This window comes from Nocardia sp. NPDC004711 (genome assembly GCF_053601595.1).
Genome location: NZ_JBSGCB010000048.1, coordinates 1 through 56,360, shown reverse-complemented (window position 1 = coordinate 56,360; position 56,360 = coordinate 1). Strand labels below are relative to the sequence as shown.

Here is a 56,360-nt window from a genome sequence, read left to right as displayed (position 1 = left end):
CGTCGCAGTCGAGCGTGGTGAGCGGCTGGAATCCGAGGAGGTCGCCGTACCAGGCGACGCTGGCGTCGCGGTCACGGACCGACAGCGACAGGTGGGAAATACCGGTGATCTGAGGGGACAAGACTCACTCCAATACTCCGAAACGGAGCATTAGAATACTCCGGAACGGAGTATCGTGACAAGGTATGACGCCGACTACCACGTCGTATGCGATCCTGTCCCTGCTGGCCGTCCGTCCGTGGACAACCTACGAGCTCAAACAGCAGATGGACCGGAGCCTGCGCGCCATGTGGCCACGCGCGGGCAGCGTCCTCTACGAGGAACCCAAGAAGCTGGTGGAGCACGGCCTTGCGGTGAGCCGCGCCGAGTTCACCGGCCGCCGCAAGAGCACGGTGTACGAGATCACCGAGGCGGGGCGGCAGACGTTGCGGGAGTGGTTGGACGTGCCGGGAGCCGGTCCGGTCCTGGAGTTCGAAGGGCTGCTCAAGGTGGCGTTCGCCGACCACGGCAACCTCGACCAGCTCCGCGCCAACATCGCCCGGATCAGGGCCGAGGCCGAGTTCCGGATGGCAGCCGTCGCCGACCGGATGGCCGAATACCAGGAGAGCGGCGGTCCCTACCCCGAGCGGCTCCCGGTCATCGCATTGAGCGCCCGCTTCCTGCGCGAGCAGAACGAATTCATGCTCCGCTGGGCCCGGTGGGCGGAACAGGAGACCGCCCACTGGACCGGCACGACCCTCGAGGCCGGCGCCCGGGTCCCGCCGGACGCGTTCTCGGATTCGGTGTGACGAACCGGCCGCACCGCCGAGACCATCCTTCGGCCACCAACTGTCCCGCCGGAAACTTTGGAGCGGGGCTATCCCCCGGCGGCAAGCTGGCCGCACGCCGCTGCGATCTCCTGCCCCCGCGCATCCCTGTCCGCGTAATACCGTGCGGCATCCAGGATTTCGGCAACCGGCCAGCGGTTGTTGGCCGGCACCAAGGTGTCTCGGAGTTCGTCGTCGGGAGTGTGCGGGGAGACAGCCAAAGTCACCGAGAGGTCCTCGTCGGCGAGCTTGCGCATGGCCGGGGCCAGGCCGACGGTCGAGACCACCACATTGCGAGGGGAGATGCCGAGGCCGTCGGGGGCGGGAGAGGTGATGCGGCGGACCGCGTTCACCGCGCGCTTGTAGTTGGCCAGCGGCTCGCCCATGCCCACCTTCTTACAAGGCGAGGACCAGCGGCGACGCGCCACGTCCGCTGAGGCTGCGCGGATCAGTCCAAGCGGGGCAGCGGCGCCCTTCGACCTGTCAGCCCTCGGCTGCGAGTTGGCCGCAGGCGGCGGCGATTTCCTGGCCGCGGGTGTCGCGGACGGTGCAGGTTACGCCCTGGGCATGGACGCGGCGGACGAACTCGTCCTGGGTCGGCTTCGGGCTGGCGTCCCACTCGCTGCCCGGGGTCGGGTTCAGGGGGATCAGGTTGACATGGACCAGGGGGCCCAGGGCCTTGTGGAGTTTCTTGCCCAGCATGTCGGCTCGCCAACCCTGATCGTTGATGTCGCGGATCAAGGCGTATTCGATGGAGACTCGGCGGCCGGACTTGTCGGCGTAATAGCGGGCGGCGTCCAGGACTTCGGCGACCGGCCAGCGATTGTTGACCGGTACCAAGGTGTCTCGCAACTCGTCGTCCGGAGTGTGGAGGGAGACAGCGAGTCTCACCGACATGTTCTCGTCGGCGAGCTTGCGGATGGCGGGGGCCAGGCCGACCGTGGAGACGGTGACCGAGCGCTGGGAGATGCCGAAACCCTCGGGTGAGGGGGAAGTGATGCGGCGGACCGCGTTCACCACGCGCTTGTAGTTGGCCAGCGGCTCGCCCATGCCCATGAACACGATGTTGGACAGGCGGCCGGGGCCGCCGGCGACCTCGCCGTCGCGCAGGGCGGCCGCGGCGGCGCGGACCTGGTCGACGATTTCGGCGGTGGACAGGTTGCGGTTCAGGCCGCCCTGGCCGGTGGCGCAGAAGGGGCACGCCATGCCGCAACCCGCCTGCGAGGAGATGCACAGGGTGTTGCGGTCGGGATAGCGCATCAGCACCGACTCGAGCAGCGTGCCGTCGTTCGCCCGCCACAGGGATTTGCGGGTGGTCCCGTCGTCACATTCGATGTGCCGGACCTCGGTGAGCAGCGGCGGGAACAGCGCCTCGGCGACGGTGGCCCGCATGGCCTCCGGCAGATCGGTCATCTGGGCCGGGTCGGCGACCAGCCGTCCGTAGTACTGCCGTGCGATCTGATCGGCGCGGAACTTCGGCAGGCCGAGCTCCTCGACCACCGTCTTGCGCTCCTGCGAATCGAGGTCGGCGAGATGCCGCGGCGGCATACCACGACGAGGGGCGTCGAAAACGAGGGGCAAGGGGGTAGTCATAACCGTTCCAGTGTCCCATCCCCCGGCGGGCCGACGCCGTCCGGGGGAATCGCGTTCCTCACAGTGAGCGCGATCACATGGGCGGCGGCTCCACGTCACAGGTGCCCCGCATCCGGGCGGCGGCCGCCCGCGATTCCGGATGATCGGGGCCGAGGGTGGCCGCGTAGGCCTCCAGGGTGTCCTGTTCCAGGTCGTCAGCGGCCTCGATGCGGCCCAGCGCGCGCCAATCCAGACTGAGGTTGAGCGCGCACTGCAGGGTGTAGGGATGCCAGCCGCCGCGCGCCCGCCGCAGCCGCGCCAGGGTGTCTGCCCCGAGTTCGCCGGCCTCGGCCGCGCGTCCCAGTCCGGCCAGATCCGAGGCCACGTCGGTCTGGGCGGCGAGGGTGTACGGATGATCGGGCCCCAGCCGGTCCAGGAAGATCCGCACCCCTTCCAGATCCGCCTGCAGCGCTTCGTCGTACCGCCCGAGCGTCCGCAGCGCCGCCGCGTGGTTGACCGCGCACGCGGCGGTGTACGGATGATCCGGCCGCACCGCCCGGCAGATCCGGTACGCCTCGGCCGCGTACCGCAACGCCGCACCGGGATCCCCGGTCATCCGGTAGTCATTGGCGACATTCGTTCGGGCGGCGACGGATTCGGGATGCTCCTCCCCGTACACCTCGACATGGTCGGCCAGCGCCGCGCACTGCATCTCCAGCGCCTGCGCGTACCGCCCGGACTTGCGGTAGGACACGGCGAGGTTCTTGCGAGCCCGCAGAATGTGCTGCTGCCGCGGATTCTCGAACAGCTGGACGAAATCCCGCAGCACCTGCTCCTGCAGCACCACGGACGCCTCGACGTCACCCAGCTCGCGGTGGTTGCGCGCAACATTGTTGACGCAGTGCAACTTCAGGACCGCTTCGGAGGCCAGCAGCGGATCGTTGCGGAACCGGTCGTAGTTCGCGACATCGGCGTCCATGGCATCGGCGAAGCGGCCGACCATCCGGTAGGCCACGGCGAGGTTGTGCTCGGCGCGAATGGTCTCGATATGACTGTCGCCCAGATGATCTCGCGCCCACCGGAACGACTCCTCGTTGACCTCGACCGCTCCGGCCCAGTCCCCGGACGTGCGCATGCAGGCGGCCAGCAGATCGCTGGACCACACGTGTTCCTCCGGATACCGCTCGCGCTGCCGTTCCACACCGGCCCGGGCAGCCGCCGCCACATCGCGGGCCTCGGCCGAACGGCCCAGCTGCCACAGCGCATTTCCGGTGACGACCCGGATGCGGACCACGCCGATGTGGTCGGGACCCAGCAGCTCCGAGTAGCTTTCCGCGGCCCGCAGGCCGAGCCCCGCGGCGGCGGTCAATTCGCCCTGCACACCGAGCGCGTCCACCACGTGCTGGATCAGCGCGGGCAGCTGCGCACAGGTGCCCTGCGGATCCGCCACCTGCCGGCAGGTCAGCGCCTCGGAGCAGTCGAGCTGCTGCCACAGCCACAGGTACCGCTGCCAGAGCGCGGGCAGATCCGTGCGCTGCGGGTCGGCATCGCACAGCATGCCGTGCACGACGTGCCGGTTCTCCTCGACGACGGGCGCGCTCAGATAGTCCCGGATGCCGTGCCACGGCACGGCGTGAATCTTCAACGCCTGGCCGCGATCGGTGAACGGATCGCGGCAGACGTCGGCCACCGAATCCCGCGTCGCGAGGGTGAGCACGTTCCGGCGGCGGTGTTCGGTGATCAGCGCGTCCCGCAGTGGCGCGGGCAGCCGGCGCCCCGGTCGCCGCTCGGTCCCGGGTAGCTGGGAGATCAACAGCGCCAACGGGATCGGCTGCCCCTCCTGGAACGCGGTGAGCAATTGCAGCAGCCGGCCGGCGGCCCATTCGTCACTGCCCACCGGGGATTCGATCAGCGGTTGCACCACGCCGCCGAAGATCAGCGCCGCCTGCCGGTACAACCCGCCCGCCAGCACCGGGAACGGTTTGTCGGCCACCGAGCGCACGAAGGTGTCGTCGATGACGTCGGCGCCGCCCGCCCCGCGGTGCGCGAGCGCGTTCAGCAGCACCGGGCTGCCGTCGACGGCCGCGCTCAATCCCTTGGCCAGATCGTCCGGGAGCGCCCGGACGTGCCGCTGCAGGAAGTCGATGCCCTCCTGCTCCGAGAAGCGCGGCACCGTGATCGGCCGCGGCTCGTCCCAATCGCGGGCCTTCGACGTCAGCAGCACATGGCCGGGACCGTCCCACGGGATCACCTCGGACAGGCGTGCGGGCTTGCGCGGCAAGGGAAACCGCTCGCCCGCGGCCCGGTACCGGTCCGGCGTCACATTGTCGTAGATGATCAGGTAGCGCTTGCCGAGGGTCCGCAGCGCCTGCACCACATCCAGGTGCAGGGTCTCCCGCGGCAGCGAGTCCGGCAGGCCGAGCGGCTCGGCCAGCTTGCCCAGCTCGGCGCGCAGCACCGCGCCGTTCTCACCGGGGATCCACGCGATCAGATCGTATTGCGACCGGAAGCGGTGCACGTACGCGGCGGCCAGCCAGGTCTTGCCGCTGCCGGGCCGGCCGGTCAGCACCACGACGTTCTCGGCGTCCAGCCGGGCGCGGATGTCCTCCATCTCCTGTTCGCGGCCGAAGAACCAATCCGCCTGGTACTGGGGCATGGTCATGGATTGATACCCGGGGTACATCTGCTCCCGCGGGTAGCGCACCTGCAATCGGCCGGCCTGCCGCAGGGTCTCCGGCACGGTCTCGGACGCCGTGTGGCCGAGCGCGTGCAGGACTCGCGCCCGCGCCTGCTGCGCACTGGGCAGCACGCGGAGGTTGACCACCGGTATGCGGTCCGCGTCGGCGGGTACATCGGCGGCGCCGACCAGGACGGCGAGCACGCCCGCCCGATCGGCCAGCCGTGCCCAATCCTGCTGCGAGAACCCGGCCGCCCGGATGAAGTTCACGCTGACCACCAGCACCACCGTGCCGGCCGGCTCGGCGGGATCGGTCCCGTTCAGCCGCCGGGTGCGGACGTCGAGTCCGACACCCGCGCACACCTGCTGAATCCACAGCCCCCAGACCGCGTCCTCGGGCGCGTGCACAATCACGATCGGCTGGTCGGCCGGAATCGGTTGCGGCGGAATCGATGCCAAGGGTCGCTACTCCGTTCGCCGGTTCGTGGCCGCGGTGCGGCCGTCGTGAAGTGCGGTGTGTCGCATGAGCTGGACGAAGCGGTGACCGGTCGGGGTCAACCGATCCGAGTGCAGCAGGGTGTCGCAGGCGTCGAGGGTCTGCGCGCGCACCAGGACGCCGTCGACGTGGTAGCCCTCCTGCCGGGACGCCCGCGCATGCAGTCGCGCCACCGCCAGATGCGCGTAGATGCCGTGCAGCACAGCGCTGGCCGGCCGCGGCTCCCGCCGCCACGGCGAGGGCAGATCGGCCGCGCCCTCGACGGCGATGAGCGGCACGACCTCCATCAGCGCGCACAGCTTCGAGTGCTGGAATTCGTGCAGCAGTGCGGTCGCGGCGGCCAGCTCGTCCGGCGGCCGCACCATGGCGGCCGCGCCGAAGGAGTCGGCCAGCGTGGAGCTGACGAAGCTGGACGAGCCCTGCGACCGCGGCATGATCGCCCGCATGCCCCGGCACAGCGGTCCGGCCAGCTCGGGCACGGTCTGCCAGAGCAGCTCCAGCGCGGGTTCGAACAATCGCTGCCAGCCGTCGAATTCGGACTCCGGGCAGGGCTGCCACCGATGCCGCGGATCGGCGGGCGCGAGGTCCGGCCAGGCGGCGGGTGTCGGCGGCAGGTCGTCGAACTCCACGGTGACCACACCGTCCGGTAGGCGAGCGGCCAACCGCCGCACCGACGTCCACGGCTGTCCGATCTCGGGTGGCGTCGTCGAACCGGTGGCACGCACCCGGGCCGGGTCCGCGGCCGGGCCGGTCCAGCAGCCCAGTCCCGGCACCACGACGGCGTCCCCGCTCGCCGGCAACCACAGGTCGAACGGCGTCCCCGTCCGGACCGCGGCCGCCGCGGCGAACGAGGCCAGGTGTGCGGCGGGCACCGCATCGGCGCCCCGGTCCGCCCCGCCGGCCGTGAGCGCCGCGGCGCACACCGCGGCCCAGGCCCCGAATCGCGGGTGCTGCAGGGTATTCCGCACCGCGTCGGGGTGCTTGCGCTGCATCTCGGCCAGCAGCCCGAATGCGGTGCGCACCGCGTCATCGGCCACGGGTGCGCGGACGATGGCGGCCAGGAAGGCCAGGTTCCGGCTGAGCCGGGATCGCTGCAGCAGGCCCAGGGTGCTCGGCTCGTCGGACAGCCGTGCCAGGGCGTCGATCTGGTCCGCCGGTACCGTCAGGGTCGCCAGCTGCTCTGTGCCGCAGCCCAATCGGGACCTCATGACCCGATCCGCCGCGCTGTCACGCGCCACCCGCGCTGCGCCCCTTCATGCGCCACCCGCGCTGTGCCGCTTCATGCGCCACCCGCGCTGTGCCGCTTCATGCGCCACCCGCGCTGTGCCCCGCGAAGATGATCCCGGCGGATGCCCTGCGCGCCAAGGCGATCCGCAGTGCCTGCCCGATATCCGGCCGGTCGGAACGAGCCAGCACATCCAGCGAAATATCGGACAAATCGGGAACACCACGCGCCGTCTCAGGCTCCATCGCACAACCTCCCCCGGGCGGATCCGACCGCTTCCGGTGTCGCGACCAGACCCCGCCGAACATGCGATCCACCCACCTTCTGTTGACACCGGCGGCTGATTTCAACATAACCGAAACCTCCAATTGCCGGTAGCGCCTGGGAAATTGAGCATTCAACTGACTCGGGAACAGCGTGGCGCCGCCTGCGCACCGGTAGGCCACGGCGACAGCGATGAGCATGCCGAGGGGCGGCAGCAGGTTTCCGCTCGCCTCGGTGGCGAGGAGGAGCGCGGCCCAGGGCGCGCGCACCGCGGGACCGAGGGTGGCCGCCAGACCGGTCAGGGCGAACAGCGCGACCGGGCCCGGGTGCGCGCCGGCGACCACCGCGAGCCGCCAGCACAGCGCCCCGGCCGAAGCGCCGATCACCATCGCCGGTCCGAACACACCGCCCACGCCGCCCGACTGCAACGTCACGGCGGTGGCGGCAATCTTGACCAGCGGCAGTATCGCCAAGACCCACAGGGGAATTGCCGCGACCCGGACCTCCGACAGTTCGGCGGCCACCGAGCCGTAGCCCGTCCCGAGGGTCATGGGAACAACGATGCCAACGGCACCCACTGCCGCGCCGCCCACGGCTGCGGCAATTATCGGCCACCGGCGCAGCGGAGCCAGCACCCGCCCGGTGCTCCCGAAGGTCCACACGTACACACGGGCCAGCAGGCCGCAGCTCAGCCCGGTGGCCGCCAGCAAGGCCAGGGAGGTCCAGCTCCCGGCACCACCGAGTTGCGCGCCGAACAACGGCCGATAGCCGTACACCGAGACGAAGACACCGAAGGCGACGAAGGCGGCGGGGATCGCGACAATCAGTGCCGTCCAATCGATTCCGCGCCTGCGCAACAGTTCCCCGGCCAGCAGAGCGCCCCCGATCGGCGCCTGGAACAACGCGGCGACACCCGCCCCCATCGCGGCCGCCACGAGCAGCCCGCTCTCCCCCTCCGATAATCGCAGCCGCCGCGCCACCACCGCTGCCAGCGATGCCGACACCTGCACCACCGGCCCCTCGGTCCCGCCGGACCCGCCCGCGCCCAGCGTGACGGTGGTCCCGGCCAGCTTCACCACCGCGCCACGGGTATCCAGACCTGCCAGATCCCGCCCGTTGATCGCGGCGATCACACCATCGGTGCCATTGACCGGGGTCCGGTCGGTGCGATCGACCGGGGTCCGGTCGGCGCGATCGACCGGGGTCCGGTCGGTGCGATCGACCGGGGTCCGGTCGGTGCGATCGACCGAGGTTCCGTTGCACCGCGAAATCAGCACGGCCAGTATCATTCCGGCCGCGACCATGACGGGCAGCAGAGCCACTCGGCGGTCATGGGCGAGGACCTGCGTCGGCTCCCACAGCCCACCCTCGACAGGATGCAACACGAGGACCGCGCCCAGCAGCCGCGGGGTGGCGAATTCGAGCACCCCGCGCAGCGCGACCGCGCCGAGCCCGGCCGCCACCGCCACCATCAGCAGCGCCGCGACGCGAATGCCCCAGCGTGATCGCCGTCGGGCGCCGACCTCCGTCATCGACCGCTGGACTCCGCTTCCGGCGGTGCCAGTTCCAGCAGTGCCCGCACTGCCGACAGTGCCGATCCGGGCTCGGCTGCCGAGTCCATCAGGTCCGGCAGGGCCGCCCGCACAATCCCGGCCAGTCGGTACATCAAGGTGGTTTCCAACCGCCCGGTGGCCGCGCCCGACTCCACCCGCCGCACGAATTCGTGCGTCGCCTGATTCAGTTCGGTCCCGGCGTTCGTCAATTCTGGTGCGGCATAACGGAAGTCTTCGAGCAGCTGCTCCGCCACCGTGGGGTCCGGATACGCGGACAGCACCACGACATCCAGCCGTGCGCGCGCCAGTTTGAGCAACAGCACCGGCCCGCGCGACTCGTCGGCGCCCTCGACGGCCACCCGGTATCGATCGATCGCCTCCCACGCGTACAGCGGTTCGGCGGCCACCTCACAGCGCAGCACCAGGGCGTCACCGAGTTGTTCGGAAACCTGGACACCGAGTAGGCCGTGCGGGTCCACGGCCTCCGCCACGATGCGGAGCACCCGGGTGGAATCGATCAGGAAGTCCACCCCGCCGACCGCGGAATACCGCCGGAACAGCAACCCGCCGAGTTCGGCCACGAATTCCGGATCGTCCTCCGCGTCGGGCATTTCGGTGAGCGCGGTTTTCGCCACCGCGATCGCCTCGTCCAGATCCGAGGTGTCGCCGAAACGCTCCCAGCGGACGCGCAAGAGCATTGTCATGCTGTGCAGCACCGTGATTCGCGGCGCATATCCCATCGGGACCGACGCCAGCGCGTACCGGCACCGCGTGAGCGCGAGATCCGGATCATCCAGCGCGACCGTTGCCACGGCATCACCGAGCACCGCGTCATAGCGGCGGCGGTCGTCCTCGTCGGGCGGTTCGCTGGGCGGATCGGGAAAGCTCGGGGCAATGCGCCGCAGGGTTTCCGGTGACAGATAGGCGAAAGGCGCGCCACCGCCGGAGGAGGGCTCGGAAACGGTGGCCCGGAAGACCTTTCCGGGCACGTCATAATGCGTCTCGATGAATTGCGAGACGGCATTCAGCACCCCGGTCGCCTCGCTGCGCGGCAGGGCGTCCCGCAGGATGGCCGCGACCTCCTGCCGGAAGACGAACACCCGGCTGTCCTCGGGAATGGTGTAGGGCGGCGCGGAGGTCTCGGTGGCCTCCTCGATCAGGCCGCCCGCCAGCACCTCGGCCAGCACGCTCGCCCGGGTGCCGGGCAGCACCGCCCGCTGCACCAGCCGCATGATCGGCAGCAGCAGCGGCACCTGCGCCAGGCTGGCGGCCAGGCGGAAGGCGTCCGGTGAGGAGGCCGAACGGAAGCGGCGCACCCGTTCCAGCGGACGATCCCCGAGTTCGGCGTTCTGCCGGGCGGCGAGCGTGCGCGAGCGGTCCGGGTCGCTCGCCGGTCGGCTCAGCAGCGGGAAGCCGGCGGCCCGGCGGCGGCCGGTGAGCAGGTCGGTCCAGGGCGCGATCCAGCCCGGCGTCATCTCCAGCACCGGGACGGGCATCGGGCCGGAACCCGCCGGCGCGACCACGCGCAGCGGCGAGGGACGGTTGGGGATCACCGGAGTTATTCGGCCCTGCTCCCAGTTCAGACCGGTCCTACTCCAGATGCTGCTGGGCAGCGGCTGGATGACCGCCACCGGGGACACCTTGGCCAGCTGCTGCAGTTCGGCAGCGACCGTGCCCCACTGCCACGCGTCACCCAGGCAGGCGCTGAAGACCATGATTACCCGGCTACCCGAGGCGTCGTGGAGCTCCGACAGCGCCCGGTCCGCGGGTTCCCGTGCGCCCGTGGCCAATCGGAGCGCGCCCGCGGCGTCCTCGTCCAGATACCAGACCCGCACCTGGCGAAAACCGACCTTCTCCACCATCTCTCGCACCGCGCGGGCCAGGCCGCCCCAGGCGACCATGGACGGATGCCGGTCGAACACCAGCGCGGCCTCGCGCCGGCGCACCAGCGCCGGGCGGGTGACCGGCCAGGCCACGCCCGTGCTCGCGCTGCGCTGCACCGTCGCTTCCTCGTCGAACTCGCGCTGGTCGGGATCCGGGAGTCGTTGTCCGAGCGGGCGGAATTCGCCCAGCAGCCGCAGTTCCGAATCCAGCGGTGCGGGTGCGGAGACCTCGATCTCCGCGCGGAAGGGCCAGCCGTAGGTGCGGCCGGGTGGCGCGGCGGGCGCGGCCCGGGGCGCCACCGGCAGGTCCGGCGGCGACAGGGCCGCAATCGGCGAGATGGGCTCGGACTCGGGTACTTCGGCCGCCGGCAATAGCGACGGTGTCGCGGCCGCGGGCTGATCCTCGATGTGCTTGGCGAGCCAGAGCGCCTCGGCGACCTGGTCGGGGTCCATCTCCAGCCCGCGCAGAGCCTCCAGCAGTTCGGACAGGCTTCCCACCTCAGCCCCCGCTCTCCGTCGGCTGCATCAGACGCTCCGCCAGCCGTTTCCGTCCCTCCTGGTTCAGATCGTCGCCGGCGGCCCGGGTGAGAACATGCAGAGCGATCAAAAGCCGATCGGTCGGTAGTGTTCCCAGATCATCCCGTCGTCTGATGAAAGTCTCGATAATCTCGTCATATTCCCGCACCACCGAGTCTCCCAGATGCGCGGCGACCACGCGCTCCAATTGCGCGCGTTCGGGTTTCGCCAACTGAAGTTGCAGGCAGCGACGCAGGAAGGCCGGCGGGAATTCACGCTCCCCATTGCTCGTCAAGATCACGATCGGGAATGCGTTGCACTGCACGAAACCCTCGGAAATCGAGACTTGTTCCCGGCCCTCGTGGGTGAAAACGTCAACTGTCCCGCGCTGCGCCCGAATTCGGCGCAATTCGTCGATCTGGTACTCGCCGTTCTCGAACACGTGCAGCAGGTCGTTGGGCAGATCGACATCGGCCTTGTCGATTTCGTCGATCAGCAGCACCCGCGGCCGCCGGTACGGCAGCAGCGCGGTGCCCAGCGGTCCGAGCGTGATGTAGTCGGCCAGCTCCACCGGCCCCGTGCCCGGCAGCTGCGCCTCCTCGAAGCGCCGCAGGGCATCGTAGTGGTAGAGCCCCTCGCGCAGCGTGCTGCGACTGGTGATCGGCCAGGTCAGCACCGGCCCGAGCGCCAGCTCGCGGGCGACGAGATAGGCCAGCGCGGATTTCCCCAATCCCGGTGCGCCCGTGACCAGCAACGGTCTGCGGCACAACAGCGCGGCATTGATGACATCCAGATCGTCGGGCCGCAACTGGTGCGCGCCGATGTCGCCCGCGCCGAGCTTGCGCCGGATCTGATCGGGCTGATCCGCCCGCTCCCGGGGCGGCGGCACCAGCGGCGCGCCGGTGAAGGTGCGCGCGAGCATGGGCGGCGGCACGGCATCCCAGCCGTCGGGCCGCGGCTCCCCCGAACCATGGAACACATGCCAATTGGGTGCTGTCATCCCCACTCCCTCATGCCATCCGCGGACCCGCCAGCGGCGGCCGGCGACGGCTCTCCCCCGGCTTGTCGAACAGGAAAACGATCTTGCGCCAGAACTGATCTCGCTGGGCCGAGGGCTGCGGCCGGCGCTGTTCGCGCCACACCGCGGCGTGCCAGTCCGCCGGCGGTTCGCTCTGCAGCCAGGCGGTCAGCTTCGCGTGGAATCGGAACCCGCCGCACGGCGCGCCCCCCACCGGGTGATCGGGGCAGCGTTCGGTGCGCCAGACCGTCACCGGCAGGGCGTTGCTCCGGGACGCCTCCAGGGCGTGCACGGTCGGCGGTTCGGTGATCGCGAGACTGTCGTGCGGCTCCAGATCGTCCTCGTCGTAGACGAACAGTTCCTGCAGCAGACCCAGATCCTGGGCGCGCGGGTCGGCGCAGCAGATCCAGACCACCCCGTCGGACGCCTGCCGCAGCAGCCGCCGATAACGCTCCTCGACTTCGACGATCTTCTCGTCGTCCTTTTCCCAGGTAGAACTGCGGCGCAATCGCATCACGTATTTGCTGAACGGACGCGCATCCGGGCGCCGCCATTCAAACAGCGGTTCTTCGGTCAGAAATTCATCCGGCAGCGCGACGACGATTTCGACCCCATGCGTCGCTGCCCGGGTTTTGCTCAGCTGGCGATCGAGCGCCGACTTCAATTCCTGTTTGACCAGATCGTATTCGCCCGGCTCATCGGATTGTTCGTCCTCGATCTGCAGGATTTCCTGGTCGTCGAATCTCTGGTGCACCTCGTAGCGAAAGGATGCGGGCCGCCCCTCGACCTTCGGCTCTTCGCTCGGCTGAATCACGCCGAAAAGCGTTGTGCGCACCGCGGCCTCGGGCAGCTGCGCCACCAGATACTGTTCCAGCGCCTCGAGTGCCGCGGGCGTGAGTATGCGCCCCTTGATGCGCTGCAGTCCTTCGAGAACGGCCTTGTCGAGTCCCGGCAGCAGCCGGGAGACCAGGATGCAGAAGCGGGCCAGGGCCTCATTGGGCCGCGGGAACTCGGTGCCCAGGAATTCGACCAGATCGCGCAGTGTCGCAAGGCGATTCACCTCCCGCGGCCGCACGAAGTCGCGGAAGAGGTGGCTGACCAACTCCTCGGGGGCCAGCCGGCCGGGGCCCGCCGGAATCTGCGCGAGCAGGCCGTGCAGATCGATCATCCAGCGGCGCAGCGCCGCGGAACGACCGGACAACCGGTCCGACCACAGCTGATTCGCACTGTGATACCGGTCGTGCGAGGTGATGATCTCCTGATAGAGCTCCGGCGGGCACAGCCGCCGCAGGCCGTCCAGCAGCAGGGCCACCGCGCCGCCCTGGGGTGCGTTGTAGTTCTCGCTCCCCTTCACCAATCCGAACACCCCGCCGTGCCGGACCGACCACACCGGTCCGCCCGACATGCCCTGGATCACCGCACGAGTCCCGTCGATGGTGCAGAACTTCGGCGGATGCGGTTCCCGCACAACGCAATCGCGATAGTTCTCGACGAAGTCCGCGACATAGCCAGGGTTGTAGGCGCAGATGAGCAGCTTGTCCCCGGGGTCCGGCACCGGTTCGGCCATGAGCACGCAGGGGACGGCCCGCACCTCGTCGGGCTCGAGGATGCGCAGCACGGCGATATCGTCGAAGTCCCAGCGAGTGCTGTCCGGTGGAGCCGGGTGCGCGACCACGACCTCGGCGGCGCAGGTCCCACCGGTGAAGCGGAGCTCGACCCGCGCCCCCTCGGTGCGAGCCACATGCGCGGCGGTGATCGCGAAGCCGGGAGCCACCCGGAACGCCGTGCCGAGCGACGTCCCATCCCGCCGCCGCGGCACCGGAACCACCTCGGCGGTCGCGCCTTTCAGCAGTTCGGCTGTGTCATCTGGCACCCGGCATCACCCTGCCGCCTGGTCCCCCGCATCGCGCGCGTCCAGCTCCCAGTCGAGCTTGATCTTCACCGACGCCTTCGCGCCGCCGGAGGCCAGCACGGCCATCACCCCGTGGGCATCGACGGACAGCTCCAGCCCGAATTCGACCGAGACCTTGTCGGCCCGCAGACCGGAAACGCTCTGGCGCACCGAAGCGGCCACACCCTTGACGGTGTCGCCGAACTTCTCGAGTTTGAAGTAGTCGCCGAGGCCGGCGTCACCACCGGCCTGCTCGTCCTCATCGGAGACGACCCGGGCATGGATGATCGTGCCGTCGGGCAGTTCGATCTGCTTGATGTCGCCCATGGTCGCCCCCTCGTCACCGCTGCCGCGTCAGCGCCCCTGCATTGAACCACCGAAACATTCTGAGCGGCAACCGTTTCAACGCGTCAGAGCAGCGCGGTGAGCACCAGCCAGGCCACGAAGGCCGACGGCAGCATGGAATCCAGACGATCCATGATCCCGCCGTGGCCGGGCAGCAGCGTGCCCATGTCCTTGATGCCGAGCTCCCGCTTGACCTGTGATTCGATCAGGTCCCCGCTGGTCGCCACCAGCACCAGGCCCACGCCGAGCAGCACGCCGATCATCGAGTTCGCCTGCAGCAGCAGCGTCACCGTGAGCAGGCCGCCGATCACGCAGAACACCAGCGATCCACCGAAGCCCTCCCAGGACTTCTTCGGGCTGATGTGCGGCACCATCGGGTGCTTGCCGAACAGCACACCGGCCACATAGCCGCCCACGTCCGAGCAGACCACCAGGATCATGAAGGTGAGCACCCGCAGGTTGCCCTTGTCCTCCTGCAGCATCAGCACCGCGAAGGCCGCCAGCAGCGGAATCCAGGCCAGCACGAACACCGCGATGGCGGTGTCGCGCAGGTAGTTTCGCGGCGTGGCCCGCAGGCCGTGGTCGAACAGCCGCCACACCATGATCGTCAGCGCGGTCGCGCCGAAGGCGCCCAGCACCCCCTGTGGCCCGGACGGCCAGGCCAGCCACACCACCGCCTGCCCGCCGACCAGCAGCGGAATCCGGGGCACCAGCACATCGGCCTCGCGCAGCCGCTTGGCCACCTCCCAGGTGGCCACCGCGATCGCCACCGCGATCACGCCGATCAGCACCTTGGGCGCCCACAGCAGAATCGCGATGAGGGACAACCCCAGCCCGAATCCGACCGCCAGCGCCGCCGGCAGGTTGCGGCCCGCCTTCGACGCGGGCGGCTTCCCCTCGTCATTTCCCGGCCCTGCCGACTCCGCGCCCGCCGCCGGCGGTGTGGCGGCGTCCTCCGGCATCTCGCCGGTGGCGGCAGTCTCTTCGGCCACGATTGTCCCGTCGCTCACTTGTCGTCCGTTCGTCCCTACCCCCGGCCGGCGTCGGCCGTCCTAGACCTCGAGCAGCTCAGCTTCCTTGTGCTTCACCAGTTCGTCGACGTGCGCGACGTACTTCTGCGTGGTCTTGTCGAGTTCCTTCTCGGCGCGGCCGACCTCGTCCTCGCCGGCCTCGCCGTCCTTCTGGATGCGGCCGAGCTCGTCCATCGCCTTGCGGCGGACATTGCGGATCGAGATCTTGGCGTCCTCGCCCTTGGACTTGGCCTGCTTGACCATTTCCCGGCGGCGCTCCTCGGTCAGCTGCGGGACGCTGACGCGAATGATGTCGCCATTGTTGGTCGGGTTCACCCCGAGGTCCGAGTTGCGGATCGCGGTCTCGATCGGCTGCAGCTGGGACTGCTCGTAGGGCTTGATGACGAGCATGCGCGGCTCGGGCACCGTGATGGAGGCCATCTGGGTGATCGGCGTCGGCGAACCGTAGTAGTCGACCACTACTCGCGAGAACATGCTGGGATTCGCGCGCCCGGTCCGAATGGAGCCCAGATCGTCCTTCACCACCGAGACGGCCTTCTCCATTTTTTCCTCGGCGTCGAAGAGCGCTTCTTCAATCACGGCGATTCCTCCACTGCGTCATCGTTCTTGTCTCGGTCATGACCGGACCAGCGTGCCGATCTTCTCACCGGCGACCGCACGGGCGATATTTCCCTTGGTCAACAGATTGAACACCAGCATGGGCATCTGGTTGTCCATACACAGGCTGAAAGCGGTGGCATCGGCGACCTTCAGGCCGCGTTCCAACGCCTCCTTGTGGGTGATCTCGGTGAACATGGTGGCGTCGGGGTCCTCCCGCGGATCCGCGGTGAAGACGCCGTCCACGGCCTTGGCCATCAGGACCACCTCGGCACCGATCTCCAGCGCGCGCTGGGCGGCGGTGGTGTCGGTGGAGAAGTAGGGCATGCCCATGCCCGCGCCGAAGATCACGACGCGGCCCTTCTCCAGGTGCCGCTTGGCGCGCAGCGGCAGGTACGGCTCGGCGACCTGACCCATGGTGATGGCGGTCTGCACCCGGGTGTCGATGCCCTGCTTCTGCAGGAAGTCCTGCAGCGCAAGGGAATTCATGACGGTACCGAGCATGCCCATGTAGTCCGAGCGGGCCCGCTCCATGCCGCGCTCCTCGAGCTCGGCGCCACGGAAGAAGTTGCCGCCGCCGATGACGACCGCCACCTGGACACCGGTCTCGACGACCTCGGCGATCTGCTCCGCGACCGCCTGCACCACATCGGGATCGAGACCCACCCGACCACCGCCGAACATCTCGCCACCGAGCTTGAGGAGCACTCGGCGGTAGCCCTTGCGATCGGGGGCGGTATCCGGGTCCGTCATCGGTCTCCTTGTCTCGGCGGTCGAGCGTGCGCACGCACATGAAAAGACCATCCCGGCCGATAGATTGCACGGGACGGCTTGAAAGCTCCATCCATCCTGCCTCACGACCGGTGGCGAGCGTGACCCGACCCTCGATACGGCCTACCGATTCGTGACATTTACCCGATTTGCCCGGCCGCCAGGACCGCGGCGATTCGCCCGGCGGCGACCGGCGTTGCCGGGGCCTGCACCACCATCAGCAGGTTCGGGTACTCGACCGGGCGCAATTGGAATACTTCGAGTTCGATCGGCCCGGCCCGCGGATGACGCACGGTAATGGTGGCGGGCCGGAATCTGCGCACCGGATACTCCGACCACCAGCGCCGGAAGTCCGGGCTCACAACGGACAATTCCGACACCAAGGCGGCCAGCCGGGGATCGTCGGGGCGACGGCCCACGGCATCGCGCACCTGACTGACCACCGCGCGCGCCGCACGCTCCCAATGCGCCATGCGCATGCGATTCGCGTTCTCGGTGAACATCATCCAGAGCAGATTGCGGCGTTCCGGCGGCAGGGCGAGCGGATCGTCGCGAACCAGCACATAGGCCCGATTCCAGACCAGATAGTCGAATCCGGCGTCGTACACGCTGGCCGGACTGGGCATGACCGCGTCCACCAGGCGCTGCAGCCGAGACCGGTCGGCCTCGGGCTCGGCGTCCTCCGGCTCCGCGAGGCCGGCCAGAAACCGCAGGTGACGATGCTGATCGAGATCCAGCCGGAGAGTGCGGGCCAGGGCATCGATGACCTGCCGGCTGGCCGCCACCTCACGCCCCTGCTCCAGCCAGGTGTACCAGGTCACCCCCACCCCCGACAGCTCGGCGACCTCCTCCCGCCGCAATCCGGGCGTACGCCGCCGCGCGGGATCGCCGTACGGCACCAGGCCCACGTCTCCCGGCTGCAACCGCGCCCGCTGCGCCCGCAGGAACTCGCCCAGCTGCGCGTGCCGGGCGGAGACGTGATGCGAGCCGGAAGTGCCTTTGCCGCTTACCATTCGGCCGTCCCCCTGTACAGAGACCTGCCTAGCATTATCGCCACCAGGACAGGCGCGCACGCGGCTTCCTATCGTCGAATCGAGATCGACGCGACGGGAGCTGGAGATGAGCGCGGACCTGGCCGCCAAAGTCGGCGTCGCGCACCTGGTCTGCAGCTCGCTGCACGGGGTCGGGGCGGGCTCCGGCATCGATGGGAAAGATGTTCGCATTCTTCAAATCCCGCCCCGCCCCGGCCATCGACGTGCCCGCCCTGCGCGCGGCTCTCCCCGACCTGATGACCCTCGACGCCTGGCCGACCGCCACCGACTGGACCCTCTGAGGAGCACACCATGACCGACGGACTACTGGCCGCCGACGGACTGCTGCTGCCACCCGGCGTAGGCGAGAAGGTGCAGCCCACCATGACGCTCAAGGTCGGGGCCGACCACTCCCGAGCCTGGTCCGCCTTCGAGGCCGAGGTTCCGCCCGGTTTCGACGTCGGCGCGCACTGGCACGGGCACGCCGAGGAGATCTTCTACATCGTCGAGGGCGAACTCGACCTGCTGGCCTTCCACCCCGAGGCCGAGGCCGTGGGCGACTGGCTCACCTGGCAGGCCGCCGACGGCACGCCCGTCTACCGCGGCGGCCCGGGCAGCTTCATGTACGTACCCGCGGGCTGCCCCCACGCCTTCCACAATCCCGGAACCACCACCGCCAGAATGCTTTTCATGGTCACGCCGGCCGGGCACGAGAAGTACCTCGCCGAGCTGAGCGACCTGCTACTGTCCGGTTCGGCAACCACGGAGGCTATCTCCGAGCTACGGCTGAAGCACGACATCCACCAGCTGACGGCACTACAGAGCCGACCCACCTGACGCCCGGCCCCCGGAAACAGTGCCCAGGAAACCGGGAGTGCTCGATTGTGTCGTAGCGCCGTGGATACGAGAAGGCCCCTCGCTCATCGGAAACCGATGGGCGAGGGGCCTTTTCGATGCTTCAGGCGATCAGGCCTGGCCGACCTCGAAGCGGGCGAAGCGGGTGATGGTGACACCGGCGTCGTCCAACTGCTGCTTGACGGTCTTCTTGGAGTCGGTGACCGACGCCTGCTCCAACAGGACGACGTCCTTGTAGTAGCCGTTGACGCGGCCCTCGACGATCTTCGGCAGGGCGGCCTCCGGCTTGCCCTCCTCCTTGGCGGTCGCCTCGGCGATCTCGCGCTCCTTGGCGACGAGCTCGGCCGGGACGTCCTCGCGGGTCAGGTACTTGGCCTTGAGGGCCGCGACCTGCATGCCGGCCGCACGGGCGGCGTCGGCGTCGGTGCCGGTGTACTCGACCAGAACGCCGACGGCGGGCGGCAGGTCGGTGGCGCGCTTGTGCAGGTAGACGGTGGTGGTGCCGTCGAAGGTGGCGACGCGGCGCAGCTCGAGCTTCTCGCCGATCTTGGCGGCCAGCTCCTGCAGCACCTGGTCGGCGGTCTTGCCGTCGACCTCAACGGCCTTCAGGGCGTCCAGGTCGGCCGGGCGGGCCTTCGCGGCGGCGGCCACGATGGCGTTCGCGACGTCCTGGAACTCCTGGTTCTTGGCCACGAAGTCGGTCTCGGAGTTGATCTCGATCAGGACGCCGTCCTGCGCGACGACCAAGCCCTCGGCGGTGGCGCGCTCAGCGCGCTTGCCGACATCCTTGGCGCCCTTGATACGCAGGAACTCGACGGCCTTGTCGAAGTCGCCCGCGTTCTCCTCGAGCGCCTTCTTGCAGTCCATCATGCCGGAGCCGGTGAGCTCGCGGAGCCGCTTCACATCGGCGGCGGTGTAGTTCGCCATCTCGGGCGAGCCTCCCTTTGTGAGTGAAAGTCTGTGGGGGTCACACCTTGCCGACCGTCATGGAACATGAGCGGTCGGCAAGGTGAACAGATGCCTCGCGGCTGGAAATCAGAAGTCGGCCGGGGTCTTGGGGGCCGGCTCTTCCTTCACCTCGGCCTCGGCCGCGGTCTCCGGCTCGGCGGCCGGGGTGGCCTGAGCCAGCAGCTCCTGCTCCCACTCGGCGAGCGGCTCGCCGGCGCCGGCCTCGGGCTTCGCATCGCCGGTGGCACGCGCGGCACGAGCCTGCACGCCCTCGGCAACGGCGGAGGCGACGACCTTGGTCAGCAGCGCGGCCGAGCGGATCGCGTCGTCGTTGCCCGGGATCGGGTAGTCGACCAGGTCCGGGTCGCAGTTGGTGTCCAGGATCGCGATGACCGGGATGTTCAGCTTGCGAGCCTCACCGACGGCGATGTGCTCCTTGTTGGTGTCGACAACCCAGATGGCCGAGGGAACCTTGGCCATGTCCCGGATGCCGCCCAGGGTGCGCTCCAGCTTGTTCTTCTCACGCGTCAGCATGAGGATTTCCTTCTTGGTGCGACCCTCGAAACCGCCGGTCTGCTCCATCGACTCCAGCTCCTTCAGGCGCTGCAGCCGCTTGTGGACGGTCGAGAAGTTGGTGAGCATGCCGCCCAGCCAGCGCTGGTTCACGTAGGGCATGCCGACGCGGGTCGCCTCGGAGGCGATCGACTCCTGGGCCTGCTTCTTGGTGCCGACGAAGAGAACGGTGCCGCCGTGGGCAACGGTCTCCTTGACGAACTCGTAGGCCTTGTCGATGTAGGTCAGCGTCTGCTGCAGATCGATGATGTAGATGCCGTTGCGGTCGGTGAAGATGAACCGCTTCATCTTCGGGTTCCACCGGCGGGTCTGGTGACCGAAGTGCGCGCCGCTATCGAGCAGCTGCTTCATTGTTACGACAGCCATGGCTCCGTAACTTCCTCTCGTTGCTGGTTGACACAGGAATCGGCGATCCCTGCCCTGGCGCTCACGGCCACCGGAACCCTCCGAAAACGAATCAGTGGGACCAGCCGGCGACACTCACTGTGGGCGCGCGAAGTCGGTCTGCGTTCACGCAAACCGCTGGATCAGTTTACGCAGCGGAGGCGTCAGACCGAAATCGGGCCCGGGGGGTGCGCGTTACTCAGGTGCGCAATCGCAGGTCAGCGGCCTACGGTGGGGCAATGCTGCGAACCGGGCGACTGGCGCTCACACCGGTGCGCGCGAGCGATCGCGACGAACTCGTGGCGCTGTGGCATGACCCGCACGTCCGCGAATTCCTCTTCGACGGCGAAATGCTCTCCGTCGATGAGGTCACGCGGATCATCACGAATTCCGAAAATAGTTTCGCCACCGTGAATTTCGGGCTCTGGGCGCTCCGAGAAAGGAGCGGCGGGCCACTGGTCGGCACGGCTGGATTGCGTGGACTCGACGGCGGCCCCGACCTGGAGATCGTCTACAGCCTGACCCCCGCCCGCTGGGGCCGCGGCCTGGCAGGCGAGGCCGCAGCCGCGGTCCTGGACTACGCCTTCGACACGCTCGGGCTGGATCGAGTCCTCGCCGAAATCGACGAAGGCAACACCGCCTCACGAGCCGTTGTGGAGCGCCTGGGAATGCGTCCTTTCGAAACCGTCCAGGGCGTACTCGGCCCGATGATCCACTACTCCCTGAGGCGACCCAGCAACTGACATTCACGTTGTCCACAACCGGTCGTGTCATCCACACTCGCCGCGCACCCTCTCGCCCACCGCCCCCACCGCGGCGCAGGCTGGTTCCCATGCCCGAACCACCGCCTCCCACCCAGCACACCGACGTCTCAGCCGTGCCGTCCCTGACGGCTTCGAATGCCGCGGGCGCGGGCGTTTCCCCCGGACTGCACACCAGATTTGGACTCGCATCGCGCGGGCACGGTCCGGGCGGCACGGTCGTCCGGGTCGTGGCCGGTGCGTGCGCGACGAGCCTGATCGGGCTGTGCGCCGCCATGCCTGCTGCCGGCGGTTCACCAGCGCCCAGCGGCGATTTCGACTGGCCGCTGCGGCCGCGGCCCGGGGTCGTGCGTGCCTTCGACAAGCCCGAACACGATTGGCTGCCGGGGCATCGGGGGGTGGATTTGGCGGGCGATCGGGGGCAGGTAGTGCTCGCGGCCGGGGACGGCATCGTCGTCTTCGCGGGAATCGTGGCCGGCAAACCGGTTGTCTCCATCGACCATCCCGGCGGACTCCGGACGACCTACGAGCCGGTCACCGCGGCAATTCCCGTGGGCCGCAGGCTGACTCGCGGCACACCGATCGGGCTGCTGGAGGCCGGACACCCGCCCTGCTCTCCATGCCTGCACTGGGGAGCCCGGCGGGACGGCGAATACCTCGATCCGCTCGGGCTGCTCCACCGCACTCCGATCCGGCTCAAGCCTCTCACCGGCGACATCCCGGCCCGTCCCGGCCGCATGGACGTGAACTTCGAAACCGAGCGAGGATGGTGACCATGTCGCAGAAACCCGCGCCCTTCACGTACTCCGATGTCGGCGCGACCGCGGGTGAATTTCCGCCGGGCTACGACCATTTCCGGCTACGCAGGCATATCGGTTCGGGCCGAGCGCTGTTCGAGCAGGCGGCCGACCACATTCTCGGGTACGGGATGCAGCGCGGTACCGGGATCTTCCGGGACGCGACCACGCCGGTAGCCGAGCCGGGAACCGAGCTGACGGTGCGGCTCGGGCTGGGGCCGATCGGCGTGAGCGCGCCGTGCCGGGTCGTCTACGTCCTCGACGAGCCGGATCGGCGCGGTTTCGCCTATGGGACCCTCCCCGGCCACCCCGAGAGCGGTGAGGAGTTGTTCTGCGTCGAATACGACCCCGCCGACGGCTCGGTCCACGGGCTCATTGCCGCGTTCTCGAAACCGGGCGCCTGGTACACCCGGCTCGGCGGCCCGATCGTGCGACTCATCCAGCGCTGGTTCGCACACCGCTACATCGGAACCATCCGGCCACGCTGAAGCGCACGGCCTCAGCCATCCGCGAGGTGAGCGGAGAGGGCAGCGGCCTCGGCGCGCAGCGAGGCGGCACGGTCCGCCCCACCGGAGAGCGCATCGTATTCCCCTGCGGCAGTGAGACGGTCGTCGATCTCGGCACGCACGATACCGGCGATATCGGACTCGGTGAGGTCGCGCCGAGCACGTTCAGCCGCGCCCAGCCCCACAGCACTGGACTCGATGGCCCCGGCGCGAACATCGGAACCGTCCACAGCTTCTGCATTGTCGATAGCGCCCAGCGCCGAACGAAGCGCCGCGGTGGCATTGCGATCGCGAGCCTTCATCGCCACAGGAAGCGCAAGGCGCAGACGTTCACGCAGGGAGGATGGGTTCGTCATGATCATCGACGCTACCCGCTGAGCTTTCGGGTATGGCACTGCGGTGGTGGGGTGTCCGGGACCGAAACATGTTGTCCGAGGCGGCGCCTGGCACGGCGAGGACACATGCACCTGGAGGCGATAATCACACCACAGCCCCGCCACTCGGTCCCGCAACCACACCTCGACCAACTCGAACACGTGCTGACGCCGTAATCCCCGGCCGCGCCTACGATTTCGTCCGGGAAGCCCGGCTACGGCTGCTCCAGCTCGGTCCACTAGCCGAGGCCCAAACCCCGCTCATGTGGATTACCGTGCCCGGAATGTGCGGCGGCTTCAGCATCAAGCTGTCCCAGCCGGGCACGACACCGGAACTGACAGTCGAAAGCTGGTGCCGAGTCGTCGGCGGACCCGGTCAGCGGTATGTGTTCCGCCCCAACGGATTCGACCTCGTCGACATGCGATTCGTCTGACCTATCGCGCAGAGGGCCGCGTCGTCGTGGTGTGCGCCTCGCGACAGCGGCATTGTCGATCTCGGTTATGTGCTGCGGGGAACCCTGGGGATGTGCCCGCGGAGCCCGCCGCACATGCGTGCGGCGGGCCGTAGGGGGACACCCGGGTCGGGAGGAATGGATCGGCTAAAGGGCTGCGGGGGTGGCCTTTTCGTGTTCGGCGAGTTCGGACTTCCAGCGGCGGAAGCCCTCTTCGGTGCGGCCGCGCCGCCAGTAACCGGAGATGGATGCCCAGTCGGCGGGGACGCCGCGGTCCTTGCGGATGTAGGGGCGGAGGTCATGCATGACGGCCTGGGCTTCACCGTGGATGAAGACGTGCACCTGGCCGTCACGCCAGGGGGCGGAGTGGACGGCGGTGGCGAGGCGCACTCCCGGTTCGTCCGCGCCGCGGTGAATCCAGGTCAGCTCCACGCCCTCCGGGTGCGCGAAGGCGAGCTCGTCGGCGGGATCCGCGACCTCCACGAACACTTGCCCGACCGCATCGGCGGGCAGCGACTCGCAGGCCGCGGCAATGGCGGGGAGTGCGGATTCGTCGCCGGCCAGCAGATGCCAGTCGGCGTCGGAACGCGGGGCGTAGGCGCCGCCCGGGCCCATCAGGTCGATGGTGTCGCCCGGCTGGGCCGCGGCGGCCCACGGTCCGGCGACGCCCTCGTCACCGTGGTAGACGAAGTCGATGGCGAGCTCCTGCGCCGCGCGATCCACCTCGCGCACGGTGTAGGTGCGCACGGTGTCGCCGTCGACGCCGGGGAAGACCAGTTTGACGTAGGCGTCGGTGCGGTCGTTGGGCTGGAAGGACGCGAAGCCGGGGCCGCCCAGCCGGACCCGGATCAGGTGATCGGTCAGCCGGATCGTGTTCTGGACCACCAGCGTGATGCGTGTGCGTGCCAAAGGAAGCCTCCATAATTAGGATTACCTAAGTGACGCTAGCATGAATTCCGATAGGTCGTCGATAGTATTTCGATAGGCCGTCGGTCACCGGATATCGGCAATGAGCGCGGCCAGGGCGGCAGCCAGGCGATCGATTCCGGGGCCGGGCGGGCCGCCGGGTTCGGACAGGTACAGGTCGCGGCGGATCTCCACCATCAACGCGGTGACGCGGGGTTCGGTGCCGTAGAAGTCCAGTGGCACATAGGTTCCCGCGAACGGGCTGTTGACGCCGACGCCGCCGCAGTCCACGAAGGCCCCGGCCGCACGGGTGAGCAGTTCGGTCGGCGTGTGAAAGGCGTCCGCGCCCAGGCAGATCGGCGGACGTGGTAGGTCACCGTGCAGCTCATAGGGCAGGGGCTGAGCCGGGTAGGAGTGGACGTCGATGATCACCGCACGGCCGGTCGCCGACAGACGATCGGCGACCAGATCCGTCATAGCCTGCGCATAGGGGTGGAAGTAGCGGTCCAGCAACGGTGCGGGATCGAAATCGGCCGCCCGCAACGGCATCCGGTCCGTGGTGGCGGTGTACACCGCACCCATGCCGACGGCGAGCATCTCCTCCCGCTCGTCCGGGAACCGCTCCGGGTCGACGACCAGCCGGGACATCCGGTTCACGAATTGCCATGGCCGAGTGGGTGACAGGCGCGCGGCCGCGTCGGCCAGCCGCGCGGTATGGGCGTCGGTGATGGCGTCGAGCTCGCGGTCGAGCGCCCCGTCATCGAGCAGCAGTTCCGCGCGGACAGCGGCGGGAATCGTGCGAGCGGAGTGCGGAATGTGCAGCACCACAGGCGAATCGGCGGCGCCGGGCAGCAGTTCGGCCGAGTCGGGGATTCGCATGACGATCAGGCGCGCGGGTGGGCTTGGTCGTGCACCTTCTTGAGCCGATCGATCGACACGTGGGTGTACAGCTGTGTGGTGGCCATACTGGCGTGGCCCAGGATCTCCTGCACCACCCGCAGATCGGCCCCGCCCTCGAGCAGATGGGTCGCGGCGGTGTGACGGAAACCGTGCGGGCCCATATCGGGTGCGCCCGGAATGGCGGAAACCACCTCGTGCACAACAGTTCTGGCCTGCCGCTGGTCGATGCGTCGCCCCCGCCGACCCAGCAGTAGCGCGCGCCCCGACTCCGGAGTGGCGAAGGCAGCCCGGCCGAACCGCAGCCAGCCGTCCAGCGCCTGCTCGGCGGGCACGCCGAACGGCACCGCCCGCTCCTTGTTCCCCTTGCCCAGCACGCGCACCAGCCGCCGTTCCCGATCCACGTCCTCGATGTCGAGCCCGCACAGCTCGCTCACCCGGATCCCGGTCGCGTACAGCATCTCGACAATCAGCCGATCCCGCAAGGCCATCGGATCATGCTGCGCCGCACCCGATTCCGCCGCAGCCATGGCCGCCTGCGCCTGCTCGCGCCCCAGCACCGACGGCAGCACCCGATGCGCCCGCGCCGACCCCAGCCGCGGCCCCGGATCCACGGCCAGCCGCCCCGTGTGCGTCAGCCAGGCCGTGAACGTCCGAGCCGACGAGGCTCGCCGCGCCATGGTGGTCCGCGCCGCTCCCCCCGCCGACTGCGCCGCCAGCCACGACCGCAGCAACGCCAGATCCACTTCCCCCACACCGGAATCCACCGCCCGCCCCAGCAAATGCTCCAGCAACCCGCGCGCATCGCCCACATACGCCCGCACCGTATGCTCCGACCGATTCCGCCCCAACCGCAAGTGCCGCCCGTACTCGGCCAGCAATGCCTCCAAATCCTCGGGCAGCTCACTCATCCGTCCACGCTGACCCGAATCCCGCCACATATCAAGCTCCCCCGCCGCCGCGCCCATCACACGTCCCGGCCACCAGCGTTTGTCCATGCCCGGGCACCGCATTGCCGTGCAGGCGGGCCGGTTGATCAACGATGGCGGTCATGGGCGGCGACTATGGCGGCGGTGGCCGAGGTCGGGTGAGTGGTGCGGTACCAGCCGTTGCCGTCGCAGGCGACCAGGCCGGCGATCTCCAAGGCGGACAATGTTGCCCGCACGACGGGCAGTGGGAGGCCGGTGTCGGAGGCCAGGCCACGAGGCGGGCGGGAACCGGTGTCGGGGAGGGCGGCGAAGACCAGGGCCTCGTCGCCGGAGAGGTTGTCCTCGGGGCTGGGTGGGACCGCACCCGGCAGGGACAGGCGCAGCGGCCCGGCTTCGTCGAGGATGTCCTCGGCGCGGGTGACGATGAAGGCTTCGCCCTCGCGGATCATGCGGTGGCAGCCGACCGAGGCGGCCGAGGTGACCGGGCCGGGAACGGCCATCGCGGGCCGGCCCAGCCGGCGGCACCATTTCACCGTGTTGCGTGCCCCGCTGCGCATCCCGGCCTCCACCACTACCACACCGTCCGCGAAGGCCGCTATCAGCCGATTGCGGGCCAGGAAATGGTGTTTGTGCGCGGAGGTGCCGGGTGGGTACTCGGTGACGACCAGACCCGTATCGACGATCTCGGCCAGCAGCTGATCGTGCTGCACGGGATACGGCCGATCCGGACCGCAGGCGAGCACGGCGATCGTCATACCGCCGACGGCCAGCGCGGCCCGGTGTGCCATCCCGTCGATCCCGAATGCCGCCCCGGACACGATCGTCCACCCGCGCGCCGCGAGCTCACCGGCAATCTCGCCGGTCGCATGATTCCCGTACCCGGTGCTGCACCGCGCACCCACCACCGCGATCGCCCGCTCGGTGGTCTCCAGCAGCGACCGCGGCCCCCGCACCCACAACACCAGCGGCACAGCCGCATCCGCATCCTGCGCCGGATCCAACTGCTCCAGTCCGAGCATCCGCCAGGCCGGCCACTCCGCATCGTCCGGCGTCACCACCCGCCCACCCAACCGCTCGATATACGCCAAATCCCTTTCCGCCCGGTCGATCCCCCGCCGCAGCTCGGTAGGCCCCCGCAACACCTCGGGCAATGCACACTCCCGCACCGCCCGCGCCGCCTCCACCACCCCCACCGACCCGATCAACGCCGACAACGCCGCACAGGGCCCCTCCACCACCCGCGACAAATACACCCAAGCCAACCGCCTCTCATCGGCATCCCCACCCGCAACTGCCCCGCCCACAGCGCCTTTCGCGCCGTGCTTCGCCCCCGTCCACCCGGAGCCCCGGCCGAATTCGCTGACGTGACCGGGTGCGCGTGACCCGGAATCGGTGATGCAGACCGAACCAGACCGACCAAGCCCGGTGCCGGTCGCACTGGCAGCACTTCGAGAGGACGGCGCGACCGGTGCTCCCGCCGCCACATCCTCTGCGGCCGAATTGGATTCGTGGCGCACGTCAGTGCGCCCCATCGAATCGAGGTTGTCCGTTATCTCGCTCATGCTCCACCTCGCTGTCGAAAGCTCAATGCCTGCAGGACGTCCTGGGCGCTGGGCACATCACCACCACGCAAGTCACAGACGGTCCAGGCAACTCTGATCGCGCGGTCGGCGCCGCGGGCGGACATGCGGCCGTGCTGGAGGGCGTTCTCGACCGGGGCGAGCGCCTCACGGGGCAACCGGAAGCGCTGGCGGAGTACGTGACCGGGCACCTCCGCATTGGTGGTCATGCCGAGTTCGACCCATCGTCTGGCGGCCGCGTTCCGTGCCGCCGTCACGCGGGCGCGCACCTGTTCGCTGCTCTCGACCTCGTCGCCGGTGAAGGCTCCGGCGGCCTGGGCGTGCATCTGCACCGCGAGATCGATGCGATCCATCAGCGGGCCGGAGAGTTTGCCGAGGTAGCGACGGCGGGCCAGGGGCGCGCAGATGCAGTCGATATCGCGGGCGGGTGCGCACGGGCACGGGTTGGCCGCGAGGACGAGTTGGAATCGGGCCGGGAAACGCGACACCCCGTCCCGGCGCGCGATGCGAACCTCGCCCTCCTCCAAGGGAGTTCGCAGCGCCTCGAGAACCTTGCTGCCGATCTCGGCACACTCGTCCAGGAACAGGACGCCGCGATGGGCGCAACTGACCGCCCCGGGCCGGGCGGAGCCCGAACCGCCGCCGATCATCGCCGTGACCGACGACGAGTGATGGGGTGCCACGAAGGGCGGCGCGGTGATCAGCGGGGCATCGTCGGACAGTGTGCCCGCCACCGAGTGAATCGCGGTCACCTCCAGGGAATCCCGCTCGCGCAGCGGCGGCAGCAAGCCTGGAAGCCGTTGCGCCAACATGGTTTTCCCGATGCCGGGCGGGCCCGTCAGCAGCAGGTGATGCCCGCCCGCAGCGGCCACCTCCAGGGCCCAGCGCGCCTCGTCCTGGCCCACCACCTCGCGCAGGTCCCCGATCGATGTCTCGGCCGTCGGCTGGACCGGATCGGGAAGCGCGAGCTCACCGCCGCCACGCAGCCAATCCAGTAGTTCGAGCAGGGTCGACGCCCCGAGGACGCGAATGCCGTCGACCAGGCCCGCCTCGGGCAGGGCGGCCGTCGGGACGATGACGGTGCGCCGCCCGGCGTTCCGCGCCGCCAGTACCGCCGGAAGAATGCCGCGCACCCGGCGCACGCGGCCGTCCAGTGCCAGTTCACCCAGTAGTACCGACTCCGAGAGACGATTCGACGGAATCGCTCCGGCCGCGTCCAGCACGGCACCGGCCAGAGCGACGTCGTACACGCTGCCGACCTTCGGCAGCGTGGCCGGGGACAGGGCGAGGATGACGCGGCCGTCGGGCCACTTCTCGCCCGTATTGGTGACGGCGGCGCGGACGCGGTCGCGGGATTCCTGGAGGGTGGTGTCGGGGCGGCCGACCAGGTGGACCGAGGGGAGGCCCTGGCCTATGTCGGCTTCTATTTCTACGAGTTGGCCCTCCACGCCGTTGACGGCGACGGAATAGGCTCTGCCCAAAGGCATTTCAGAACACCGCCTTCAGGTGGCGGATTTCCGGGGTGCGGCCCGGACGCAGGAGGACGGCGACCACGTCGAAGCGGATACGCAGGTATGGGCCGTTCTGTTCGTGGAGCCAGCGGGCGGCGAGTTCGCGAATGCGGCGCTGTTTGAGGTAGGTGACGGCTTCCTCGGGTGGACCGCAGGTCAGGGTGCGGCGGGTTTTGACCTCGACGAAGGCCGTCACCTCGCCCTCGCGGGCGATGACATCGAGTTCGCCGAAGCGGCATCGCCAATTGCGGGCGACGATCTCCATGCCGGCGGCGCGGAGAAAGTCCGCGGCCAGTTCCTCCCCCTGCGCTCCCAGCGCCAGATGCTGTGCCATTCAGCCAGCATGACCGGGCCCGTGACGGACCCGGCCATGCCGAACTGGGAAAACAGTGAGCCTGTGGATAACCTGCGGCCTGTGGACTAGTCGGGAAGCCGCAGGTCGGTCTTCTCCAGCTCCTCGATGTTCACGTCTTTGAAGGTGATCACGCGAACGTGCTTCACGAAGCGCGCCGGCCGGTACATGTCCCACACCCATGCATCCGACATCCGTACCTCGAAGTACACCTCGCCATCGGCGTTCTGCGGCCGCAGTTCGACGGAATTGGCGAGGTAGAAGCGACGTTCGGTCTCCACCACGTACGAGAATTGCCCGACGATGTCCTTGTACTCGCGGTACAGGGATAGCTCCATCTCGGTTTCGTACTTCTCGAGGTCCTCGGCGCTCATCGGGTGGAACGTCCTCCTTGTCGCCCAACTGGGTGTAGAAACATCATCCCGCATACGCCGTGTCGGTAGCCACTCGGCCGGTCTCCCGGACGTTTCGCCACGAACGGCGGTGCTCGGGGGTGATGCCGAGACGGGTCAGCGCCTCATTGTGCTCGGGGGTGTTGTAGCCCTTGTGGGCGGCGAATCCGTAGCCCGGGTATTGCTCGTCCATCTCCACCATGATGCGGTCGCGGGTCACCTTGGCCAGCACGCTGGCCGCGGCGATGCAGGCCGCCGAGGCGTCGCCGCCGATCACCGGCAGCGACGGCACCGGGATGCCGGGCACCCGGAAGCCGTCGGTGAGCACGTAGCCGGGCACCGGATCCAGCCCGGCCACCGCACGCCGCATGCCCTCGATATTGGCCACGTGGATGCCGATGGCGTCGATCTCCCAGGCCGGGACGACCACCACCTTCCAGGCCAGCGCGAGCCGCTTGATGATGGGGAACAGCTGTTCGCGGGCGTTCTCGGTGAGCTTCTTCGAGTCGTCGAGGCCGGCGAGGGAGGCGTAGGCCTTGGGTGGCAGCAGGCAGGAGGCCACCACCAGCGGGCCCGCCGCGCAGCCGCGCCCGGCCTCGTCGACGCCCGCGACCGGACCGAGGCCGCTGCGGATCAGCGCGGCTTCCAGGGTGCGTAGCCCGCCCGCCTGCCGCATGACAACGCGCGGCGGCCAGTCACCGCGGTCGATCCGCTGAATCTTCTTGCCGCCGCTCGCCTTCCGGCTCACACCGGGCCGGGCGGCCCTCGCCATCTTCCCCACCGGTCGATTATCCCGCGATTCTCGCTTCTACTGCGGGTCCTGTGCCCGGACCGGACCCATCCGGCTCGGCGGCCAGATCTTGAACACCGCCTTGCCGCGCACATCCTTCACCGGCACGGTGCCCTGCAGCTCGTCCTTCATGTGGTAGCGGGAGTCGGCGGACTCGGCGCGGTTGTCACCCATCACCCACAGATTGCCGGCGGGCACCTTGATCTCGGGGAAGGCCCGGCCGCCCGCGTTGAACTGCACGTCCGGGTGCTGAGGGTCGAAGGGGTTGTTGAACTTCACGTACGGCTCGTCGAGCGGCTTCCAGTCGGCGCCGGGGCTGTCGTCCTTGACGAGGATCCGGCCTTGCGCGTCACAGCATTTGACCGATTGCCCACCCGTGGCGATCACCCGCTTCACCAGATCGTTCTCGTCCGGCGGCACCAGGCCGAAGAAGGACAGGAAGTTCTGCACCCCGCGCACCACGGTGTTGGAGGAGCGGATCGACTTGTAGTGGCTGTTCCACGAGCTGGTCGGGCCGACGAACACCACGACGTCACCCGGCTCGGGATCGCCGAAGTAGTAGCTCAGCTTCTCGACATAGATGCGGTCGCCGGTGCAGCCCGCGCAGCCGTGCAGGGTGGGTTCCATGGACTGCGAGGGAATGACGTAGGGCCGGCCGATGAAGGTCACCAGCAGCGCCACGATCAGCGCCGCGAACCCGATCAGGATGGGCAGCTCCTGCCAGAACGGGCGTTGCTTCTTCTTCGACTTCGGCTGGGGTGTCTCGGGCGCCTCGGGCGTCTTCGCCCCATTGCCGTTGCCGGACCCGGACTTCGTCACCGACTCGCTCTCGTCTGCCACCGGAACAGAGTAGCCCGGCACCGCGAAGAACCATGCGGTGCCGGGCTACTCGTTGTCGGCGAGCCGACTGTCGATCCTGCGCCGAGCCGTTCACCGGCTCAGCGGGAGCTGCGACTACTTCAGCGCTTTTCCTTGATCTTGGCGGCCTTGCCGCGCAGATCGCGCAGGTAGTACAGCTTGGCGCGACGCACGTCACCGCGGGTCACGACCTCGATCTTGTCCAGGTTGGGGCTGTGCACCGGGAAGGTGCGCTCCACGCCGACACCGAACGAAACCTTGCGCACGGTGAAGGTCTCGCGGATGCCACCGTTCTGGCGGCGGATGACGACGCCCTTGAAGACCTGGATGCGCTCCTTGTTGCCTTCGATAACCTTCACGTGCACGTTGACCGTGTCACCCGGGCGGAAGTCCGGGATGTCGCTGCGCAGCGAGCTTGCGTCGACGAAGTCGAGGGTGTTCATGTCCGTCCTTATTGGAGTTCGCGCGAACAGAGGAACCTGGCGGCTACCCGGGGAGGGCGCTCTACCGGTTCGTGCTCCGGATATTTGGGCGGTGCCCGGGCACAGTGCGCCCAAAGCAACCTGAGCATTGTGCCAGACGCCGGGATCGCGCGGTTAATCGGCCCCTACGTGCGGGTATTCGCGCGGGTGAGGGCGGAGGCAATGTCCGAGACCAGCGGCGGGTAGTCGGTGGCGCCGGTGATCACCTGCAGGAAGACCAGCCGGTCCTGCTCGTCCGTCGCGGCTTTCAGACAGTGTTGCAGCTCGCCGACCGTGGTCGCGCGGAGGGTGAGGACGGACTCGGCGTCGCCACCGAAGGCGTGCGGGAGTTCGGGCCAGCGCCACGGGGCGATGTCGTTGTACGGGGCGGCCGGACCGTGGATGGCGCGTTCGATGGCGTAGCCGTCGTTGTCGACCAGGATGATCACGCCGTTCAGCTGCTCGCGGATCCAGGTGCCCAGCTCCTGGATCGAAAGCTGGGCCGCGCCATCGCCGATGACGAGGACCGCGCGACGGCCGGGGCAGGCGATGCCCGCGCCGAGGGCGGCCGGGAGGGCATAGCCGATCGAGCCCCACAGCGGCTGGCCGAGAAAGGTGATGCCGGTCGGCATGCGCAGCGTGGCCAGGCCGAAGAAGGCCGAGCCCTGGTCGGCCACCACAATGTTGTTGTTGCCCAGCGCTGCCGCGACCAGGGGCCACAGGGCGGCCTGGGTGAGCGGGGCATCCCCGGCGGGCGGGGCGTCCGGGGCGGCGGCCGCCGGGGCGGGAATCGGTGCGGGAGCGGCGAATTCGGGGGCGAGCTCGGTGAGGATCTCCAGGGCCGCGGTGAGCGACAGCGGCGCGAAGGCGTCGACTCCCCCGATCACCGTGCGCTCGGGACCGATATCGATGGTGCGGTGCGGGTCGATACGGTGGCTGAAACCCGCGGTGATGCTGTCGGTGTACTGGACTCCGATGGTCACCAGGCGGTCGGCGTCCTCGACGGCGGCACGTACCGGCGGCGGGGAGGCCGCGCCGGTGTAGACGCCGAGGAAGTTCGGGGCGGATTCGTCGACCACGGTCTTGCCCCAGGCCAGGGTGGCGTGCGGGAGTCCGTGCGGTTGTCCCCGGGTCGGGCCGACCAGGGTGCGCAACCGGTCGGTCGCTCCGACCCGGTCGACGAAGATGTCCGCGAGGACGGTCACCCGCCGGCCGCCGAGGAATTCGCGTGCCGCCTGCGCGAAGGCTGCCCGCGCGCCCGCACTCGAGAAGTCGGCGGGCGGCGCCAGCGGCGTCGCGGGCGGGGCCACCCCCACCCGCGCGGTATCGGTGGCCAGCATGAGATACCCCGGACGGCGGTGCACGCGAACCGAATTCAGCACCCGGTCGATTTCCTGGCAGGCGTCGGCCGCGCCGAGATCGGCTTGCGCACAGGTGACTTCGGCGGCGATGCGGCGGAAGTGGTGGAAGTCGCCGTCGCCGAGGGTGTGGTGGATGACGCGGTGACCGGCCTGGATGTCCTTGGCGGGGACGCCGACGACGTGCACCACGGGCACATGCTCGGCGTAGCTGCCCGCGATGGCGTTGACCGCGCTCAGCTCGCCCACGCCGTAGGTGGTGACGACCGCGCCGATGCCGCGCAGCCGCGCGTAGCCGTCGGCGGCGTAGCCGGCGTTCAGCTCGTTGGCGCTGCCGATCCAGCGAATGTCGGGGTGGGCGATGACATGGTCGAGGAACTGCAGATTGAAATCACCGGGAACGCCGAAGATTTCGGTGACGCCGAGTTCCCGGAGCCGATCGAGCAGATAGTCGCCGACAACGTAGCCCATGGCTCAACACTGGCACGCCGACCGAGAGTCAGCAACTCATTGGCTATCGACCGATTCCGGGGGACGCTCGGCGGACTTGGGCTCAAGGGGCCGATCCACGTGCTTGCGCCCGTGCATGAGGTGCAGGTGGGCCGAGGGCGGCGCGTGCGGGGCCGGGACCACGGTCCGGGCCAGCTCCTCCTCGGCGGCGCGGAGTACGTGCGCGGCATCGGGCTTGCCCGCCAGCAGGTCCTGCACGAAGATCTTGGCCCGGATCACCGGGCGGCGATAGCGGCGCTCGCGCCGCACCGCACGCCGCATGAGGCCCGAGCCGGCGGCATAGCGCCAGCGCGCCCAGGGTGCACCCGGGCGGCTCAGCCGCAGCGCGCCGATGACCAGCAGCGGCGGGAAGAACATCCCGAACAGACCGGTCCAAATCTTGCCCTTGGCAATGACAATGGCCGCCAGCAGCAGATTCCCGAACGCGAACCCGACCGTGAACAGCCGCTCGGGCACATTCTGATCGGTCCGGAGATCACGGATATTGCCGATGTTCAGCAACCACAGCGGATGGAAACCGAGCAGCAGCAGCCCGGTCACGGCAAGGGCCACGAACACCGCATCGACCGAGGTGCGGCCCTGCTCCTCCCAGTACACGTCGCGCAGGTAGTAGATGAGCGCGAACTCGTCGAGCACCAGCGCCGCGCCGAGCCCGAACACGGCGGCCAGCGCACTGGTGACGCCGACGCTGCTCTGATACAGCGTCACGAACCCGACGCCGGCGCCGAGCACCAGGATCACTCCGAACACCATGTGGTGGATGTGCACGTCTCCCGCCCGCACGTTGCCCGGCCACCAGCGCACCTGTTTGCGAATGAGCCGCACGCTGATTCGGATCAGCAGGAACCCCACGATGAACCCCAGAAGCAGGCATGCCAATGGCAATCTGCCGTGTGCCACCACGACATCTTCCCACCACCGATGTACGTGCATGCCCGTGTCGCCTCCGAAACCCTCGTGCGAACGTCGACCCCCGCCACGCTACCCGCGCCGCCGACCCGCACGGCAAGATCACCTGCGGTCGCGACGCGATTGAGCAACCTTCCAGACACCATCGAAATGGCGGCCACCGGTGACTAGGCTCACCACCATGCGACTGAGTACACGAAACCAACTCGATGGAACAGTCACCCAGGTCACCCGCGGCGAGGCCATGGCGGTGGTGCGCATCCGCCTCACTGGTGGTGACGAGATCACCTCCTCCATCACCCGCGACGCCGCCGACGACCTGGGTCTCGCCGACGGCAAACCCGTCAAGGTCCTCATCAAATCCACCGAGGTCTCCCTCGGCGTCGAATAACCCGCCACGAGCACGCCGAGGCGCCCCCGAACCGGGACCGCCTCGGCGTCTTCATTTTTCGGAGCTTCCATGCCGGACGACATCACCTTCGATCGCGTCGCCCCCGTGATTCCGGTCCTCGACCTCGACGCAGCCCTGGCCCGCTATCGCCGCCTCGGGTTCAGCGTCCACGCCTACGAGGGCGACGCCCGCTACGGCTTCGCCGACCGCGGCCGCGTATCCCTGCACCTCACCGAGTGGGACGAACACGACTCGATACGAACCGCCGCGGCCGTCTACCTCTACGTCTCCGACGCCGACGCGCTGCACGCGGAGTGGGCTGCCGCAGACCCGCCCGGCCGCCTCACCACCCCGGTCGACACCGATTACGGCCTAAGGGAATTCGGCTACGTCGACCCCGACGGCACCCTGCACCGGGTCGGCTCCCCACTGAGTTAGCCGTGCCGGTCCGAGTTCGGAAACGGCCGTCCGGCCGGACCCGGGTGTGGGTGCGGCCGGACGGGTGATTCGGGATCGGCTGCTCAGCGGCCGAAGCCGGCGCGGCGGAGAGCGTCGGCCATCGAACCGCTGGGGGCGGGCTGATTGCGGTTGCCGCCGCCCTGACGCTGTCCGCCCTGGCGCTGGCCACCTTGGCCGCCCTGCCGGTTGTCGCGGTTGCCGCCGCGCTGGCCGCCGCCCTGGTTGTTGCGCGGGCCGCGGTCGGCGCGGTCGGGCTTGGCGTTTCCGGGCTCGTCGTCGAGGCGCAGGGACAGGCCGATGCGCTGACGCTGGACGTCGACCTCGAGGACCTTGACCTTCACGACGTCGCCGGACTTCACGACCTCGCGAGGGTCCTTGACGAAGTTGTGGGACATGGCCGAGACGTGGACCAGGCCGTCCTGGTGGACGCCGATGTCGACGAAGGCGCCGAAGGCGGCCACATTGGTGACGACGCCCTCGAGCACCATGCCGGGCTTCAGGTCGGCGACCTTCTCGATGCCCGCGGCGAATTCGGCGGTCTTGAATTCGGGCCGAGGGTCGCGGCCGGGCTTCTCGAGTTCGGCGATGATGTCGGTGACGGTCGGGACACCGAACCGCTCATCGGTGAAGTCGGCCGGCCGCAGGGCGCGCAGGGCGGAGGTGTTGCCGATGATCTCCTTCACGCCCTTACCGCTGGCATCGAGGATGCGCCGGACCACGGGGTACGCCTCGGGGTGCACGCCGGAGGTGTCCAGCGGGTCGTCGCCCTCGCGGATGCGGAGGAAGCCCGCGCACTGTTCGAACGCCTTGGGGCCCAGGCGCGGGACATCCTTGAGTGCGGCGCGACTGCGGAACGGCCCGTTGGCATCGCGGTGCGCCACGATGCTTTCCGCGATCGAGTTGGAAATGCCCGAGACCCGGGACAGGAGCGGGACGGAGGCGATGTTCACGTCGACGCCGACGGCGTTCACCGCGTCCTCGACGACCGCGCCCAGCGAGCGGGCCAGCAGGGTTTCGGAGACATCGTGCTGGTACTGACCGACGCCGATGGACTTCGGGTCGATCTTCACCAATTCGGCCAGCGGGTCCTGGAGCCGGCGGGCGATGGAGACGGCGCCGCGCAGCGACACGTCCATGTCGGGCAGTTCCTGCGAGGCGTATGCGGAGGCCGAGTACACCGACGCGCCCGCCTCGGAGACCACGATCTTGGTGGGCTTGTTCTCGGGGATGCGCGAGATCAGTTCGGCGGCAAGGGCGTCGGTCTCGCGGGAGGCGGTGCCGTTGCCGATGGCGATGAGCTCGACATTGAAGCGGACGACCAGTGCACCCAGCACGGCCAGGGACTTCTCGGTCTGCCCCTGCGGCTTGTGCGGGTAGATGACCTCGGTGGCGACCACCTTGCCGGTGGCGTCCACGACGGCGACCTTCACACCGGTGCGGTAGCCCGGGTCCAGGCCCATGGTCGAGCGGGTGCCGGCGGGCGCCGCGAGCAGCAGGTCGCGGAGGTTGGCCGCGAATACGTCGACGGCATCGCGTTCGGCGGACTGCCGCAACCGCATTCGGGTGTCGATGCCCATGCTGACCTGCAGCTTGGTCCGCCACGCCCAGCGCACGGTGTCCAGCAGCCAGGAGTCGGCGGCGCGGCCCTGATCGGCGATGCCGAACTTGACGGCGATGCGGCCCTCGTAGATCGAGCGCTGCCCGTCCTCGCCACGGGCGGAGCTTGCGGAGCCCGCATCGGACACCGTCTCGGTGTCGGGTTCGAGGTGCAGGTTGAGCACCTCTTCCTTCTCGCCGCGCAGCAGCGCCAGGATGCGGTGCGAGGGCAGCTTGCTGAAGGGCTCGGAGAATTCGAAGTAGTCGGCGAACTTCGCGCCCGCCTCCTCCTTGCCTGCGCGCACCGTCGAGCTCATCTGCCCGCGTTCCCACATGAGCTCGCGCAGTTCACCGACCAGGTCGGCGTCCTCGGCGAAACGCTCCACCAGGATGGCCCGCGCGCCGTCGAGCTGCTCGGCGTTGTACTGCGCGGGATCGGTGGTCGGGTCGGTCAGCAGCGCGTCGGCCACGGGCTCGTGCCCGGCCTCGCGCGCGATCTGCGCCTTGGTGCGCCGCTTGGGCTTGTAGGGCAGGTAGATGTCCTCGAGGCGGGCCTTGGTGTCGGCGAGCATGATCTGTGCGTGCAGCGCCTCGTCCAATTTGCCCTGGCCGCGGATGGATTCGATGATCGAGCCCCGGCGCTCGTCGAGTTCACGCAGGTAGCTCAGGCGCTCGTCGAGGGTGCGTAGCTGGGCGTCGTCGAGTCCGCCGGTGACTTCCTTGCGGTAGCGGGCGATGAACGGCACGGTCGACCCGGCGTCCAGGAGTTCGACGGCGGAGCGCACCTGTTCCTCGCGCACCCCCAGCTCGTCGGCGATACGCCGGCCGACGCTGGCGAGGCGGACGGTGCTCTCGGTGCTCGCTGCACCCGTGGATGCGGCACCTGCGGATGCTGCGCTGACGGTTTCGGAGGCTGTCGTCACGCCCGCAGACACTACCGCCGCCACCCGACAGTGCGTGCAAGGCCCACACAGGATTCGGTCACTGCCCCGCCCCGCCGAGACTTCCGCGCCCCGCCGAGAGCCGTCACCCGTGACGCATGCGTGCCTGCGCCGGGTGCCGAATCAAGTCCGGGGCGTACCCGGCGAGCTATCCCAATCCTCGCGAAATCAGTTGTTACGTACCGAATTTCACCGTCAGCCGGAATCTCTTGGGGACGAGCTGAATTCGGGGCAGTACACCGAGACGGCCGCGCGGGCGAGCCTTTCCCCGAATCCCCACTGGTCGGTCGCTACAACCGGGGTGCCCGCGCGCAGGTGGGCGCAGATGTCCTTGCCCTCGGCGATCAGGCGCTGTCCGTCCGCGGTGTCCTCGTAGCCGGGCGACGCGACCGTCTGGTCGCCCAGATCACTCAGGAAGAGCACATCGAGGTTGTCCGCGACCGCCTTGCCGCCGCCGAACATCGCGGCGAACAGGGCCAGCCCGGCCAGCGTCGCGCTGAGAAATCCTCTGGTTTCACGCATGATCGACTCTCCTTCACGCATGGCCCAGGTTATCCGGTAGGAGGTCGGGCCTGCGTTCGGCCGTGCGGCGCAACGACTGTTCGTGCCGCCACCCGGCGATCTTGGCATGGTTGCCGGACAACAGGATTTCGGGGACGTCGAGGCCGCGCCAGGACACCGGCCGGGTGTAGGAGGGGCCTTCCAATAGACCGTCGGAGAACGAATCCTGTTCGTGGGATTGCTGATTGCCGAGGACGCCCGGGATCAGCCGGACGAACGCCTCGGTCATGACCAGCACGGCCGCCTCGCCGCCGATGAGCACGTAGTCGCCGATGCTGACCTCTTCGACGCGCACCCGGCGCGCGGCATCGTCGAAAACGCGCTGGTCGATGCCCTCGTAGCGCCCGCAGGCGAACACGATGTGCTGTTCGGCGGACCACCGTTGCGCGGTCTCCTGCGTGAACGGCACGCCCGCCGGAGTCGGCACCACCAGGAGCGCGTCGTCCGGGCACACCTCGTCGAGGGCGTCGCCCCACACGGTCGGCTTCATGACCATGCCCGGCCCGCCGCCGTACGGGGTGTCGTCCACCGACTTGTGGACGTCGTGGGTCCAGCGGCGCAGGTCGTGCACCTCCACCTCGAGCAGACCCTTGTCGATCGCCTTGCCCAGCAAGGCCGCTCGCATCGGCTCGAGGTATTCGGGGAAGATCGTGACTACGTCGATTCGCACGCCGCTACTCCGGGTCCAGCAGGCCCTCGGGCGGGTCGATGACGATCAGGCCGTCGGCGACCGACACCGTCGGCACCATGGCCAGCACGAACGGCACCAGGATCTCCCGGCCCGCGGGCGGGAACGCGTCCCCGGCCTTGATCGAAAGCAGTTCTCCCGCAGCGGAATGCAGCACCTCGTTGACGGTGCCGACCTGGGTGCCGTCGCCGAGTTCGACGCGCAGGCCCTCGAGTTCGTGATCGTAGTACTCGTCCGGATCCTCCGACGGCGGCAGATCCGCGGAGTCCACCACGAACAGCATGCCCCGCAACGCATCCGCGGCCGTGCGGTCGGCGACGCCGTCCAGACGCAGGAGAAGCCGGCCCGAGTGCTCCCGGACCGACTCCACTTCGAATTCCTGCGTCTGCTTCGCGCGCGGCAGCTTCCCCTTCAGGACGCTGCCGGGCGCGAACCGCAGTTCCGGCTCGTCGGTGCGGACTTCTACGACGAGTTCGCCACGCACACCGTGTGACTTGGCGACCCGCCCGACGACCAGTTCCATCTACTGATCCGTGTCGACCACGTCGACGCGGATGCCCTTACCGCCGATCCCGGCGACCAGGGTGCGCAGGGCGGTCGCGGTACGACCGCCACGACCGATCACCTTGCCCAGATCATCCGGGTGCACGTGCACCTCGACGGTCCGGCCACGACGGCTGGTGATCAGCTCGACGTGGACGTCGTCGGGATTGGCGACGATGCCGCGTACCAGGTGCTCGACGGCATCCGCGACAACGGCACTCATTACTCGGCGGCTTCGGTGGTGGCCTCAGCGGCCTCGGCCTCGGCGGCCTCGTCCTTCTTGGCGGCCTTCTTCTTCGGGGTGACGGCCTCGGCGACCGGCTCGTTCTCGGCGGCGGCCAGCGCGGCGTTGAACAGGTCCAGCTTGGACGGCTTCGGGGCCTTGGTCTTCAGGGTGCCCTCGGCGCCCGGCAGGCCCTTGAACTTCTGCCAGTCGCCGGTGATCTCCAGCAGACGCTTCACCGGCTCGGTCGGCTGCGCGCCGACACCCAGCCAGTACTGAGCGCGCTCCGAGTCGATCTCGATGAGCGACGGCTCTTCCTTCGGGTGGTACTTGCCGATGGACTCGATGGCGCGGCCGTCACGACGGGTACGGGCGTCGGCGATGACGACGCGGTACTGCGGGTTGCGGATCTTGCCCATACGGGTCAGCTTGATACGAACAGCCATGAGCTGATGCCTTTCAAATGGTTGGTCACGTCGCAATTCAGCAGCCCACACGAGGTGGACCCGGTTTTGCGTCAAGTGCTGTGACCGCCGCGCGGTACGGAACCGGAGACGGGCTGACACTGTCCTCGATGAGGACGGTCGTCCATTCTGCCAGAGCACCGGCGGCCCGGAGAAATCGCCCCGACCCGGCCAGGAAACACCCGCGACCCGGCCCCGGAAACACCACAGCCCACCGGGTACGACCCCGATGGGCTGCGTCTCACGTAGAGCCTACGGCTGAACCGGGCCGGGCCCGGAGCTCCCGGACGTCAGCAGCTTCACGATCAAACCGGCCAACACGCCAATGGCCAGGGTTTCGATAGACCCCACGGTCATCTCCTCATCGAGTCGAAACAACAAACGTCTGAAGCATGACCGATTCACTTTAAATGCGCAGCCGAATCGCCAGACCCGCCCGAGCGGCCCCGCACCTGCGCGCACCCAGATCGCGGTGCCGGAGTGACGGATTCGGTTACCGATTCCGAGGGAATGGGCGAGTCTTCAGCGCAACTCGGCGGTTGCCACCTCGACCGGGACGGGGGAGGGAGCCGACACCGTCTCCCCCGCTGCCGCATGGATCTCCTGGCGATACCCGGATTCACCCAACCGGTAGCCGCAGAACTTGGCGGGTTTGCCGTCGGGCAGTTCGACAATCCAGAGGAAAGGGACTCGGGCAGCGGCATATCCCGCGATCTTCGTATCGCGTTCCTCACGGGTATTGCCGGACGACCAGACTTCGACGGCGAGCACCAGTTCATGCGACTCGAAGCACTTGCGGTGCGCCTCCGCCGCGACGACCGCGACATCGGGGATGACAGCTGTCCTGAACGCCGTACTGATCCGCACACCGACACCGGGAAGCACCTGCAGGTCCGATCGCCCCGCAGCTCGGACCGCACCTCGCAGTGCCACGAACAACTCACCGGTCGCGTACTGGTGCGACCCTGTGGGTGGAGGTGTCATGTAGAGGTAGCCCAGGATGAGCTCGAGACGAGATCCATCGGACGGCTGCTCCGCAGCCAGCCACTCTTCCACGGTTGTTGGCCCAAGTGGGTGGAACGTCGAAACCTCAGCGGTCATCGTCATTTCCCGTCCGATCTATCCGCTTCGAACGCAGTCGGTGCTGTACCGGTCCGAATCGTGTATCCGGCTGTATCGGATTCAATCCAATCGACATTGTTCCACGTGCGGGATATGCGCGTTCCATACGCTGAACAAGCAATTCTCGTCGCCTCAGCAGCCGGAGTTCAGCGGTGGCTGGTGACCGGGTCGCGGCGGTTGTAGACGCGGCCACGTAATACCACCCAGGCGGGGGTGGCGAGCGCGGCCAGGTTTTCTCGTGGGTCTTCTTGGTACACAACGAAATCGGCGGGGGCGCCGGGTTCGATGCCTGGGCGGCCGAGCCAGGTGCGGGCGTGCCAGGACGAGGCGCCGAGGGCGTTGTGGGGGGTGAAGCCGGCGCCGGCGAGGGCGGCGATCTCGTCGGCGATGCGGCCGTGGCGGATGGATCCGCCGGCGTCGGTGCCGGTATAGAGGGGGACGCCGGCCTCGTGGGCCTTGGCGACGGTGGCGCGGGAGCGGCGGTGCAGGTCGCGCATGTGGGCGGCGTAGGTGGGGAATTTGGTTGCGCCGTCGGCGATTCCGGGGAAGGTGTCGATATTGATGAGGGTGGGGACGAGGGCGGTGCCGTGGGCGGCCATCAGGGCGATGGTGTCGTCGGTGAGGCCGGTGCCGTGCTCGATGCAGTCGATGCCGGCGTTCAGCAGGCCGGGCAGGGCGTCCTCGCCGAAGACGTGGGCGGTGACCCGGGCGCCCTCGCCATGGGCGGCGTCGATGGCGGCCTTCAGGATGTCGTCGGACCACAGTGGGGCGAGGTCGCCGATCGCGCGGTCGATCCAGTCGCCGATGATCTTGACCCACCCGTCGCCGCGGCGGGCCTGCTCGGCGACGATCTCGGGCAGGTCGCGCTCGTCGTCGAGTTCGATGCCGAGTTCGCGGATGTAGCGCCGGGGGCGGGCGATGTGTCGGCCCGCGCGGATGATGCGCGGGAGATCCTCGCGCTCGTCGATGAAACGGGTGTCGATGGGCGAGCCCGCATCGCGCAGCAGCAGGGCGCCCGCGTCCCGCTCGACCTCGGCCTGGGCGATCGCGCCCGCCGAATCCTCGTGTCCGCCGCCGTATTTGATGCCGACATGGCAGTGGGCGTCGACCAGGCCGGGCACGATCCAACCGGAGGCCTGCACGGTGTCGGCGTCGGGAATCGGCTCCGCGGAGATCCGGCCGTCGCGCACCCAGAGGTCGCCGACTTCGTCATCGGGCAGGACCACGCCGCGGAAATGCAGCCGCATGCCGACCTCCTCGCCTGGACGGTATGTCTCGACACGAATCCGGGTCCACTATCGCATCAGTCGTCGAGCACGGTGATATCGGTGCGCTCCCGGCAAAGCCCGCGAATGGCGTCCAGCCCGGCCGCGATCACCGGATGCTCGGCGCTGCCCCGCCGCACCGCGGACAGGTGACGGCGGACCGGGACCGGATCGTCGTGCAGCGGGACGCGCACCACCGCCAGCTCCGGCGGCAGGAACGCGAGCCGGGGCACCAGGCTCACCCCGAATCCGTGCGCCACCATGGCCGCTACACCCGGGAAATCAACCGCCTGCCCAGCGATCCGGGGTGTGAACCCGGCCGTGGCGCAGGCGGCCGACACCACCAGGTGATGGGTGATGCGCGCACGCCCGGTGATCCACGGCTCGGTCGCCGCCTCGGTCAGGGCGACGCTGTCACGCCCGGCGAGTGAATGGCCCACGGGCACAAGCAGATCCAGCGGCTCGGCCAGCAGCGGGCGCTGCTCGAAGCGCAGGTCGTCGGGCGCGGGGCTGCCGGGCGCGGGCAACACTATCCCGATATCGCTGTCGCCGACCAGCAGGGTTTCGAAGCAGTGCGCGCTCTCGTCCTCGATCAGTTCCACGGTCAGCCCCGGATTCGCGTCCCGCAGCCGGGCGGCGGCCGGCGCCACCAGGGCCGCGAGGGCGGTCGGCATCGCACTGATCCGCAGCACCCCCGCGATGCCCGCCCGGTGCGCCGCCAGCTCCGCCCGTGCGCTCTCCGCCTGTGCCGCAAGCAGATCCGCGTGCCGCACCAGCGCGTGCCCCGCGGCCGTCAACTGCACCCTGCGCCCCACCTGCTCGAGCAGTTCGACATCCAGCTCCCGGGCCAGGCCACGCAGCTGCTGCGACACCGTGGACGGCGTCAGATGCAGCGCCGCCGCGGCCGCGGTCACCGTGCCGTGCTCACGCAGTACCCGCAGGGCCTGCAATCGAGGATCGATCATGTGGCAATTCCGAACGATTCGCTACGAAAACTTTCGATGGACCGAGACTACCGCCCCCGCGAAGACTGGCCGCATGACCGAATCGGACCGACAGTGTCGCCATTGCGGCTGGCCCACATCCCAACCCTTCCAAGTCCTTTCGCGCCACCGCACCTCCGAGGGCATCGTCAGCTACACCCGCTGCGCCTGTGGCGCCCTGCGTATGCACCTGTCCCCCGCGGCATTCAAGTTTTGAAGCACGCGAGTTTCAATATCCGTTTAGGATCGGGCCACACATCACTTTGCAGGAGGCCCACCCATGTCATTGCTGTTCGCCCGCAACCGAATCCGCCTGACCGTCGCCGCGTTGGCGATCGGTGCGACCGTCACCGCAGTCGGCGCCACCGCACAGGCCGCGCCGGTCTCCCTCGACCAGCCGTCCCCGGCCACCACCGCCGCCCCCGTAGCGACCAACTCGGGGTCCAGCGCCTTCGGAGTCAACTGGGATCCGGGCATGATCACCGCCTCGGCCGCGGCACCCATCTCGATCGTGGCCGTGATCCTCTGCAGTATCGGGTTGAGCACCGGCAGCACCAAGGTCACGCCCGGCAGCGACAACCCCTGCCTGCCGATCTGACGTCACCGCGGCGATCACGGCCGGGCGAAATCACCCAGCAGGCTCGACAGGTCGTGCCGGACCGGCAGCCCATGCCCGGGAACCAGAATCCCGGCCTCCAGCGTGCAGAGCGCGCGGGCGCTCGCGAGCGTCTCCGCCTCATCGTGGTTGAACACGCTCGGAAGAAGTTGCAGACCGGTCTCGAGCAACAGGGGGTGGCCGGTGACCAGGGCGTCGCCGGAGAACAACACGCCCTCGGACGGCATCAGATACGCGGTGTGACCGTTGGTGTGACCGGGCGTCGGCACCTCGACGAAACCGCCGGGTAGCGCCGCCAGGGTGTCGGCGTCGGCGGTTCGAGCGGTCGGCACGGTCATCCCGATATGACCGACGCAGGCGCGCAGGGTCTGCGCGACCCAGACCGCCCCGCGCCGAGTCCGCAGCTGCCGCACCATGTCCACGGGCGTGATCTGTTGCAGGTATTCACGTTTGGCGTGCCGGACCTCCTCGGCGCCGGTGTAGACCGGCACGCCCAGGCGCTCGACCAGGGTCGGAATCGCACCGATGTGATCGAGGTGCGCATGGGTCAGCAGGACCGCGGCGATATCGCCGAGCTCGTGCCCGATCTGGCGCACCGAGCTCAGCACCGACTCGGTGTCGGCGGGATATCCGGCGTCCACGACGGTCACACCGCGCTCGCCACTGACCAACGCCCAGTTGACGTTCGTGCCCGCGACGACGTAGACGGAATCGGAAACCTGGTCGATTTTCACGTACCCCTCCTCAGTGTCGGATTCGGTGGTCGATCACGGCTGGATTCGATGTTCGATGACGCCGATGCCGTCGATCTCCAGGCGGAGCTCGTCGCCGGGAGCCAGCCAGCGGCCCACTTCCATACCGCTGCCACCCGGCAGGGTGCCGGTGGCCAGCAGCTCACCCGGATACAGCTGCTCGGAGCGCGAGACATGCGCGATGGCCTCACCGAGCGAGAAGCTCATGCCCCCGGTCCCGGTGCGGGACACCGTCTCCCCATTGATCGCCACCGTGGCCGTGAGCCGATCGAGCCGGTCGGCCACCGCCGCACCGGCGACCGCCGTCCCGGACATCGAGCTGACGAAGTGCTTGGACTTCTGCGGGCCGAAGCCCGACCGCATTTCCGCCAATTGCACATCCCGCGCTGAGAAGTCGTTGACGACCACCACCGCCGCGATCGCGGCCAGCGCCTGCTCCGGCGACGCGTCACGCAGCGGAGCGCCCAGCACCACCCCGAGTTCGAGCTCGAAATCCAGTGCGCGACTGTAGGCGGGCGGCGCGATCGGGACACCCGAGGGCACGATGGTCAGCGCATTGGACAGGTAGTAGATGGGCTGGGCGTACCAGAGCCGGTGCGGCCGGTAGGCCGGGAACGTCCGGCGGGTCAGCGTCTCGAACGCCTGCCCGAGCCGGTAGCCGGCGGGCAGGAACCGGCGGGCCATCCCGCGCGCGGCGTCCACGGCATGCTTCTCGTAGAGCATGAAGTCCCGGAACGAGGCCGGGCACACCGGCAGCACCGTGGCCCCGTCGGCGAGGTTCAGGCGCTCGTAGCGGGCCAGCTCGAACTCCTCGGTCCAGGCCGAGGGTACGAGATCGGCTGCACCGCCATCGGATTCGCCGACCGTCGTCCACCCGCCGCCGGTGTCGAGCTGGCGGAGGATGCGCCGCCGGCCGCGGTCGAGGGTGCGGCGCAGGCGCGGGAGGGGGGTGGGTTCGGTCATCGCATCACCGGTTCTGCCGCGTCGGAGGACACCAAGTGGTCACGCAGGAACCGTACCGATAATTCCGACCATTGCACGGCATGACCCATGGCGCAGTGGTCGTCGTCGGCGTACAGGACCAGTTGGGCGTTGGGGGCGCCGATGGCGATGTCGATCGAATCCCGGGTGCTGATCAGGGTGTCGTTGGCGCCGTTGACCACCAGCAGCGGAATCTCGATGCGCCGGTAATGGTCTTCCAGGGACATGCCGCGCAACCTGCGGGACAGATCCGCGAGACCGGTGGCGCCGGTGGCGTGGCGCAGCGTGGACACGATGACCTCCGGCACGCCGAGGGAGCCGCCCGGGCCGAAGGAGTGGTGCGCCGGAGCGCCATTGGCGACCGCCACCCGCAGCCGGGGCTCGACCGCCGCCATCCGCGTCGCCCAGTACGCCCCGAAGCTGAAGCCCAGCATGCCGATTCGATCGGCGTCCACCCGCGGATCGGCGGCCAGCACGTCGAGCACGGTCGAGTAGACGCGCTCCGCGGCCGGGGACAAGGGTTCGCGATAGGAGTACGTACCGGGCATCTCCATGATGAAGAACCCCACGCCCGCATGGCGATTCGCGAGCAGCGGGAGCGTCACCTCCGCCAGCGTGCCCTCGAGCCCATTGGTGACCAGCACCAGCGGCACGGTCGTGACACCCTGCGGGAGGATGAGGTAACCGCGCACCGCGTCCCCGTCGCCGAGCGGGATCCGCACCGATTCGATGGTCACCCCCATCGCGGGAGCCAGTGCGGTGAGCAGGATTTCGGTCAGCCGGTGCGACCGCTCGTAGGCTTCCAGCCGACGCGGGCTCCAGCCCGGCCAGGCGGCGACGAACTCGTACACCATCGCCTTGATCAGCGCGTCCAATGCGGTCGCGGCGTCGGCGGCCTCGGGGTTGCCGGTTCGAAAATGTTGCACCGCATCGGGATTCGCGATCGGACCGCGGTCGGCGAGAATCGTCACGGCCGGTGCCAGCAGCTTGCCGAGTTCGTCCGAGGCGACCGTGACGGTGGGATCGAACAGTTCCGAGGTGGCGGGGCCGCCGAGGCGGGCGAGCACGGTATCGGCGCGCTCCAGGTGCTGCCGGGCGAAGCCCTGCCAGTAACCGGCCCAGCGACCGTCCTCGAAGGAGCGGCATCCGGCCAGCTGGGCGCGGAATTCCGCGTCCGGCATCCCGCCCAGATGGGTGAACCGGTCGGCGAACAGCGCGGGAAGAAAGGGGGCGGGACCGAAGCGGCGAGTCATCCGTTCGGTGGTGTGGGTGAGCGCGCATGCGCTGATGAAGATCCGCTCGGCGAGTTCCGGCAACGACGTCATTGGAGAGCCTTCCATCCAGCCGCCTTGGTAACGCAGAAGTATCTGCATTAGTGAGGATAGGGAGACCGGCATCACAAAAGCAAGAACTTCTGCTTTAGCATGTGGGAGTGACCAGCAACGAGGATCGCGACACGCCAGCCGACGCGCCGCAACGCCGACCGGGCGGGCGCTCGGCCCGGGTGAAGGAGGCCGTCCACCGGGCAGTCCTCGACGCGGTCGCCGAACACGGGGTCGACCAGATCGGCATCCCCGACATCGCCCGCCGCGCCGGAATCCGCGACAGCTCCCTCTACCGTCGCTGGGGCACCCGCGAAAACCTGGTCCTGGACGCCCTGCTCGGCTACAGCGAGCAGGTCCTGCCGATCCCCGACACCGGCACCCTGCGCGGCGACCTGACGGCCTTCGCCACCGAACTGGCCGCCTACCTCGCCACACCCCTGGGCCACGGCGTCGCCCGCGCCCTCGCGTACGTCACCGACACCGGCTCCATCACCGAGGCGCGACATGCCTTCTGGGCCGAGCGCTATCGCCTCGTGGAACCGATCCTCGCCCGCGCCGCCGACCGCGGCGAACTCCCGCCCGGCACCGACGCGCGCATGGCCCTGGAATTGCTCATCGCACCGATCCACTTCCGCGCCATGCTCACCCGCGAACCCGCCGACACCGACTACATCGACCGCCTGGCCGGATACGTGACCCGAGCCCTCGGACCCGATCCCGCGCCCGGCTGAGCACCCACCCGCACCACCCCGGGCCGGAAACGCACGATGGCACGTGGCCGGAAACGCACGATGGCACGTGGCCGAGAATGCAATTCGGCCCCGCCCGGGTGGGGCGGGGCCGAATCAGGTTCGCGCGGATCAGTTCTTGGGGAAGTTCAGCTTCGAGAGGTCGAAACCTTCCAGGCCCGGCGGCAGCTCGTTGAGACCGGCGGGAAGGTTGGAGAGGTCGGGCATACCGGCGGGCATGCCGCCCGGGAGGCCGGGCATGCCGGGGAAGCCGCCGCGCACCTTCGGCGGGGTCGGGCCGCGCCCGCCCTTCTTGCCCTTCTTGCCCTTCTTGGTGTTCTTGCCGCCACGGCCCGCGCCCGGCAGTCCGAACTGCCGGGACATCGCGCCCATCATCTTCCTGGCCTCGAAGAACCGGTCGACCAGCTGGTTGACGTCGGACACCGCGACACCCGAGCCATTGGCGATGCGCAGGCGGCGAGAGGCATTGATGATCTTGGGGTTGGCGCGCTCGGCGGGAGTCATGCCGCGGATGATGGCCTGCACCCGGTCGAGCTGCTTGTCGTCGACCTGGGCCAGCACGTCCTTCATCTGCCCCGCGCCCGGCAGCATGCCCAGCAGGTTGCCGATCGGGCCCATCTTGCGGATGGCCAGCATCTGCTCGAGGAAGTCCTCGAGGGTGAGCTCACCCGAGCCGATCTTGCGGGCGGCCTCCTCGGCCTGCTTGGCGTCGTAGACCTGTTCGGCCTGCTCGATCAGGGTGAGCAGGTCGCCCATGCCGAGGATGCGGCTGGCCATGCGGTCGGGGTGGAAGACGTCGAAGTCCTCGAGCTTCTCGCCGGTGGAGGCGAAAAGGATGGGCTGGCCGGTGATTTCACGCACCGACAGCGCCGCACCACCGCGGGCGTCGCCGTCGAGCTTGGTGAGCACGACACCGGTGAAGCCGACGCCGTCGCGGAATGCCTCGGCGGTGGCGACCGCGTCCTGACCGATCATGGCGTCGAGGACGAACAGGGTCTCGTCGGGGTTGACGGCGTCGCGGATACCCGCGGCCTGCCGCATGAGCTCCTCGTCGATACCGAGGCGACCGGCGGTGTCGACGATGACCACGTCGTACTGCTTGGTCTTCGCCTCTTCGATACCGGCGCGCGCCACATCGATCGGATCGGAGGCCGAGACGCCCAGCGGGTTCTCACCGCCGCCGATGGAGGTGCCCGGATGCGGCGCGAAGACCGGCACCCCGGCCCGCTCGCCGACCACCTGCAGCTGGGTGACCGCGCCGGGACGCTGGAGGTCACAGGCCACCAGCATCGGCGTATGCCCCTGCGCCTTCAGCCATTTGGCGAGCTTGCCCGCGAGGGTGGTCTTACCGGCACCCTGGAGACCGGCCAGCATGATGACGGTCGGCGGGTTCTTGGCCAGCCGCACCCGCCGGGTCTCGCCGCCGAGGATATTGATGAGTTCCTCGTTGACGATCTTGACGACCTGCTGCGCCGGATTCAGCGCGGCGGAGACCTCGGAGCCCTTGGCCCGCTCCTTGATCCTGGCGATGAAGCCGCGCACCACGGGCAGCGCCACGTCGGCCTCGAGCAGCGCCAGCCGGATCTCACGGGCGGTCGCGTCGATATCCGCCGGCGACAGGCGTCCCTTGCCACGCAGATCCTTGAGGGCACCGGCCAACCGGTCGGAAAGGGATTCGAACACCGATGCTCCTGATCTCGAGGGACGTCACTCGAGATACCAGGGTAGTGGGATCCGCGTGATGCCGTTGCGCCAGGCTCGGACCTGCGCGAACGGGGCGGCGCGGCAAGCGGTTCCGGTGGCTATTCCAGCGAGCGGGGACGCGGGCCGGGCCGCCGCAGATCGTGGTTCTCGGTGGCGACCATACCGACCGCCTCGCGGGCGGTGAGGCCCAGTTCCAGGGCGAGCCCGTCCAGCAACGCCCATTCGGCGTCGGAGGGCGCCTGGTCGGCGACGGTGGACGCGATGGTCATCGCGGTCACCGCCTGCTGGCCGCTCAGGGTGCGTCCCGGCAGCCAGGAGACCACCCAGCGATCACCACCGACGCAGCGGGCGATGTGTGCGGTCAAATCGCTGGTCATCATCGACGCGGATACGACTTCGATTGCCACCGACCTGCTCCCCTCATGCTCGCGACAGCTTGGGACCTCCGGATCGACCTTGCACGCGAATACTAGGGTGTGACTCCGATCACCTGATCGGTATTACAGCAAATCTCCTGCAACATTCTTATTAACAGGCAAACGTGCGGTTTGTCCGCTAATCCCGGTTCCTGGCGAACAATGGGGAAACCGTCGGGAGATCCGATTCAGCTGTCCGGTTCGAGAGGTTTCTTCGGTTGTTGTGGCGGCACCACCGTCAGCACCGCCGCCTCGATCTCCGCCCGCCGCCCGGGCGTGTCGGTAGCGCCCAGATCCAGGCAGAACGAGTCGATGACCGCCGAACCCATGGTCACCACCTTCGCCCAGCAGACATTCACCCCGGCCTCGGCCAGCGCCGCGGCCAACCGGCTCAGCAACCCGATGCGATCCTCGGCACGCAATTCCAGCAGTACCCGGCCCGGATCGGCGGTCTCGTGCCAGAACACCCGCGGCTGCGCCTGCGCGAACGGCCTCGGCTGGGCGCCGCCCGCATCGCGCTCCTTGCGGGCCAGCACCGAGGCCAGATCCAGATCGCCGTTGATGGCGCGGATCAGTTCCTGGCGCAGCAGGCCCGGGTCCGGCGGATCACCGAACCGCGGTGCCACGACGAAGGTATCGATGGCCGAGGCGCCCACACTGGCGAGTTCGGCCGACAGCACCCGCAGCGAGTGCACGGCCAGCACACCCGCCGCGTCGGAGAGCAGACCCGGATTGTCGGGCGCGACCACGGTGACCACATGCTGGTAGCGGCTCTCCCCCGGCTTCAGATCCACGTGCACGCCACCGGATTCCGCGCGGGTGCACAGCTCGTCGGGAATCGGGGTCGGCTCGGGCAGGGCGTAGCCCGCCATGGCCGTGCGGCAGTTGCGCACGAGATCGCCGATGAGCGAGGCCTTCCAGTCGTTCCACACGCCGGGCCCGGTGGCCAGCGCGTCGGCCTCGGCCAGGGCGTGCAGCAGCTCCAGCAGCTGCGGGTCACCGTCGAGGGCGTCGATCACCATCTTCACGGTGTCGGAATCGGTGATGTCGCGCCGCGTAGCCGTGTCGGGCAGCAGCAGGTGGTGGCGCACCACACCCGCGAGCGTCTGCACGTCGGAAGGCCACAGCCCCAGGCGATTTCCGATGGAGACGGCCAGCTCCGCACCGACCACGCTGTGATCCTCGGTGCGGCCCTTGCCGATATCGTGCAGCAGCGCGCCCAGCAGCAGCAGGTCCGGGCGGGCGACCCGGGTGGACAGCGCCCCGGCCTGGGCGACGGTCTCCATGAGGTGACGGTCCACGGTCCAGGTGTGCATGGCATCGCGCGGCGGCAGGTCACGCACCACGCCCCATTCCGGAAAGAGCCTGCCCCACAGGCCCGTCCGGTCCAGCGCCTCCACGGCATCGACGGCGCCGCGGCCCGTGCCCAGCAGGACCAGCAGGTCGTTGAGGGCTTCCTTGGGCCACGGCTCGCGTAGCTCGGGCGCGTCCTCGCCGAGCCGGTTGAGCGTGGTCGCCGACATCGGCAGCCCGGTCTGCGCCGAGGCCGCGGCCACCCGCAGGATCAGCCCGGGATCGCGCTGCGGCCGGGCATCACGGGCGAGCACCACCTCCCCGGAGTGTTCGACCACCCCCTCATCGAGTGGTCGGCGTACCGGGGCGCGGCGCAAGCGCGCGAGCCCGCGCCGAGGCAGCGCGTTCCCTGCGGTCCGCACCCCGACGTCGGTGGAGTAGCTCACCGTGCGGGCCGCATCACTGAGCGTGCGGGCCAGATCGAAGCGATCCCCGATGCGCAGGGCCGCCCCGATCTCGTCGGCGTCCTGGGCCCGCAACTGGTCGCGGGCCCGGCCCGCCACCCGGTGCAGTTCGGTGCGGACATCCAGCAGGCGGCGATGCGCCTGCTGCAACCCGCCGCCGGGCACATCCGGACCGAGCCCCGGCATGGCGTCGGTCAGTTGTGCGATGGCGAGCGCGTCCAGCAGCTGGATGTCGCGCAACCCGCCGCGCCCGTTCTTGATATCGGGCTCGGCGCGGTGCGCGACGTCTCCGCTTCTGCGCCAGCGGGTTTGGGCCTGTTCGATCAGGGCGTCGAAACGGGACCGGATTCCGGCGCGCCAGTCCCGGCGCACGCCGCTGATGAGCAGGTTGCTCAGACCGTCGTCGCCCACGATGTGCCGGGCCTCGAGCATGCCGAGGGCGGCGGTGAGATCGTCGGCGGCCACGCGCAGCGCCTGCGGGACGGTGCGCACGCTGTGATCGAGCTTGATGTGGGCGTCCCACAGCGGATACCAGAGCTGATCGGCGACCTCGGCGACCCGCTGCGGATCGACGTCGTCGTAGAGCAGCACCAGATCCAGGTCGGAGTAGGGCAGCATTTCCCGGCGGCCCAGTCCGCCCACGGCGACGAGGGCGAGCCCGCTGTCGGCGGTGATGCCGACCTCGTGGCCCTTGGTGGTGAGCCACAGCTCGTAGAGATCCACCAGCGCTTCCCGCAGCGCCTCGGGGTCCAGACGGGCCGCACGGCCGTTGGCGCTGTGCTCCGCGAGCAGTTGGTTGCGAGCCCGGACCAGGTCCGAGGCTCCGCCGGAAACCTGCTCGGCCTCGGTTCTGTCGTCGTGTTCCTGCTGGAAACCCACAACCCACCACCCGTCTGAATTCAGTTCTTCGCCGCACATGGGGGCGGCCCCGCCACCGCCGGTTCGACACCGACGGCGGCCAGGGCCGCCACTGGTTCCGCTGCTCTGGTTACCGCTTACAGAGCGTCGGAACCGCGTTCGCCGGTGCGAACCCGGACGATGGCGTCGACCGGGGTCACCCAGACCTTGCCGTCGCCGATCTTGCCGGTGCGGGCGGCCTCCACGATGACCTCGACGACCTTGTCGACGGAGGCGTCGTCCACGACCACCTCGACCCGAACCTTCGGGACGAAGTCGACGGAGTACTCGGCACCGCGGTAGACCTCGGTGTGGCCCTTCTGGCGACCGTAACCCTGAACCTCGCTGACGGTCATGCCGAGCACGCCCGCCTGCTCCAGGCCGGTCTTCACGTCCTCCAGGGTGAACGGCTTCACGATCGCAGTGATCAGTTTCATTTTCGTCATGCCTCCTTGACGGCGGCGGTGCGCGCCGCACCACCCACAGCAGCGAAATCGTATGCCGTTTCAGCGTGATCCGACTCGTCCATGCCGACGAACTCCTCTTCCTCGCTCGCGCGGAGGCCGATGGTGAACTTGATGGCGAAGGCGATGATCAGCGTCACGATGAACGAGAAGGCAAGCACCACACCGGCTCCCACGGCCTGACGCCACAGCTGGTTGAAGCCGCCGCCGTAGAACAGACCCGCGACACCGGCCGGCGCCTCCTTGGTGGCCACCAGGCCGACCATCAGGGTGCCGATGATGCCGCCGACCAGGTGGACGCCCACCACGTCGAGCGAGTCGTCGAAGCCCAGCTTGAACTTCAGGCCCACGGCCAGGGCACAGGCCACACCGGCGACCGCGCCGATGGCCAGCGCGCCGAGGACGTTCACCGAGGAGCAGGACGGGGTGATGGCGACCAGACCCGCGACGACGCCGGACGCGGCGCCCAGCGAGGTGGCGTGACCGTCACGCAGCTTCTCCACGAGCAGCCAGCCGAGCATGGCCGAGCAGGTGGCGAAGGTGGTGGTCAGGAAGGTGGAACCCGCGGTGCCGTTGGAGGACAGCGCCGAACCGGCGTTGAATCCGAACCAGCCGAACCACAGCAGACCGGCGCCGAGCATGACGAAGGGCAGGTTGTGCGGACGCATCGGGGTCTTCGGCCAGCCCTTGCGCTTGCCCAGGACGAGGCAGAGGGCCAGGCCCGCGGCACCGGCGTTGATGTGGACCGCGGTACCACCGGCGAAGTCGATCACATGCAGCTTGTTGGCGATCCAGCCGCCCTCGTGAATGACATTGCCGTCGGAGTCGGTGGCGTTGAAGTCGAAGACCCAGTGCGCGACCGGGAAGTAGACGATCGTGGCCCACACCGCGGCGAACAGCGCCCAGGCGCCGAACTTCAGGCGGTCCGCGACCGCGCCCGAGATCAGGGCGACGGTGATGATCGCGAACATCAGCTGGAACGCCACGAACACTGTCATCGGAATGTGGGTGTTACCGGCCAGCGGGATCCCGACGACCTTGGTCGGATCGGAATCCGCGACCGCGTCGGGACCGATCAGGCCCTTGAGGCCGAAGAACTGCTTCGGGTTGCCGATCAGTCCGAACTTGTTGTTGCCGAACGCTGCCGAGAATCCGAAGATTGCCCATAGCACGCCGACGATGCCCATGGCACTGATGCTCATCATGATCATGTTGAGCACGTTCTTGCTACGGACCATGCCGCCGTAGAAGAACGCGAGCCCCGGGGTCATTAAAAGCACCAATGCCGAACTCGCCAACATCCAGGCTGTGTCGCCGGTGTTCGGCAAATCAACGATGGGGTACGCCACCTTTGTCCTCCTCATCTCTGGCCCCGCAGCACCCTGCGAATAAGCCTGCAATGAGATTCACCAGTCGGTGTTTCAGCCGTGATCCTGCGGCGTTTCGCGTAGGTGAACGGGTGAGCTTGCAGTGTTGCGGTCACGTTTCCGAAACCGCACCGCTGTTATGACGACCGGGTGAGGATGATGTTGATTTCGGTATCGATGCAGTTCAGGAGCGGTTAACCGAGCAGGGCGTCGACGAAGGCGCCCGGTTCGAAGGGTGCGAGGTCGTCGGCGCCCTCTCCCAAACCGACCAGTTTGACCGGAACGCCCAGCTCATGCTGCACCTGGAAGACGATGCCGCCCTTGGCGGTTCCGTCCAGCTTGGTCAGCGCAACGCCGGTGATGTCCACGACGTCGGCGAAGACCCGCGCCTGCATCAGGCCGTTCTGGCCGACCGTGGAGTCGAGCACCAGGATGACCTCGTCCACCGCGGCCTTCTTCTCCACCACCCGCTTGACCTTGCCCAGCTCGTCCATCAGGCCGGTCTTGGTGTGCAGGCGACCGGCGGTGTCGATGAGCACCACGTCCACGCCGCGATCGATGCCGGCCGACACCGCGTCGAAGGCCACGGCCGCGGGATCCGCGCCCTCCTTGCCGCGCACGGTCTCCGCGCCCACGCGCTCACCCCAGGTCTGCAGCTGATCGGCGGCCGCGGCACGGAAGGTGTCGGCCGCGCCCAGCAGCACCCGGCGGCCGTCGGCCACCAGCACACGCGCCAACTTGCCGGTGGTGGTGGTCTTTCCGGTGCCGTTCACGCCCACGACCAGCAGGATCGACGGGTGATCGGCGTGCGGTAGGGCCCGGATGGAGCGATCCAGCTCGGGTCGTAGCGCGTCGACGAGCACCTCGCGCAGCAGGGCGCGCGCGTCGGCGGCGGTGCGGACGCTGCGGGCGGCCATCTCCTGGCGCAGTCGCTCCACGATGGCGGCGGTGCTGGCGGTACCCAGGTCGGCCATGACCAGGGTGTCCTCGATCTCCTCCCAGGAGTCCTCGTCCAGATCGCCACCGCCCAGCAGGCCGAGCAGCGACTTGCCGACGGCGTTCTGGGAGCGGGACAGGCGACCGCGCAGCCGGGTCAGCCGGCCCGCGGTGGGCTCGATCTCGGCGATGGCCGGGGCGGCCGCCTCCGCGGGGGGCGCGGTTTCGGGCGCGGCGGCGGGCGCGCCCGCGTGCGCGGCGATGGCGGCCTCGGCGGCAGCGGCCACCTCGGCGGCGGCGACGGCGGCCTCGGCGCGTCGAACCGCTTACCTGCCAGGACGATTCGATACACGGCCTGTTCCAGCTCAGGTGCGCGTTCGA

At 68.9% G+C, this 56,360-nt stretch carries 54 protein-coding genes and 3 pseudogenes (1 of these 57 running past the window's edge); 10 read left to right on the top strand and 47 right to left on the bottom strand.

Translation table 11 applies throughout. The features are described from left to right. Positions 1 to 121, bottom strand: partial view of a VOC family protein gene (locus tag ACWEKS_RS36725; protein WP_452344353.1) — the 5' portion only. 275 nt of this gene lie to the left of the window's left edge; 121 of the gene's 396 nt are visible here — the first part of the coding sequence; its start codon is at positions 119 to 121; the stop codon falls past the left edge of the window. A gap of 64 nt (positions 122 to 185) precedes the next feature. Between ACWEKS_RS36725 and ACWEKS_RS36720 the strand changes: the two are divergent. Continuing rightward, positions 186 to 650: pseudogene (locus ACWEKS_RS36720) on the top strand (PadR family transcriptional regulator); the annotation flags it as partial. Here the strand turns inward: ACWEKS_RS36720 and ACWEKS_RS36715 are convergent. The 13 genes and pseudogenes from ACWEKS_RS36715 to ACWEKS_RS36655 form a co-directional block, all read right to left on the bottom strand. After that, positions 606 to 1,198, bottom strand: a pseudogene (locus ACWEKS_RS36715) (23S rRNA (adenine(2503)-C(2))-methyltransferase RlmN); the annotation flags it as partial. The pseudogenes ACWEKS_RS36720 and ACWEKS_RS36715 sit on opposite strands and share 45 nt — an antisense overlap. Before the next feature lie 91 nt (positions 1,199 to 1,289). Further along, positions 1,290 to 2,399, bottom strand: a complete 1,110-nt coding sequence (gene rlmN, locus ACWEKS_RS36710) for a 23S rRNA (adenine(2503)-C(2))-methyltransferase RlmN (RefSeq protein ID WP_452344352.1) — start codon at positions 2,397 to 2,399, stop codon at positions 1,290 to 1,292. A 73-nt stretch (positions 2,400 to 2,472) separates the two neighbouring features. Continuing rightward, on the bottom strand, positions 2,473 to 5,514 hold the full coding sequence (gene fxsT / locus ACWEKS_RS36705; RefSeq protein ID WP_452344351.1) for an FxSxx-COOH system tetratricopeptide repeat protein: 3,042 nt from the start codon (positions 5,512 to 5,514) through the stop codon (positions 2,473 to 2,475). A gap of 6 nt (positions 5,515 to 5,520) precedes the next feature. Beyond that, positions 5,521 to 6,759 (bottom strand): aKG-HExxH-type peptide beta-hydroxylase, encoded by a 1,239-nt coding sequence (locus ACWEKS_RS36700; RefSeq protein WP_452344350.1) that lies wholly within the window; start codon positions 6,757 to 6,759, stop codon positions 5,521 to 5,523. 97 nt (positions 6,760 to 6,856) lie between these two features. Next, positions 6,857 to 8,572, bottom strand: a complete 1,716-nt coding sequence (locus ACWEKS_RS36695) for a chloride channel protein (protein WP_452344349.1) — start codon at positions 8,570 to 8,572, stop codon at positions 6,857 to 6,859. Further along, a complete protein-coding gene (locus tag ACWEKS_RS36690; RefSeq protein ID WP_452344348.1) occupies positions 8,569 to 10,974 on the bottom strand; it encodes an SAV_2336 N-terminal domain-related protein in 2,406 nt (801 codons plus the stop codon). The genes ACWEKS_RS36695 and ACWEKS_RS36690 overlap by 4 nt, the downstream gene beginning before the upstream one ends. A 1-nt stretch (position 10,975) precedes the next feature. Continuing rightward, positions 10,976 to 11,992 carry an AAA family ATPase gene (locus ACWEKS_RS36685; RefSeq protein ID WP_452344347.1) on the bottom strand — a complete coding sequence of 339 codons (1,017 nt, stop codon included), beginning with the start codon at positions 11,990 to 11,992 and terminating at the stop codon, positions 10,976 to 10,978. A 10-nt stretch (positions 11,993 to 12,002) separates the two neighbouring features. Further along, a complete protein-coding gene (locus tag ACWEKS_RS36680; protein WP_452344346.1) occupies positions 12,003 to 13,883 on the bottom strand; it encodes a trypsin-like serine peptidase in 1,881 nt (626 codons plus the stop codon). Between the two features lie 6 nt (positions 13,884 to 13,889). Beyond that, entirely contained in the window at positions 13,890 to 14,228 is a 339-nt protein-coding gene (locus tag ACWEKS_RS36675; RefSeq protein WP_452344345.1) for a CU044_2847 family protein, read from the bottom strand. 83 nt (positions 14,229 to 14,311) lie between these two features. Continuing rightward, positions 14,312 to 15,208: a phosphatidate cytidylyltransferase gene (locus ACWEKS_RS36670; protein ID WP_354837972.1), complete on the bottom strand. Its 897-nt coding sequence runs from the start codon at positions 15,206 to 15,208 to the stop codon at positions 14,312 to 14,314. Between the two features lie 90 nt (positions 15,209 to 15,298). Continuing rightward, complete coding sequence (gene frr, locus ACWEKS_RS36665; protein ID WP_364613922.1) at positions 15,299 to 15,856, bottom strand: ribosome recycling factor; 558 nt, start codon at positions 15,854 to 15,856, stop codon at positions 15,299 to 15,301. Positions 15,857 to 15,892: 36 nt separating this feature from the next. Continuing rightward, on the bottom strand, positions 15,893 to 16,627 hold the full coding sequence (gene pyrH, locus ACWEKS_RS36660; protein WP_040859803.1) for a UMP kinase: 735 nt from the start codon (positions 16,625 to 16,627) through the stop codon (positions 15,893 to 15,895). Between the two features lie 158 nt (positions 16,628 to 16,785). Then, entirely contained in the window at positions 16,786 to 17,658 is an 873-nt protein-coding gene (locus ACWEKS_RS36655) for a helix-turn-helix transcriptional regulator (RefSeq protein ID WP_452344344.1), read from the bottom strand. A gap of 330 nt (positions 17,659 to 17,988) precedes the next feature. Here ACWEKS_RS36655 and ACWEKS_RS36650 point away from each other — a divergent pair, with 330 nt between their 5' ends. Further along, entirely contained in the window at positions 17,989 to 18,513 is a 525-nt protein-coding gene (locus ACWEKS_RS36650) for a cupin domain-containing protein (RefSeq protein ID WP_452344343.1), read from the top strand. A 129-nt stretch (positions 18,514 to 18,642) separates the two neighbouring features. Here the strand turns inward: ACWEKS_RS36650 and tsf are convergent, their stop codons facing one another. After that, positions 18,643 to 19,458, bottom strand: coding sequence for a translation elongation factor Ts (tsf, locus tag ACWEKS_RS36645; protein ID WP_452344342.1), 816 nt, complete (start codon positions 19,456 to 19,458; stop codon positions 18,643 to 18,645). 108 nt (positions 19,459 to 19,566) lie between these two features. After that, the gene (rpsB, locus tag ACWEKS_RS36640) at positions 19,567 to 20,418 is read right to left on the bottom strand and encodes a 30S ribosomal protein S2 (protein WP_354837680.1); all 852 of its coding nucleotides are present in this window, start codon (positions 20,416 to 20,418) and stop codon (positions 19,567 to 19,569) included. A gap of 257 nt (positions 20,419 to 20,675) precedes the next feature. Between rpsB and ACWEKS_RS36635 the strand changes: the two genes are divergently transcribed. The 3 genes from ACWEKS_RS36635 to ACWEKS_RS36625 all read left to right on the top strand — a co-directional run bounded on the left by ACWEKS_RS36635 (position 20,676) and on the right by ACWEKS_RS36625 (position 22,482). Beyond that, a complete protein-coding gene (locus ACWEKS_RS36635; RefSeq protein WP_452344341.1) occupies positions 20,676 to 21,179 on the top strand; it encodes a GNAT family N-acetyltransferase in 504 nt (167 codons plus the stop codon). Positions 21,180 to 21,472: 293 nt separating this feature from the next. Continuing rightward, complete coding sequence (locus tag ACWEKS_RS36630; protein WP_452344371.1) at positions 21,473 to 21,970, top strand: M23 family metallopeptidase; 498 nt, start codon at positions 21,473 to 21,475, stop codon at positions 21,968 to 21,970. 2 nt (positions 21,971 to 21,972) lie between these two features. Next, on the top strand, positions 21,973 to 22,482 hold the full coding sequence (locus ACWEKS_RS36625) for a DUF1990 family protein (protein ID WP_452344340.1): 510 nt from the start codon (positions 21,973 to 21,975) through the stop codon (positions 22,480 to 22,482). An 11-nt stretch (positions 22,483 to 22,493) separates the two neighbouring features. Here the strand turns inward: ACWEKS_RS36625 and ACWEKS_RS36620 are convergent, their stop codons facing one another. Next, a complete protein-coding gene (locus ACWEKS_RS36620; RefSeq protein WP_452344339.1) occupies positions 22,494 to 22,862 on the bottom strand; it encodes a hypothetical protein in 369 nt (122 codons plus the stop codon). A 275-nt stretch (positions 22,863 to 23,137) separates the two neighbouring features. Between ACWEKS_RS36620 and ACWEKS_RS36615 the strand changes: the two genes are divergently transcribed. Continuing rightward, positions 23,138 to 23,308 (top strand): hypothetical protein, encoded by a 171-nt coding sequence (locus tag ACWEKS_RS36615; protein WP_452344338.1) that lies wholly within the window; start codon positions 23,138 to 23,140, stop codon positions 23,306 to 23,308. A 165-nt stretch (positions 23,309 to 23,473) separates the two neighbouring features. Here the strand turns inward: ACWEKS_RS36615 and ACWEKS_RS36610 are convergent, their stop codons facing one another. The 12 genes from ACWEKS_RS36610 to ACWEKS_RS36555 all read right to left on the bottom strand — a co-directional run bounded on the left by ACWEKS_RS36610 (position 23,474) and on the right by ACWEKS_RS36555 (position 34,803). Then, a complete protein-coding gene (locus ACWEKS_RS36610) occupies positions 23,474 to 24,235 on the bottom strand; it encodes a siderophore-interacting protein (protein ID WP_452344337.1) in 762 nt (253 codons plus the stop codon). Positions 24,236 to 24,319: 84 nt separating this feature from the next. Continuing rightward, positions 24,320 to 25,111 (bottom strand): N-formylglutamate amidohydrolase, encoded by a 792-nt coding sequence (locus ACWEKS_RS36605; protein WP_452344336.1) that lies wholly within the window; start codon positions 25,109 to 25,111, stop codon positions 24,320 to 24,322. Between the two features lie 5 nt (positions 25,112 to 25,116). Beyond that, the gene (locus tag ACWEKS_RS36600; RefSeq protein ID WP_452344335.1) at positions 25,117 to 26,040 is read right to left on the bottom strand and encodes a tyrosine recombinase XerC; all 924 of its coding nucleotides are present in this window, start codon (positions 26,038 to 26,040) and stop codon (positions 25,117 to 25,119) included. Positions 26,041 to 26,165: 125 nt separating this feature from the next. Further along, positions 26,166 to 27,320 (bottom strand): DNA-processing protein DprA, encoded by a 1,155-nt coding sequence (dprA, locus tag ACWEKS_RS36595; protein ID WP_452344334.1) that lies wholly within the window; start codon positions 27,318 to 27,320, stop codon positions 26,166 to 26,168. A 296-nt stretch (positions 27,321 to 27,616) separates the two neighbouring features. After that, a complete protein-coding gene (locus ACWEKS_RS36590; protein ID WP_452344333.1) occupies positions 27,617 to 29,125 on the bottom strand; it encodes a YifB family Mg chelatase-like AAA ATPase in 1,509 nt (502 codons plus the stop codon). 1 nt (position 29,126) lies between these two features. Beyond that, positions 29,127 to 29,483 (bottom strand): YraN family protein, encoded by a 357-nt coding sequence (locus ACWEKS_RS36585; RefSeq protein ID WP_452344332.1) that lies wholly within the window; start codon positions 29,481 to 29,483, stop codon positions 29,127 to 29,129. A gap of 86 nt (positions 29,484 to 29,569) precedes the next feature. After that, on the bottom strand, positions 29,570 to 29,875 hold the full coding sequence (locus ACWEKS_RS36580; RefSeq protein WP_040859817.1) for a DUF2469 domain-containing protein: 306 nt from the start codon (positions 29,873 to 29,875) through the stop codon (positions 29,570 to 29,572). Between the two features lie 43 nt (positions 29,876 to 29,918). After that, on the bottom strand, positions 29,919 to 30,674 hold the full coding sequence (locus tag ACWEKS_RS36575; RefSeq protein WP_452344331.1) for a ribonuclease HII: 756 nt from the start codon (positions 30,672 to 30,674) through the stop codon (positions 29,919 to 29,921). 27 nt (positions 30,675 to 30,701) lie between these two features. Next, the gene (lepB, locus tag ACWEKS_RS36570; protein ID WP_379401136.1) at positions 30,702 to 31,523 is read right to left on the bottom strand and encodes a signal peptidase I; all 822 of its coding nucleotides are present in this window, start codon (positions 31,521 to 31,523) and stop codon (positions 30,702 to 30,704) included. A gap of 119 nt (positions 31,524 to 31,642) precedes the next feature. Continuing rightward, positions 31,643 to 31,984, bottom strand: a complete 342-nt coding sequence (gene rplS, locus ACWEKS_RS36565; protein WP_033086110.1) for a 50S ribosomal protein L19 — start codon at positions 31,982 to 31,984, stop codon at positions 31,643 to 31,645. 164 nt (positions 31,985 to 32,148) lie between these two features. Then, positions 32,149 to 33,831: an alpha-keto acid decarboxylase family protein gene (locus tag ACWEKS_RS36560; RefSeq protein ID WP_452344330.1), complete on the bottom strand. Its 1,683-nt coding sequence runs from the start codon at positions 33,829 to 33,831 to the stop codon at positions 32,149 to 32,151. A 36-nt stretch (positions 33,832 to 33,867) separates the two neighbouring features. Then, positions 33,868 to 34,803: a hypothetical protein gene (locus tag ACWEKS_RS36555; RefSeq protein WP_452344329.1), complete on the bottom strand. Its 936-nt coding sequence runs from the start codon at positions 34,801 to 34,803 to the stop codon at positions 33,868 to 33,870. Between the two features lie 157 nt (positions 34,804 to 34,960). On the opposite strand from ACWEKS_RS36555, the gene ACWEKS_RS36550 reads away from it, so the two are divergent. Together ACWEKS_RS36550 and ACWEKS_RS36545 are read left to right on the top strand one after the other, a co-directional pair. Next, on the top strand, positions 34,961 to 35,170 hold the full coding sequence (locus ACWEKS_RS36550; protein WP_452344328.1) for a TOBE domain-containing protein: 210 nt from the start codon (positions 34,961 to 34,963) through the stop codon (positions 35,168 to 35,170). A gap of 69 nt (positions 35,171 to 35,239) precedes the next feature. Next, positions 35,240 to 35,608, top strand: coding sequence for a bleomycin resistance protein (locus tag ACWEKS_RS36545; protein WP_452344327.1), 369 nt, complete (start codon positions 35,240 to 35,242; stop codon positions 35,606 to 35,608). Positions 35,609 to 35,691: 83 nt separating this feature from the next. On the opposite strand, the gene ACWEKS_RS36540 is transcribed toward ACWEKS_RS36545, so the two are convergent. The 9 genes from ACWEKS_RS36540 to ACWEKS_RS36500 form a co-directional block, all read right to left on the bottom strand. Then, on the bottom strand, positions 35,692 to 38,043 hold the full coding sequence (locus ACWEKS_RS36540; RefSeq protein ID WP_452344370.1) for a Tex family protein: 2,352 nt from the start codon (positions 38,041 to 38,043) through the stop codon (positions 35,692 to 35,694). 318 nt (positions 38,044 to 38,361) lie between these two features. After that, the gene (locus ACWEKS_RS36535; RefSeq protein ID WP_452344326.1) at positions 38,362 to 38,688 is read right to left on the bottom strand and encodes a DUF732 domain-containing protein; all 327 of its coding nucleotides are present in this window, start codon (positions 38,686 to 38,688) and stop codon (positions 38,362 to 38,364) included. Positions 38,689 to 38,701: 13 nt separating this feature from the next. Then, the gene (trmD, locus tag ACWEKS_RS36530; RefSeq protein WP_379386693.1) at positions 38,702 to 39,397 is read right to left on the bottom strand and encodes a tRNA (guanosine(37)-N1)-methyltransferase TrmD; all 696 of its coding nucleotides are present in this window, start codon (positions 39,395 to 39,397) and stop codon (positions 38,702 to 38,704) included. Between the two features lie 4 nt (positions 39,398 to 39,401). Further along, the gene (gene rimM / locus ACWEKS_RS36525; RefSeq protein WP_452344325.1) at positions 39,402 to 39,938 is read right to left on the bottom strand and encodes a ribosome maturation factor RimM; all 537 of its coding nucleotides are present in this window, start codon (positions 39,936 to 39,938) and stop codon (positions 39,402 to 39,404) included. Next, positions 39,939 to 40,181 (bottom strand): RNA-binding protein, encoded by a 243-nt coding sequence (locus ACWEKS_RS36520; RefSeq protein ID WP_029930032.1) that lies wholly within the window; start codon positions 40,179 to 40,181, stop codon positions 39,939 to 39,941. Beyond that, the gene (rpsP, locus tag ACWEKS_RS36515) at positions 40,181 to 40,627 is read right to left on the bottom strand and encodes a 30S ribosomal protein S16 (RefSeq protein ID WP_364613852.1); all 447 of its coding nucleotides are present in this window, start codon (positions 40,625 to 40,627) and stop codon (positions 40,181 to 40,183) included. The genes ACWEKS_RS36520 and rpsP overlap by 1 nt, the downstream gene beginning before the upstream one ends. Before the next feature lie 540 nt (positions 40,628 to 41,167). Beyond that, positions 41,168 to 41,746, bottom strand: a complete 579-nt coding sequence (locus ACWEKS_RS36510) for a Uma2 family endonuclease (RefSeq protein WP_452344324.1) — start codon at positions 41,744 to 41,746, stop codon at positions 41,168 to 41,170. Positions 41,747 to 41,913: 167 nt separating this feature from the next. Next, a complete protein-coding gene (locus tag ACWEKS_RS36505) occupies positions 41,914 to 43,014 on the bottom strand; it encodes an amidohydrolase family protein (RefSeq protein WP_452344323.1) in 1,101 nt (366 codons plus the stop codon). Positions 43,015 to 43,070: 56 nt separating this feature from the next. Continuing rightward, positions 43,071 to 43,997: a LysR family transcriptional regulator gene (locus ACWEKS_RS36500; protein ID WP_452344322.1), complete on the bottom strand. Its 927-nt coding sequence runs from the start codon at positions 43,995 to 43,997 to the stop codon at positions 43,071 to 43,073. Between the two features lie 298 nt (positions 43,998 to 44,295). On the opposite strand from ACWEKS_RS36500, the gene ACWEKS_RS36495 reads away from it, so the two are divergent. Beyond that, a complete protein-coding gene (locus ACWEKS_RS36495; protein WP_452344321.1) occupies positions 44,296 to 44,613 on the top strand; it encodes a hypothetical protein in 318 nt (105 codons plus the stop codon). Positions 44,614 to 44,627: 14 nt separating this feature from the next. Here the strand turns inward: ACWEKS_RS36495 and ACWEKS_RS36490 are convergent, their stop codons facing one another. Genes ACWEKS_RS36490 through ACWEKS_RS36480 form a run of 3 tightly spaced genes read right to left on the bottom strand, consistent with a single transcriptional unit; the run spans position 44,628 to position 47,689 of the window. Continuing rightward, the gene (locus ACWEKS_RS36490) at positions 44,628 to 45,365 is read right to left on the bottom strand and encodes an MBL fold metallo-hydrolase (protein ID WP_452344320.1); all 738 of its coding nucleotides are present in this window, start codon (positions 45,363 to 45,365) and stop codon (positions 44,628 to 44,630) included. Positions 45,366 to 45,398: 33 nt separating this feature from the next. Next, positions 45,399 to 46,346 carry a fumarylacetoacetate hydrolase family protein gene (locus ACWEKS_RS36485; RefSeq protein WP_452344319.1) on the bottom strand — a complete coding sequence of 316 codons (948 nt, stop codon included), beginning with the start codon at positions 46,344 to 46,346 and terminating at the stop codon, positions 45,399 to 45,401. Beyond that, the gene (locus ACWEKS_RS36480; protein WP_452344318.1) at positions 46,343 to 47,689 is read right to left on the bottom strand and encodes an alpha/beta hydrolase family protein; all 1,347 of its coding nucleotides are present in this window, start codon (positions 47,687 to 47,689) and stop codon (positions 46,343 to 46,345) included. The genes ACWEKS_RS36485 and ACWEKS_RS36480 overlap by 4 nt, the downstream gene beginning before the upstream one ends. Before the next feature lie 107 nt (positions 47,690 to 47,796). Here ACWEKS_RS36480 and ACWEKS_RS36475 point away from each other — a divergent pair, with 107 nt between their 5' ends. Beyond that, on the top strand, positions 47,797 to 48,420 hold the full coding sequence (locus ACWEKS_RS36475) for a TetR/AcrR family transcriptional regulator (RefSeq protein WP_452344317.1): 624 nt from the start codon (positions 47,797 to 47,799) through the stop codon (positions 48,418 to 48,420). A gap of 129 nt (positions 48,421 to 48,549) precedes the next feature. Here the strand turns inward: ACWEKS_RS36475 and ffh are convergent, their stop codons facing one another. From ffh to ftsY, 6 genes and pseudogenes are all read right to left on the bottom strand, one after another. Then, positions 48,550 to 50,121, bottom strand: coding sequence for a signal recognition particle protein (ffh, locus tag ACWEKS_RS36470; protein WP_452344316.1), 1,572 nt, complete (start codon positions 50,119 to 50,121; stop codon positions 48,550 to 48,552). Positions 50,122 to 50,240: 119 nt separating this feature from the next. Beyond that, a complete protein-coding gene (locus ACWEKS_RS36465; protein ID WP_354837728.1) occupies positions 50,241 to 50,549 on the bottom strand; it encodes a hypothetical protein in 309 nt (102 codons plus the stop codon). Positions 50,550 to 50,746: 197 nt separating this feature from the next. Then, positions 50,747 to 53,194 (bottom strand): [protein-PII] uridylyltransferase, encoded by a 2,448-nt coding sequence (locus tag ACWEKS_RS36460; protein ID WP_452344315.1) that lies wholly within the window; start codon positions 53,192 to 53,194, stop codon positions 50,747 to 50,749. Between the two features lie 116 nt (positions 53,195 to 53,310). Continuing rightward, entirely contained in the window at positions 53,311 to 53,649 is a 339-nt protein-coding gene (locus ACWEKS_RS36455) for a P-II family nitrogen regulator (protein ID WP_040859831.1), read from the bottom strand. Between the two features lie 5 nt (positions 53,650 to 53,654). Continuing rightward, positions 53,655 to 55,040, bottom strand: coding sequence for an ammonium transporter (locus ACWEKS_RS36450; RefSeq protein WP_364613820.1), 1,386 nt, complete (start codon positions 55,038 to 55,040; stop codon positions 53,655 to 53,657). 197 nt (positions 55,041 to 55,237) lie between these two features. Then, positions 55,238 to 56,278, bottom strand: a pseudogene (gene ftsY / locus ACWEKS_RS36445) (signal recognition particle-docking protein FtsY); the annotation flags it as partial. Between the last annotated feature and the right edge of the window lie 82 nt (positions 56,279 to 56,360).

Excerpts from the sequence above, each read along its gene's own strand:
- rlmN (WP_452344352.1), bottom strand. The coding sequence starts at position 2,399 with ATGACTACCCCCTTGCCCCTCGTTTTCGACGCCCCTCGTCGTGGTATG.
- ACWEKS_RS36700 (WP_452344350.1), bottom strand. The coding sequence starts at position 6,759 with ATGAGGTCCCGATTGGGCTGCGGCACAGAGCAGCTGGCGACCCTGACG.
- ACWEKS_RS36695 (WP_452344349.1), bottom strand. The coding sequence starts at position 8,572 with ATGACGGAGGTCGGCGCCCGACGGCGATCACGCTGGGGCATTCGCGTC.
- ACWEKS_RS36685 (WP_452344347.1), bottom strand. The coding sequence starts at position 11,992 with ATGACAGCACCCAATTGGCATGTGTTCCATGGTTCGGGGGAGCCGCGG.
- ACWEKS_RS36675 (WP_452344345.1), bottom strand. The coding sequence starts at position 14,228 with ATGGGCGACATCAAGCAGATCGAACTGCCCGACGGCACGATCATCCAT.
- ACWEKS_RS36670 (WP_354837972.1), bottom strand. The coding sequence starts at position 15,208 with ATGCCGGAGGACGCCGCCACACCGCCGGCGGCGGGCGCGGAGTCGGCA.
- pyrH (WP_040859803.1), bottom strand. The coding sequence starts at position 16,627 with ATGACGGACCCGGATACCGCCCCCGATCGCAAGGGCTACCGCCGAGTG.
- ACWEKS_RS36655 (WP_452344344.1), bottom strand. The coding sequence starts at position 17,658 with ATGGTAAGCGGCAAAGGCACTTCCGGCTCGCATCACGTCTCCGCCCGG.
- ACWEKS_RS36650 (WP_452344343.1), top strand. The coding sequence starts at position 17,989 with ATGACCGACGGACTACTGGCCGCCGACGGACTGCTGCTGCCACCCGGC.
- tsf (WP_452344342.1), bottom strand. The coding sequence starts at position 19,458 with ATGGCGAACTACACCGCCGCCGATGTGAAGCGGCTCCGCGAGCTCACC.
- rpsB (WP_354837680.1), bottom strand. The coding sequence starts at position 20,418 with ATGGCTGTCGTAACAATGAAGCAGCTGCTCGATAGCGGCGCGCACTTC.
- ACWEKS_RS36635 (WP_452344341.1), top strand. The coding sequence starts at position 20,676 with ATGCTGCGAACCGGGCGACTGGCGCTCACACCGGTGCGCGCGAGCGAT.
- ACWEKS_RS36630 (WP_452344371.1), top strand. The coding sequence starts at position 21,473 with ATGCCTGCTGCCGGCGGTTCACCAGCGCCCAGCGGCGATTTCGACTGG.
- ACWEKS_RS36625 (WP_452344340.1), top strand. The coding sequence starts at position 21,973 with ATGTCGCAGAAACCCGCGCCCTTCACGTACTCCGATGTCGGCGCGACC.
- ACWEKS_RS36620 (WP_452344339.1), bottom strand. The coding sequence starts at position 22,862 with ATGATCATGACGAACCCATCCTCCCTGCGTGAACGTCTGCGCCTTGCG.
- ACWEKS_RS36615 (WP_452344338.1), top strand. The coding sequence starts at position 23,138 with ATGTGGATTACCGTGCCCGGAATGTGCGGCGGCTTCAGCATCAAGCTG.
- ACWEKS_RS36605 (WP_452344336.1), bottom strand. The coding sequence starts at position 25,111 with ATGCGAATCCCCGACTCGGCCGAACTGCTGCCCGGCGCCGCCGATTCG.
- ACWEKS_RS36600 (WP_452344335.1), bottom strand. The coding sequence starts at position 26,040 with ATGAGTGAGCTGCCCGAGGATTTGGAGGCATTGCTGGCCGAGTACGGG.
- ACWEKS_RS36590 (WP_452344333.1), bottom strand. The coding sequence starts at position 29,125 with ATGCCTTTGGGCAGAGCCTATTCCGTCGCCGTCAACGGCGTGGAGGGC.
- ACWEKS_RS36585 (WP_452344332.1), bottom strand. The coding sequence starts at position 29,483 with ATGGCACAGCATCTGGCGCTGGGAGCGCAGGGGGAGGAACTGGCCGCG.
- ACWEKS_RS36580 (WP_040859817.1), bottom strand. The coding sequence starts at position 29,875 with ATGAGCGCCGAGGACCTCGAGAAGTACGAAACCGAGATGGAGCTATCC.
- rplS (WP_033086110.1), bottom strand. The coding sequence starts at position 31,984 with ATGAACACCCTCGACTTCGTCGACGCAAGCTCGCTGCGCAGCGACATC.
- ACWEKS_RS36560 (WP_452344330.1), bottom strand. The coding sequence starts at position 33,831 with ATGGGCTACGTTGTCGGCGACTATCTGCTCGATCGGCTCCGGGAACTC.
- ACWEKS_RS36555 (WP_452344329.1), bottom strand. The coding sequence starts at position 34,803 with ATGCACGTACATCGGTGGTGGGAAGATGTCGTGGTGGCACACGGCAGA.
- ACWEKS_RS36550 (WP_452344328.1), top strand. The coding sequence starts at position 34,961 with ATGCGACTGAGTACACGAAACCAACTCGATGGAACAGTCACCCAGGTC.
- ACWEKS_RS36545 (WP_452344327.1), top strand. The coding sequence starts at position 35,240 with ATGCCGGACGACATCACCTTCGATCGCGTCGCCCCCGTGATTCCGGTC.
- ACWEKS_RS36535 (WP_452344326.1), bottom strand. The coding sequence starts at position 38,688 with ATGCGTGAAACCAGAGGATTTCTCAGCGCGACGCTGGCCGGGCTGGCC.
- rimM (WP_452344325.1), bottom strand. The coding sequence starts at position 39,938 with ATGGAACTGGTCGTCGGGCGGGTCGCCAAGTCACACGGTGTGCGTGGC.
- ACWEKS_RS36520 (WP_029930032.1), bottom strand. The coding sequence starts at position 40,181 with ATGAGTGCCGTTGTCGCGGATGCCGTCGAGCACCTGGTACGCGGCATC.
- rpsP (WP_364613852.1), bottom strand. The coding sequence starts at position 40,627 with ATGGCTGTTCGTATCAAGCTGACCCGTATGGGCAAGATCCGCAACCCG.
- ACWEKS_RS36510 (WP_452344324.1), bottom strand. The coding sequence starts at position 41,746 with ATGACCGCTGAGGTTTCGACGTTCCACCCACTTGGGCCAACAACCGTG.
- ACWEKS_RS36505 (WP_452344323.1), bottom strand. The coding sequence starts at position 43,014 with ATGCGGCTGCATTTCCGCGGCGTGGTCCTGCCCGATGACGAAGTCGGC.
- ACWEKS_RS36500 (WP_452344322.1), bottom strand. The coding sequence starts at position 43,997 with ATGATCGATCCTCGATTGCAGGCCCTGCGGGTACTGCGTGAGCACGGC.
- ACWEKS_RS36495 (WP_452344321.1), top strand. The coding sequence starts at position 44,296 with ATGTCATTGCTGTTCGCCCGCAACCGAATCCGCCTGACCGTCGCCGCG.
- ACWEKS_RS36485 (WP_452344319.1), bottom strand. The coding sequence starts at position 46,346 with ATGACCGAACCCACCCCCCTCCCGCGCCTGCGCCGCACCCTCGACCGC.
- ACWEKS_RS36480 (WP_452344318.1), bottom strand. The coding sequence starts at position 47,689 with ATGACGTCGTTGCCGGAACTCGCCGAGCGGATCTTCATCAGCGCATGC.
- ACWEKS_RS36455 (WP_040859831.1), bottom strand. The coding sequence starts at position 53,649 with ATGAAACTGATCACTGCGATCGTGAAGCCGTTCACCCTGGAGGACGTG.
- ACWEKS_RS36450 (WP_364613820.1), bottom strand. The coding sequence starts at position 55,040 with ATGAGGAGGACAAAGGTGGCGTACCCCATCGTTGATTTGCCGAACACC.